Raw genomic sequence first — 56981 nt, 5'->3', positions numbered from 1 at the left:
CGATGTCGTGCTCGACGCCCAGCAGCTCGAAGGTGAACGTCGCGTCGCCCTGGTTGGCCGCCGTGATGTCCACGCCGCCCTCGGCGCAGTTCTTCCGCGCCGACAGCGCCGGTATGGCACCGGTCTTCGCCCAGTCCGCGCTCGCCACGGCGGAGACCGTCGACTCGCTGGAACCGGCGAGGATCTGCGTCTGGCTCCTGCTGTCGGAGGTGAAGGCCCGACCGACGGGCACGGTGGTGGAGGCCTGCACGGTCAGCTCGGCCGTCCCTGCCGCCGCCTTCTCGGGCACGTCGAAGAACACCTGGCTGCCGTCCGCCGCGGAGGTGACGACCTGGCCGTCCTTGTCGACGATCCGCACCCCGCTGGTGGCGGCGTCCGCGGGCGGTGTCAACGTCACACCGCTCGCGTTGGTGTGCACGGTCACCGGGCCGAGCCGCTCGCCGGGGTGCCCGGAGACCGCGGGCGGGTCGAGGGTCAGTGAGGCCTGCGGTTCGGCCACGTCCCGCGCGCTCTTCTGCAGATAGTCCGCGAGCTTCTCCGCCTGCGGGTCGACCGCGTCGACGTCGGCGCCGTCCGAGTAGCGCCAGATGGCCACCTGGGTGCCGGCCGCCGCGTCCTGCTCGGTCAGACCCTTGGTGCCGGCCTTCTTGGAGAGCGCCGCGAGGTCGTTCACCTGCGGGTAGGAGTGCTGCAGGATCCAACGGATCCTGCCCGCGCTCTTGTTGACGCCGAGCGAGGTGCCGCTCCACGCGGTCTCGTGGTACTTGGCGTCGCGCTGGGTGGGGTTCTGGAGGTCGACGCAGTACGTCTGCAGGGTGCCGCCGCCGTCCACGGACATCTCGAACAGGCCCGCGGAGACCTGCTGATCGCCACCGGTCGCGTGGATCACGGCGTCGCCGTACGTCTTGAGCCCGCCTATGGTGGCCGTCGCCCCGCCCTGGGTCTGCGGTGTCTCGTCGGCGACGGCCGGGCCTGCGCCGGCCAGCACTCCGGCGGCGACGAGTCCGCACGCCCAGGCCGCGGCGACGAGGCGCACGGCGCCCCGCCCGCGCCGGGACCGCGCGGAGAACACAGACAAAGCAGATGACACGGAATTCCCCTTCGAGCAGGACCCGTAGGCGTGGGAATGCGGTCCCACCAGCAGCATGAATAGCGCCGAGAGCTGTGCCCGAGCTATGCCCGGCATCCTATGGACGCGGACGACCCCCCTTCTCCAGTCGGGTCATCGGATAACCGATCCGACTCGGAATCGTTATCCCCAAGATCGCCTGCGAGCAGGGCTTATCGACAAATCCACCCGACCGTTCGGAGCGCATTCATCGATAAGCCGCAGTTCGATCAGCTCGGGGCATTCACTGACATCACGTCACCACGAGTACGTCCGACCGCTGTTGGCCGGAGGGCTCGGAAGCAAGGGCGGGTTCGGCGGAATCGGCGACGGAATTCCCGTCCGGTGTCTCCCAGTTGGGCTCGGGCCGGGGCGGTGAGGCCGAGTTCTCCGGCTTGTTGGCCCGCCGGAAGGCCGAGGTCCCGCGTGCCAGGTCGTGGCCGATCGCCATCGCGTCGATGTCCGCCGAGGACCAGTTCGGCTGCCCCTCCCGCGCTTCCGTCCGCACCTTCAGCCGGCCCTGGACGACGACGGGGTCGCCGACCGACACCGACGCCGCCACGTTGGTGGCCAACTGGCGGTTGGCCCACACCGTGAAGAAGTTGGTGTGGCCGTCCGTCCAGGTGCTCTTCTCGCGGTCCCAGTAGCGCGAGGTCACCGCCAGCCGGAACCGCGCCGACGGTCCCGCCGCCAGATCCCGGTACATCGGCTGGGTCGCCACATTCCCGACGACGCACACCATGGTCTCGTTCATCGCGTCTCCCTCCCTCACCCGGTCCCGCGGACCGGGCGGAAACGCGTACGGGCCCGTCCCGTACGGCTGCAGTCAGACTGCCTCCGCCGAGCCGGGCCCGCCGAGCGCTGTGGACCGGCGCCCACCTGTGGAAATCCTCATCACCCGGACGAGGGAACGACGTTCGGACCGGAGTTCACCCGTCCCCGACCGCGGTTCACCCGGCCCGGACCGTGGTTCACCCGCCCCCGATGCCCGCCCCCGTGACCCGCCCGTACTGCTCCCGGACCTCCCGGTACCGCAGCAGCTCCGCGGCCAGCGGATCGAGCACCCGTGCCCGTCCGCATCCCGAGGCCGCCTCCCGCAGTCGCCGCTCCGCGTCGAAGCCGTAGCGCCGGGCGGGTCCGCGGGCCGCGAGCCGGCAGCTCCACTCGACGAGCGGGCCGCCGATGATGCCGGCCACCATCAGCAGCACCGGCACCGCCAGATTCGGCGTCATGAACCCGATGATCTGGCCCAACAGCCAGAGTCCGCCGACGACTTGGAGGATGGTCATGGACGCCTGCGCCAGTACGGCCGCGGGCCACCAGCCCGGTCGCGGCGGCCGCCCCGTGGGCAGCCCGGCCCGCGCCGCCAGTTCGTCCAGCGCCTCGGGCAGCCCCTGAGACCCGCGTACGGCCGCCTCCCGCACGGCCTGTGCCCACGGTGCCGGGAGTCCGCCGGACGCGCGGTCGGCGACCGTACGAACCGCCTGCTCGACGCGCTGGCGTGCCGTGGCCTCCTCGTCCGCCTGCGCGCGCACCGGCAGCCGACCGGTCGTGGGTTCGCGCCGGTCGTTGTACCAGCGCCACAGCCGTAGCCAGGGCGTGCCGCAGGCGCGGTTGGCGTTGCGCAGCCAGGCGCGTTCGGCCGCCTCGCCCGCCGCGGTGGCGCCCACCGCGTCCGCGAGGCGCGCGGCGAACTCGTCCCGCGCCTCCTCGCTGAGCCCGGTGCGCCGGGCTGTGGCGTAGACGGGTCGCAGTCGCCACGCGGCGGCGTCCACATCGGCCGAAATTCGCCGTGCCGCGGCTCCACGACTCGCCACGAACTGGCCCAGAACCTCGCGCAGTTCCGGGATGCCGTCCCCGGTGAGCGCGGACAGGGAGAGCACGGTGGCGCCGGGTTCGCCGTACTCCCCGAGGGCGATCCCGTCCTCGTCGAGCAGCCGGCGCAGATCGTCGAGGACCTGGTCGGCGGCCTCCCCCGGGAGCCGGTCGATCTGGTTGAGGACGACGAACATGACCTCCGCGTGGCCCGCCATCGGCCGCAGATAGCGCTCATGGATGATCGCGTCGGCGTACTTCTCCGGGTCGACGACCCAGATGACCGCGTCGACGAGCGCCAGGACCCGGTCCACCTGCTCGCGGTGCGCCACGGCCGCCGAGTCGTGGTCGGGCAGGTCCACCAGGACGAGCCCGCGCAACTGGGCCTCCATCTCGGCGCTCTGCAAGGGGCGTCGGCGCAGTCGTCCCGGGATGCCGAGCCGGTCGATGAGGGTGGCCGCGCCGTCGCTCCAACTGCACGCGATGGGCGCTGCGGTGGTGGGCCGTCGTACGCCCGTCTCCGAGATGGCCACTCCGGCGAGCGCGTTGAAGAGCTGCGACTTGCCGCTGCCGGTGGCGCCCGCGATGGCGACGACGGTGTGCTGCCCGGAGAGCCTGCGGCGCGCCGCCGCCTCGTCGAGGACCCGCCCCGCCTCGGCGAGGGTGCCGCTGTCGAGCCGGGTCCGGGAGAGCCCGACCAGTTCGCGCAGCGCGTCGAGCCGCGACCGCAGCGGCCCGTCGTAGGCCAGCGGGGCCGGGACGTGCGCGGCTTTCGCGGTGTGCGCGGCCTGCGCGCGGGAGGCCCGGTTCTCCGCGGCCTGCTGCGCCGCGGTGGTCTCGTTGACCCGCCGGGCGATGAGCCCGTCGTCCCAGCCACCGGCCGGTTCCCCGGGGTCCGCCGGGTCGGTCGCCACCTTGTCGGTGTCCGCCCGTCCGCTCACCTCCTTCGCGGCCTCTACGGAGCGACGCCTTACGGGAGTCGGCCCCGAATCGCCCTCCACGGGGGAGGGTTTTCCGAGGCGCTCGGCCCTGGTGTCCCCACCCCGGCCGTGATCCATCCCGTCCGTGTGGTCCTGGTCAGTGACGGCAGTCACCGGTCACCTCTCCTTCTGCAGTACGGACAGCGCGGCGATGAGTTCGGCCTGGGGTTCGGGGTGCACGTCCAGGGCGTCGAGCGGGGCGAGCCGGCGTTCGCGCTCGGTGTGCATGACCCGGTCCAGATGGTCGTTGAGCAGCCGCCCGGCCCGGTCCCGCAGCCGCAGCGCGCCGTGGGCTCCGATCCGCTCGGCGAGCCCCTCGCCCGCGGACCGCGCCCGGCGACCGCCCAGCAGCGCGGTGGCGACCACGGCGGCGACCACCTCGGGATCGGTCGCGGCGCTCCGGTCGAGGTCGCGCACCTCCTCCTCGGCGTACTCCTCCAGCTCGCGCCGCCACCGCCGTACGGCCATCCCGATGCGGTGCTCGGCGCTCTCCAGCGAGGGGCCGTGGCCGGTGAGTTCGGGGGCGCCCGCGGCCGGTTCGCGCCGCCAGGCGTCGTCGACGCGTTCGTCGGCGGCCGTGACGGAGCACAGGAGCAGTGCGGCGAGGCTCTCCGCGAGGGCGTCGAGCAGTTCGCCGGCCGAGCAGTCGAGCGGGAAGGCGCGCCAGCGCTTCAACGCGTCCCCGGCGAGCACGGCCCCGGCCTGCAACCGCCCCCGCACGCGCGCGTGCTCGCTGTCGTAGGCCGCGTCGACGGCGGCCGTGAGCCGCAGCGCGGCCGCGTACTGGGCGGCGGCGGCACTGGCCAGCTCGGGCATCCGCGACTTGAGGGAGTCGAGGACGCCGTAGGCCGTGCGCGCCATGGTCTGATGCCGGGCCACCGGATCCTGGGCCTGCTGCGCGAGCCAACTCCGCAGCGTGGCCACGGCGCTGGCCGGCAGCAGCCCTCCGCCCCAGGCGGATTCCGGCAGTTCGGGCACCGTGAACCGGGGTACGTCGCCGAGCCCGGCCTTGGCGAGCAGGGCGCCGTACTGGCGGGACACCTCGGAGACCAGCTGGTGGGGCACCCGGTCGAGGACGGTGACCAGGGTCGCGTCGTGCTCCTTGGCCGTGCGCAGCAGATGCCAGGGCACGGCGTCGGCGTAGCGGGAGGCCGTGGTCACCATGACCCAGATGTCGGCCGCGCAGATCAGTTCGGCGGCCAGCACCCGGTTGTCGGCGACCAGGGAGTCGATGTCGGGCGCGTCCAGGAGGGCGATTCCGCGCGGGAGGGAGTCGGCGGTCTCGACGCGCAGCACACGCATACCGTCCTCCCCGGGGAGGAGCAACTCGTCCGCCGGTTCCTCGTGGGGCACCCACACGCGCGTGAGGTCGGGCAGCACCCGCATCCCGCTGAACCAGTGATGGTCCTCCGGATGGCAGACCAGCACCGGGGTGCGGGTCGTCGGCCGCAGCACGCCGGCCTCGCTGACCCGGCGCCCGACAAGGGAGTTGACGAGTGTCGACTTCCCCGCACCGGTGGAGCCGCCGACCACGGCCAGCAGAGGCGCTTCGGGTTCTTTCAGGCGGGGCACCAGATAGTCGTCAAGCTGGGCGAGCAGTTCGTCGCGGTTGGCACGCGCGCGTGGAGCCCCCGCCAGGGGCAGCGGGAAGCGTGCGGCGGCGACACGGTCGCGCAGGGCGGAGAGTGCGTCGAGAAGCTGAGGCCGTACGTCCAAGGTCACCACATGTGAAGAATGCCCAATTTTGGGGGAATTCTGAAGCATATGCGCATGTCTGCGCGCCGACGGAACACAACGGACGGAAGGGATGACTGGGGCAAGGGCACAGTCCAGGCATAACGAGTGCACAACACCCGCGCCTCGGGGCACCAAAAGCGATGCACGATTCGTACCTGCCTGCGATTATCAGGACCGCTTCACCGAACCTCCACATCGAGCCACGGAGGGGAAGCAACAGGGACAAGGACCCGGGAGCCCTATCCTTGTCCCCGGCAACGTCACGGACCGGCCCACACCAGGGCACACCACGACCGAGGCCACCACATCCGGCCCCCGTAGCTCAGTGGATAGAGCAGGCGCCTTCTAAGCGCTTGGCCGCAGGTTCGAGTCCTGCCGGGGGCGCCACACAGGCTCTGATCAGGGAATCGGCTCCCATGTTTCGGCACCGTTTCCGTTACGTCCCGGTGGATACGTAATGGTCAAGAATTACACCCGAACGCTTGTGGGCTCTCGCGAGGGCGACGGATTATTGGCCGAATCCCGCCCCTCTCCCCGAACCCGCAGGAGCCCCCGGTGGCCGCAGGTCAGATAGCCTCCGAGCCGGCCGACACGCCGGCCGCAGCCCAGACCGAACGACAGAAGCTGCGCAAGCACTTCGGCCGGTTCGACATCCTCTTCTTCCTGCTCTGCACCATCGTCGGCGTGGACACGATCGGCACGGTCGCCTCTTCCGGCGCCGAGGCGTTCACCTGGCTCATCGTGCTGGCCGCGGTCTTTTTCGTGCCCTCGGCACTGCTGACCGCCGAACTCGGCGCCGCGTTCCCCGAGGAGGGCGGCCCCTACATCTGGACCAGCCGGGCCTTCGGCCGCCTCGCGGGCGCCGTCAACAACTTCCTGTACTGGATCACCAACCCGGTGTGGCTCGGCGGCACCCTCGCCGTCTCCGCCGTCACGGCCTACACGACCTTCTTCAACGACGGAAAAGACCTGAGCACCCCGGCCTTCTACGTCTTCGCCCTCGTCTTCATCTGGGTGGGCGTCCTCGCCGCGATCCTCTCCTTCGACGTCGGCAAGTGGATCCCCACCATCGGCGCCTGGAGCCGCTTCGCCCTCCTCGGCCTGTTCACGATCACGGTCGTGGTCTACGGCATCCAGCACGGCCTGCACGGATTCGGCCTCGGCGACTTCTCGCCGACGTACGCGGGCTTCGTCGGCCTGGTGCCCGTCCTGATGTTCAACTACGTCGGTTTCGAGCTGCCCAACACCGCGGGCGACGAGATGACCGACGCCCAGAAGGACGTCCCCTTCGCGATCTTCCGCAGCGCCGCCCTCGCCGTGCTCCTCTACGCGCTCCCCATCCTCGGCATCCTGCTCGTCCTGCCGGTCAAGGCCATCACCGGCCTGGGCGGCTTCCTCGACGCGATCCGCCAGGTCTTCACCGTCTACGGCGGTGACGTGGCCGCCGACGGCACCGTCACCAGCAGCGGGGCCGGCACGGTGCTCGGGGACATCGCCGCGGTCCTGTTCATCCTCACGGTGCTGTCCTCCGGCGTCACCTGGGTCATGGGCTCCGACCGCGCCCTCGCCGTCTCCGGCTACGACGGCGCCGCGCCCCGCTTCCTCGGTGTCATCTCCAGCCGGTTCGGCACGCCGGTGCGGGTCAACATCCTCAGCGGTCTGGTCTCCACCGGCGTCCTGATCCTGGCCCACCAACTGACCAACGGCAGCGCCGCCAAGCTCTTCGGCGCCGTCCTCGGCCTCGCCATCTCCACCACGCTCATCAGCTATCTGGGCATCTTCCCGGCCCTCGCGGTGCTGCGCCGCAAGGCCCCGGACGTCCCCCGCCCCTACCGGGCGCCCTTCCCCCGCACGATCAGCACGATCCTCACCGTGCTCATCCTGTTCGCCAGCGTGCAGTTGGTCGCGCCCGGGCTCGGCGACCACTGGTTCGGCGCCGACTACCTGCCGGACGGCTGGACCCACGCCGAGCGCTGGAAGTACCTCCTCACCGAGGCCGTACCGCTCGCCGGGTTCATGCTCCTCGGCGTCCTCTTCTGGGCCCTGGGCAGCCCGACCCGCAAGGCGATCTCGCTCGCCAAGGAGTAGGGAGTAGCGTTCCAGTCGATCACCGGGGAGCCGGTCCCCGGGACCGACAGAAGGAAGAGAACCGCCGTGCGCCTGCGCTGTGTTGTCCTCGACGACTTTCAGAACGTGGCGACCGAGCTCGCCGACTGGTCGCCCCTCGAGGACACCGTGGAGGTCGTGAGCCTGCGTGAACACCTCGACGACGAGGGCGAGTTGGCCGCCGCCCTCGCCACCGCCGACATCGTGGTCACCCTGCGCGAACGCGTCCCCTTCCCCGCCTCGCTGTTCGCCCGGCTCCCCCGCCTGAAGCTGCTCGTGGCCTCCGGGATGCGCAACTCCGTCATCGACTACGACGCCGCCGAGGCGCACGGCGTCACCGTGTGCGGTACGGCCAGCTCCTCGACCCCGCCCGTCGAAATGACCTGGGCGCTGCTCCTCGGCCTCGCCCGCGGGATCGTCGAGGAGAGCAACTCCCTGCGCGGCGGCGGCCCTTGGCAGCAGACGGTCGGCGCCGACCTGCACGGCCGCACCCTCGGACTGCTCGGCCTCGGGAAGATCGGCAGCCGGGTCGCCCAAGTGGGGCTGGCCTTCGGCATGCGTGTCACCGCGTGGAGCCAGAACCTCAGCAAGGACCGGGCGGCCGAGGTCGGCGTACAACTCGCCGCCTTCAAGGAGGAGTTGCTCGCGGACAGCGACTTCGTCTCGGTCCACCTGGCCCTCGGCGACCGCACCCGCGGTCTCCTCGGCCCCGCCGAACTCGCCCTCCTCAAGCCGACCGCGTATCTGATCAACACCTCACGCGCGGCCATCGTCGACCAGGACGCCCTGCTCGCCGCCCTGCACGAGGGCCGGATCGCGGGCGCCGGGATCGACGTCTTCGACATCGAGCCCCTCCCCGCCGACCACCCCATGCGCACGGCCCCGCGCCTGCTGGCGACACCTCACCTCGGCTATGTGTCGCACGCCAACTACACGACGTACTACGGCCACGCCGTCGAGAACATCCAGGCCTACCTGGCGGGGTCGCCCGTACGCCAACTGCCGTAGAACCGGCCGCTCGTACGCCAACTGCCGTAGGACACAAGGGTGTTCAGGCGGTGGGCCGCCGGTAGATTCCCTCGCTCCGCCGCAGATGGTGCAGATCCACCAGGTAGCGGCGGAGCGTCACATGGTCGACCTCGCCCTCGTCGCACCAGGCGCGCAGCTTCTCGTTGACGGTCCGCTCGGGGTATTGGACGCCGAGGGCGAAGGTCTGCTCGGCGATGTGCTGGAGCACGACCTGCTTGCGGGACCACTGGGCGGGCAGGCGGATCAGCCGGCCGCCCCGGACGAAGGTCCGCAGGATCATGTCGGTGTGCTCGTCGCCGGTGACCGGGCTCTCCTCGGCGGGCTCCTCGCCCTCGCGCGCGAGGTTCCTGAACAGGTCGTAGTCGACGCGCAGTTCACCGTCGTCCAGGGTCTTCACCACGCCCTGTTCGCGCAGCTTGAGCAGGGCGACGGCCGTCCCCCTCGGGGTGAGGCCGGCCACCTGGGCGACCTCCTCGGAGGTCTCCGCGCCCAGGGCCACCGCCGCGAAGGCGCGCACTCGGTTCTGCTCGGCGAACAGACGGAGCAGTTGGTCGGTTGCCATGCCGGGAGGTTAGACGACACCCACCCGCCGACGGCACCGAATTTCCGGTCGTAGAACAGAAGCTCCCGGCGCTCGAAGTCGTGTTCAAAAAGGTGATCCCGGCGCTGTCGCCGTTACCAGGCCTGGGCCGCCGCGTTGAACTCGAAGTGCGGTGGCGAGTCCTGCCGCCGCACCTCACCGAACCAAAGGAGAACGTGATGTCTCGCATCGCGAAGGCGGCCGTAGTCGCCCTGGGCACGGGCGCTGTGGCGCTCGGCGGCGCCGGTCTGGCCATGGCGGACGCGGGCGCGCAGAGTGCGGCCGTCGGTTCGCCCGGCGTCCTGTCGGGCAACGTCGTGCAGGTGCCGGTGCACATCCCGGTCAACGTGTGCGGCAACACCGTCAGCGTGATCGGCCTGCTGAACCCGGCCTTCGGCAACACCTGCGCCAACGTCAGCGACCACGACGGCCACGACAAGGGCGGCCACCCCGGCCCGGGCCACGACAACGGCGGCTACGGCCACTGAGCCCGACCGCACGCGCGTACGCGACGAGCCCCGGCACCTGAGGTGCCGGGGCTCTCCCGTGTCCGTCCGCCGCCGATCAGCCGTACCGGTAGATCGAGCCGACGTTCTCCAACTGCTCCGGCGTCACGTCCCACGGCGGCATCTTCTCCTGCCGTGCCACGACCCGCCCCTCCTGGTCGTCACCCGGCTCCAGCGGTCGCGCCGGCAGATAGCGGGCGCCGCGGTGCCTGCTCTGCCAGCGGGACCACTGGAGGTCGACGAAGGCGTGGTGCAGCCAGAACACGGGGTCGTTGACGGAGGCACCGCCGAGCATCACGCCCCCGACCCATTTGTGGACCCGGTTGTGGTTGCGCCAGGACCCGCTGCCCGCCCCGGTGCCCCACCCTTCGAGCCGGTTGCGGAAGCCCTTGCGGGAGGTCGAGTCCCAGGGCGCCGTGTCGTAGACGGGGTCGGCGAGCGCCCCGTCCAGGTCGCGCTTCGTCGGCAGCGCGATCGGGGCGGCCGGGTGGCCGAGGTCCCGGGTGAGGTACGGCTCGTCGGTGATTCCCTCCTTGATCTTCCAGTGGCCCGCCGCGTAGGCGAACGGCCCGGTCGTCACCTGGTGGTCGGAGCGCCGCCCGGTGCCGCCGAGCAGGTCCTTCGTCCAGGGCAGCGCGGTCGCCGAGCGGTCCCGCGTCCAGTCCCAGTAGGGCACGGTCACCGAGGAGTCGACCCGGCGCAGCGCCCGCTCCAGGTCCAGCAGGAACTGCCGGTGCCAGGGCAGGAAGGAGGGCGCCATGTGCGCCGAGCGCAGTCCGTACTCCCCGTCGGGCACGAAGAACTCGATGTGGATGCGCACGAACTCGTCGTACTCGCCCCGCCGTTTGATCTCCAGGAGCGCCGCCACGAACCGTCGCTTCTCGGCGGCGGTGAGGGTGCTGACGTCCTTACGCGTGTACGCCATGGTCTCCCCCCATGGGCATGTCCATCGTGCCGTCCGCCTCACTCAGTTCGCTGCCGGGGCTCAGCTCGTCGACGGCGGCGCGGGTCGCCTCCAGGGCGGTGGGATACGAGCGGTAGTGGTCGACCATGCTCAGCCAGGTGCCGTCGGCGCGCCGCATCAGATGCAGTGGCCGGCCGTCCACCGTCACCTGCCAGCCGTCCGTCAGCACACCCTGGATACGACGGCCCCGGTAGGTCTCGTCGAAGGCGGTGTCCCCGGGATCCTCACCGGAGCGGGTGGGCCGGGAGGCCGCGACGACGGGCACGAGCGCCACGGCGAGCAGGGCACCGAACGCCCCGCGCACCGCCTCCCGCCGCGTCCCGCGCACCGACCCGGTTCTCACCGGACTCAGCGACTCCCCGCCCACCGGTGCTCCGCCGACGCTCACGCTCATGACCCAACTCCCTCGTCCGTTCCGACCGTTCGAGGGGGCTAACCGTCCGACCCCCCGCACGGTCACCGTCCGAAGCACCCGGGCAGGCGAAAGGGCCCGGGTCGCACCACCCGGGCCCTGCCCTACGGACTTGGCGCTACGGCCTAGAGGCCGGCCCCCGTGACCAGGTCCGCCCCCGGCACGGTCTGCAGGACCGGTGCCAGGACGCCCACCTGGGGCACCTTCAGGTCCGGGAGGCCGAAGTTGTCGGGGTTGGGCGGGGTCAGCGGGACGTCCAGGGCGAGGCCCGGGGCCAGCGTGCGCAGGTCGGAGGCGGGCGTGCTGACACCGACGTGGTCGAAGCCGTCACCGAGGACGTGCGGCACCGGTGCGCGCAGGCCGATGCCGGGAAGGCCGCCGTGGACCGGGAGTTGGGGCAGTACCCGCTCGGGGATGAGCCGGCCCTCGACGTACCGCGGACCCTCGGGCGTGCCCGGCATGGGAACCGGCACCTCTCCGCCCAGGTGGGGGAGTTCCATGCCGAGGGCGCTCTCCGCGCCCTCCAGCGGCACGGGCACGGGAACCGTGCCGAGGGCGGCGGCGGGGGTCGCGGTGGCGGCGCCGGCCGCGGCCGCCACGGCCGTGATGACGGCGGCGATGGTTCCTCGGGTGGTCGACTTCATTTCGAGTACGGTCCCTTTCGGAATTCGGAGGCTCTGCATGCTGAGGGCTCTGGGTCTGCCCGGGTAACGAGGCCGGGAAGGACAACAGTTCAAGATTCCCCCGACTGCCGCAGTAATCAGCTTTTCCCGAATTCCCAAAGTCCCACCAGCGGGACGGAATCCGCGGTGTTCCCGCCCGCTGTCCGGTGGTCAGCCGCGCAGGCTGCGGGCGGGCAGGAGGACGTGGGCGGCGGAGTTCAGGGTCTCCTCGGAGCCGGCGAACGCGGCCAGCGCCTCGGGGGTGACGGGCTTGCCGGGCTCGGCCTCGGGCCACGGGCGGGTGGTGAACACGAGGTAGGCGAAGCCGCGTTCACCGACCGCCGCGAGCCACTCGGGCGGCGGCACGCACTGGGCGTTGAGCTGCGGCATGTTCAGGACGGCCTGCCCGGACTCGATGAGCATGGTGACCGGCAGGCTGGGCCGGGTGGCGCCGTCGACGATGGTCCCGCCGACCGGGAGTCCGTTGTCGGTCAGCAGTCGCTCCACGGCGGCGGTGGCGGCCTCGGGGCCGTCCGCGGCGTCGCCCAGGGTGTAGGCGAGGAGGTAGGGCATGTCCCCGTCGGGGGCCTCGCCGCTCCACGCCAGGACGACGAGGGTGCCGAGGTCGGCGACGCGGAAAGGGCGCGTTTCGCTTGAGGTTGAGGTCACCGCGCGACCTTATCGACGGGCCGGAAGGCCGCCTGCCGCGTTCTCACCCGTCCGGCCGATGGCACGGCCGCCCCGCCACACGAACGAGGGACGCCTCTCGACGCCCCTCGAACACCGCCGGAGAGACTCAGCTCTGCAGGGGCAGACCGCCGAGCAGCGGGTTGTGCTGGTTCAGCGCGGCGGCCGCACCCTTGACGGTGCTGAGCGCGGAGTTCTTGTTCTCGGTGTCGAGCGCGTCCGACTGGTGCTGCAGCGGCATCACGTCCGCGGGCTGGAGCTGACCACTGGTGAGGGTGTTGACGGCGCCGGTGAGGCTGGTGGGCGTCACGTCGGTGGGGCCGTAGGCGAACGCGGGCGCGGCGGCACCGGCGAGGGCGACGGATCCGGCAACGACAGCGGCAGCCTTCAGGGACTTCATCGTGTTCCTTTCTTCGGCAACTCATGTCACCAGAGGGAAATCTGTCGCCGTGTGTAACGAGTTCCGGCCGGGGCGGAAACCCCGTGCGCGGAAAGATTCCGCTGCCCACTCGAATGCGGTGTGTGTCTCATCGGCGTTTCCCATCCTCATATGAAAGGACCGTGCAACCGAAAAGGCCGTTGGGCCGCTCCCGGAAAGGGAGCGGCCCAACGGCCTTTCCACGACCGCTCGCGTCACGCCCCCGGCACCGCCGGAAGCGAGGACGTGGACGGCAGGCTCGGCGCGGGCAGACCGCCGCCCAGCAGCGTGGCCGCGACCGCGTTGACCAGACCCGTCACCACACCGGTGAGCGCCGGGACGACCTGGCTGACATCGCCCGAGGTGACGGCGGTGAGCAGCGAGGCGACCGCTTTCTGCAGGGCTGCGAGGGTGTCACCGACGACGTCGGCGGGCGCCTTGGCCTTGGAGTCGTCGCCGCTCTTCGGGACCGCGGGCAGCGCGGGCAGGGCCGACGTCGCGGGAAGAGCCGAAGTCGCCGGTACCGCCGGAGCGGCCGGCACGGCGGCGGTGATCTTGGCGACGGCCTCGTTGACGGCGTCGACGAGCTTCTGCGCCTGGTCGGCGGAGAGCTGTCCGTTGTCGGCCTTGAGGACCTGGTTGAGCAGGTCGGTGACCGGGGTGAGCACGCTGCCGATGTCGCCCAGGCCCTTGACCTGGGTGAGCAGCGCGTCAGCGTTGGGGACCGGCGCGCTCGACGTCGCGCGGACGTGCTCACGCGCCGAGTCGTTGTCGGCCGCGACGGCCGCGGGGCCGGCGATTCCGATCAGGACGGTGGCACAGAGCACGGAGGACGCGATGCGCCGTGCGGGCAGACCACGCATGGGGTGTTCCTTTCGGTGGTGCTTCGGATCTTGAGCCCACCGTGAAAGCGCTCACCACCGTCTGCAACCGGTACCGACCATTCGGCGCAACACCACCGCCCCCCAACGCCGACCGGCCGTCCCCCCGTGGAGGAACCACGGGAGAACGGCCGGCCGGAGGGATGCGCGGACGTCAGTCGTTGACGCACTGGTTGCCGAACGCGGGGTTCAGCAGGCCGATCACGTTGATCGTGTTGCCGCAGACGTTCACCGGGATGTGAATCGGAACCTGGACGACGTTGCCCGACAGCACGCCCGGGGAGTTGGCGGCGACGCCGTGCGCGTCGCTGTCGGCGGCGGCGATGCCGGCGGTGCCCGCCATGGCGGCGGCGGCAACGGAGGTCAGGACCAGGCCCTTCGCGATACGCGACATGGAGAGGTGCTCCTTGGGGTTGAAACAAACATCCGGGCGGGGATGCCCGGCGCTGTGTCAACGCGCGACACAGACGGGGGTTGTGCGGCCAATGGAGTGATGTCCCACAGGGCTGAACTTCACCATTCCGACACACTTGTCACGTTTCGCCGGATTAATTCAGATAGCTACTAGAGTTGCGCATCTCCCGAAGTACCCCTATAGCCAGCAAATCGCATATAGGGGCCGTGCTTCTCGAAAGGGCACCGCCGGTCATGCGCAATTCCCTGGGTCCGCTGCTGCGCCGGGCGTCGACGGGCACTCTCGCCCTCGCCTCGATCTGGGCCCCGGCCGCCGACGCGTCCGCCCCGCCCGCCGCCGAGGCGGAGCGCCTCCCCCTCACCCTGCGCTATCAGGCACTCCAGCACGGCGGCGTCGTCCGCGCGGCCAACACCTCCATCAGTTGCCGTACGGACTCGGCCGCCTGCCCGGCCGTACGCGAGGGGGGAGACGCGGTCAACGGCGACTTCGACATGTTCTACGTCGACGTCGACGGCGACCCGAACACCTACAACTCCTCCCGCGCGGAGGTCCGGTTGCCCGAGGGTGCCCGGGCCACCTACGCGCGCCTGTACTGGGGCGGCAACCTCCGGGTGGGCGAGCAGAAGCCGCCCAGGGACAACGGGCGGGTGCTGATCGCGGAGCCCGGCGGGGAGTACAGGACGGTGCTCGCGGACACGGTCGTCGGGCACCGGGTGGCGAGCGGCGCGGACGCGTTCCAGGCCTCGGCGGACGTGACGAAGCTGGTCCGGGAGAGCGGTTCGGGCCTGTACACCGTGGCCCAGGTCAACACGGCGATGGGGAGGTCGGCGGCCGGCGCCTGGGGCGGCTGGACGCTCGTCGTGGCGTACGAGAAACCGCAGGAGCCGCTGCGCCGACTGGAGCTGTGGGACGGCTTCGACGCGCTGAACTCCCGCACCGGCGCGGAGATCAGGCTGCGCGGGCTGCGCACGCCCGCGCACGCCGGGGGACACGCGGGCGTGGTGGCGTACAACGGGGATCGCGGTCGGAGCGGAGATTCGCTCACCCTCTCGACCAGTCGTACGAACGCCACCCCGCTCGGCGACGGCGCCAATCCCCCTGACGACGTGCTGAACTCCACGATCAGCGACCCGGGGGCGGCGCCCTCGGAGCGTGCGCCCGCGTATGCGAACACCCTCGGCTACGACTCCGATGTGTTCGATCTCGGGAAGGCGCTGCGGTCCGGCGGTGACCAGGTGGCCTTCCGGCTCGTTTCCCAGCGGGACGCGGCGTGGTTCGGGGCGCTCTTCGTCGCCGTCGACGCCCAGCAGTGAGGCGCGTTCCCGCCCGCAGTCCCGAGCGCCGTCCGTGAGCGAGGAAACCGCGCAATGCACCAGCCAGCAACCGTCCCCCGGCCACGGGTCCTGCACCTCGCCCAGCCGGTGGACGGCGGAGTCGCCCGGGTCGTCACGGATCTGACGCGGGCTCAGCTCGCGGCCGGCCTGGACGTCACGGTCGCCTGCCCCGACAGCGCCCTCGCGGACGGCCTGCGGGCACTCGGCGCCGACGTACGGACCTGGGAGGCGACCCGGTCGCCGGGTCCGGCGCTCGTCTCCGAGGTACGGCGGCTCGCCCGGGTGGTCGAAGAGGTGCGGCCCGATCTGGTGCACGCGCACAGCGCGAAGGCCGGTCTGGCCGGGCGGCTCGCCGTACGGGGGCGGATCCCGACCGTGTTCCAGCCGCACGCCTGGTCGTTCGAGGCGGTCGGCGGGGTCACCGCCACGCTCGCCGCGAACTGGGAGCGGTGGGGCGCGCGGTGGGCCACGCGGACGGTGTGCGTGAGCGAGGCGGAGCGTGCCACCGGGCTGCGGGCCGGCGTCCGGGGCCGCTGGAGCGTGATCCCCAACGGCATCGACGCCGAGCGTTTCCACCCGGCCGCCGTGGACACCGTACGGGCCGGGATCGAGCACCTCGCCGGGGTCGATCCGGCGGCGCCGCTGGTGGTGTGCGTGGGGCGGCTGTGCCGGCAGAAGGGCCAGGACGTCCTGCTGTCGGCGTGGGACGCGGTGCTCCGGCGGGTGCCGAAGGCGCGGCTCGTGCTCGTCGGCGACGGGCCCGACCAGGCCGCACTGCGCCAACTCGCCCCGGAATCCGTGCTGTTCGCGGGATCCGTCACCGATCCCGTGCCCTGGTACCAGGCCGCTGACCTGGTGGTCCTGCCCTCGCGCTGGGAGGGCATGGCGCTGGCCCCGCTGGAGGCGATGGCCTGCGCACGGCCCGTCGTCGTCTCCGATGTCGCCGGCGCCCGCGAGAGCCTGCCCCCCGGTCTCGCCCCCCGCTGTCTTGTCCCGGCCGAGAACCCGGCGGCGCTGTCCGGTGCCGTCACCGAGCTGCTGCTCGACCCGCTGCTGCGTGAGTCCGTCGGCCACCAGGGGCGCCGGTACGTCCTGACCACGCACGACGTGCGGCACACCGCCGAAGCGGTCGCGGGGGTCTATCGCGAACTGCTCGGCGGCAAACCCGTCGTGCCCACCGAGTGCAGGGAGTCCATCCACTCGTGACTGCGGAAAGCACCGTCCCCTCCCCCGGCGGACAGCCACGGGACCACGGGTACTCGACCGTCTCGGTCATCCCCCGGCGCACCGGCGACGGTTTCCGGTTCCCGGTCCGCCGGCCACCGGCACGGCCGGCCTCACCACTGCCGCTGCTCGGCGCCGACCTCGCCGCCGCCCTGCTGGGCGCCCTCGCGCTGACCGGCGGCCTGCACCGGCCGCTGCCGGCGGCACTACTGATCGCCGGGTCGATACTGCTGCGCCCGCACCTGCCCCGGGCCGTACCGCGCGTCCTCGACGAACTGCCCGCCGTCTGCGGGCGGATCGCGGTCGCCTGGCTCGCCCTCGGCACGATCACGGCGGCCTACGCGCCCGACCGCGCGCTGTCCGCGCGCACCCTGCTCCTGGGCTTCGCCCTTCAGACGGCCGCCAGTTGCGTGGCCCGCGGCGCGGTGCACCAGCGCCGCCGCAAGGCCCTGCTGACCCGACCGCGCACCGCACTGGTCATCGGCCCGGCGACGACCGCACAGCGCGTGGCGGCGGCGATCCTGCGCCACCCGGGGTGCGGGGTCGAGCCGATCGGCATCGTCGCCGACCGCCCCGACGGCACCGAGGGCCTGCCCGTGCTGACCACCGGCGAGGAGGTCGAGCGCGCCCTCATCCAGAACGGCGTACGGGCCGTCCTCACCGTCCATCCCTCCGTACGGTCCGAACGCGGGCCGCTGCTACGGGCGTTGGCCGAGTCGGGCTGCACGGTCTGGGAGGTCGACGCAGACTCGCCCTCGTACGAGATGCGCGACCAGCTCGCCGGATTCGCCTGTCGGCGACTGGAGTTGGGCTCCCGCAGACGCGGCAGCGCCGGCAAGCGGGCGCTGGACGTCCTGGCGTCCGGCATCCTGCTCCTCCTGGTCAGCCCGCTACTGCTGGTGTGCGCGGCGGTGCTCCGGATCACCGACGGACCCGGGGTCGTCTTCCGCCAGGAGCGCATCGGCAAGGACGGGCGCCCCTTCACCCTGCTCAAGTTCCGCACCCACCGCCCGGTCGACGAGCACGAGGCGGCGACCCGCTGGAGTGTCGCGGGCGAGCACCAGATGGGCCGCTTCTGCCGGTTCCTGCGGCAGACCTCGCTGGACGAACTGCTCCAGCTCTGGAACGTCTTCCGGGGCGACATGAGCCTGGTCGGCCCCCGGCCCGAACGCCCTTATTTCGTCGCCGAGTTCAGCCAGACCTACCCCGGCTACGCGGCCCGCCACCGGATGCAGACCGGCATCACCGGTCTCGCCCAGATCCACGGGCTGCGCGGCGACACCTCGATCGAGGACCGCTGCCGGTTCGACAACGCGTACATCGACAACTGGTCGCTGTGGCAGGACATCTGCATCCTGGCCCGCACGGTGACCGCGCTCGTACGTCCGACCGGGAGCTGAGCCGTGAACCACCGCCTGCGCACGTTCGCCCCCGTCCTGCCGGTCATCGCCGTGATCGCCCTGCTCGGTCTGCCGCTGGCCCCGGGCGAGGGAGGCGCCGGTCCGGCCGACGCGGCCTCCGGGCTCGTCGTGCTGTACTGCGGGATCCGGCTGCTGCGCGACCGACGCCGACCCCTGACCCCAACTGCCATGGTAGTCATGGGACTTCCGGTGCTCGGCCTGTCGATCGCGGCGATGGGCGCGTCCTCGCCGGGCGCCGGTCTCAGCGGCCTCGGCCGCTACCTCCAGATCTTCGTACTGGTCCCGGCCGCCGTCGTGCTGCTGATCCGCGACCGGCGCGACTTCTGCCTGCTGGCCTGGTCGTTCGTCGCACTCGCCGTCTGGCAGGGGGCGATCGGCGTCCAGCAGTACGTCACCGGGACCGGCGCCTCGTACCAGGGCGAGGACATCCGCGCGGTGGGCACCTTCGGACCGACGGACGTGATGGGCATGGCGACGGTCGTGTCCTTCGGACTGATCTGCGCGCTGGCCCTCGCCCTGGGCCGAACCGACGTACGCCAAAGGGCAGTTGCCGCCGCGTGCGCCTTCGCCCTCCTCCTCCCCCTCGCCCTGTCCTTCAGCCGCGGCGCCTGGATCGCGACAGCCGCCACCTGCGCCGTACAACTGGCGCTGGCCGGACTGCGGCGCGCGCTGAAGGTGGCCGCGGCCGTGACGGCGGCCGGCGTGGTCCTGGTCGGCGGCTTCGGGGTCGGTACGGCGATGCTCCAGGAGCGGATCAGCAGCATCACCCAAGTCACCGACGCCCCCGACCAGTCGGTGACCGACCGCTACACGATGTGGGCGGCGGCCACCGCCATGTGGCGTGAACACCCGCTGACCGGCGTCGGGTTGAAGGGCTTCCCCGAACACCGCGACGGCAACGCCTCGTTGGCCCTGTCCTCCGGCAGCGACACCGAGGGCGCGGGCGCCGCGTTCCTCAAGCAGCCGCTGCTCTCCCCGCACAACATGTACCTCCTGGTCCTCAGCGAACAGGGCCTGATCGGCCTGCTCACCCTCGCCGGTGGCTGGCTGGCCCTGCTGGTCCGCGCACTGCGCGGCCTGTTCCGCGTCCACCGCTCCGGCCAACCCGGCCTCGACTGCGCGCTCGTCTCCTGCGGCCTGCTGTTCTGGCAGTTGGTCGACTTCGCCTACGCCGACATCGGCGGCCCGTCCACGGTCCTGACGGCGGTGGTCTTCGGGGTGGCGGCGTGGTGGTCACTGGTGGGAGCAGACGGGGAGGGCCGACAGCTGGCACCAACTCCGGTACGCACGCCGGTCGAAGGGGCCCTGGCTCAATGACGGCAACTCCTCAAACGCAGCCTGACAGCAACACCGCAAAGGGGCGCGGGGAACTGCGCGCCCAGCATCAACAAGCCCGCACCCACTCAACGCCCCTCCCCAGCACCCCCCAAGAACCCCCGACAACAGAATCCCGCCGCTTCCTCGCCAAGGCGGCCCTCATCACCGCCGCCCTCTCCATCACCGGCTCCCTGCTGGGCCTCGTGCGCGACCAAGCCCTCGCCACCCTCTTCGGCGCCGGCAGCGAGACGGACGCCTTCCTCGTCGCCTGGACCGTCCCGGAGTTCGCCGCCACCCTGCTGATCGAGGACGGCCTGGCGTTCGCCCTGATCCCGGCGTTCAGCATGGCGCTGGCCCGCCGCGCGCAGGGCACCCCCGGCGACCCGGTCCGCGCACTGGTCGCGAACACCCTGCCCCGCCTGGCCCTGGCGTTCATCGCGGTGTCGGCGCTGCTCATCGCGACGGCCCCCTACCTGGTCGAGGCCCTCGCCCCCGGCCTCCCCCACCCCGCCCTCGCCATCGACTGCACCCGCCTCACCGCGACCTGCGTCCTGAGCTTCGGACTCGCCGGGTACTGCAGCGCCGCGCTCCGTGCCCACCGTCGTTTCGTGGCACCGGCGGCGATCTACGTGGCGTACAACATCGGGATCATCGCGGGGATGTTCACCTTCGGCGGCCACTGGGGCGTACGGTCGGCGGCGCTGGGCGTGGCCGCGGGTGGCTTCCTGATGGTGTTGACCCAACTGCCCGCGCTGGTACGCCAGTTGAGGAGTCACGCACCCACCGCCCCGGAAGCCGTCACCGACGCCCCCGAGACCCCCCGCCCGATGAACTTCACGCTGATGGCCACCGTGCTGCTCTTCGCACTCTGCCGCCAGTCGCAGGTCCTCATCGAGCGCTTCCTCGCCTCCCACCTCCCGGCCGGCGCCATCTCGCATCTGAACTACGCGCAGAAGGTCGCCCAGATGCCGATGGTGCTCTCGCTGATGCTGTGCACGGTCACCTTCCCGGTGGTCGCGCGGGCGCTCGCCGAGGGCGACACCGAGAAGGCGCGCGACCGGGTGGAGCGGGACCTCGCGCTCGCCGCGTGTCTGGTGCTGCTGGGCGCCGCCACGGTGATCGCCTGCGCCCCGCAGATCATCGAACTCCTCTTCCAGCGGGGTGCGTTCACCGCCCACGACACCGCGGCCACGGCCGACGTGATGCGTGTGTACGCCCTCGGGCTGCTCGGCCAGACCCTGGTCGGCGTCCTGGTCCGCTCCTACTTCTCGGCGGGCCGGCCGACCTGGTACCCGGTCGGCGCGATGGTCGCCGGCATCGTCGTGACCTCCTGGATCGGCGCCTGGACGGTCGACTTCTGGGGAGTCATCGGCATCGCGATCGCGAACGCCATCGGCATCACCGTCACCGCCGTACTGCTGCTGTGCGGCAGTGGCCCGCGCAGTGTCCCGATCCGCACCCGGCAGGTCCTGATCGAGCTGAGCCGGCCGGTGCGCGCGGCGGCGGTGGCCACGATCGCCGGGGCGTTCGCCGCCCGCGCGACGCCCTCACCGCTGCTCGGTCTCGCCGTCGGCTGCACCACCGTCACCGTCGTCTTCGCCCTGCTCGGCTGGGCCCTGGGCGCCCAGGGCTTCGCACCCGCACTGGAATCCGTACGCTCCGTCACACGAAGGCTCTCGCATGGCCGCTCCCGTTGAGTCCCCCACCACCGGCAGTCGCGTCACGGGCCCGGTCCCGTGGGTCGCGATGTACCACTCCGTCGGCGACTGCTCCGACGACCCCTACCGCATCACCGTCACCCCGGACCGGCTGGAACAGCAGTTGCGCTGGCTGAGCCGACGCGGTCTGCGGGGCGTGTCCATGGCCGAGCTGCTGGCCGCCCGCGCCCGTGGCGAGGGCCACGGTCTGGTCGGCCTGACCTTCGACGACGGCTACGCCGACTTCGTCACCAACGCCCTTCCCCTGCTGGCCCGTTGGAACTTCGGCGCCACCCTCTTCGTCCTCCCCGGCAGGCTCGGCGGTGACAACGCCTGGGACCCGCTGGGCCCGCGCAAACCACTCCTCACCGCCGACGGCATCCGGCAGGCCGCCGCCGAGGGCGTGGAGATCGGCTCGCACGGCCTGACCCACGTCGACCTGACCAAGGCGGACGACACCGTCCTGAAGGCCGAGGTCGCCGACAGCCGCTCCCGGCTCCAGGAACTCCTCAACTCCCCGGTCGACGGCTTCTGTTACCCCTACGGCACGATCGACGCCCGAGCCGTCGACGCCGTACGCGCCGCCGGATACACCTACGCCTGCGCCATCGACCCCGGCGATCTCAACGGCCAACACGCCTTCCCCCGCGTCCACATCGGCCAGAACGACACCGCCGTACGCCTCTTCCTCAAGTACCGGCTGCACCGCCTGCGCCGCCGCCCGGTGGAGGGCCTCGCGTGAAGGCCCTCCACATCATCACCGGGCTCGGTGTCGGCGGAGCCGAGCAGCAACTGCGGCTGCTGCTACGGCACTTGCCGGTCCACTGCGATGTCGTGACGCTCACCAACCCGGGCGCGGTCGCCGACGGGCTCACGGCCGACGGGGTGCGCGTGATCCACCTCGGCATGACCGGCAACCGCGACCTCGCCGCCCTCCCCCGCCTGGTCCGCATCATCCGCACCGGCGGCTACGACCTCGTCCACACCCACCTCTACCGCGCCTGCGTCTACGGCCGTCTCGCCGCCCGAATCGCGGGCGTGAAGGCGGTCGTCGCCACCGAACACTCCCTGGGCGACTCGCAGATGGAGGGCCGCAGGCTCAGCGCCGGGGTCCGCGCCCTGTACCTCGCCAGCGAACGCCTCGGCCGGTCCACGGTCGCCGTGTCCCCCACGGTCGCCGAACGCCTGAAGCGGTGGGGCGTGCCGGGCCCGCGCATCGAGGTCGTCCCGAACGGCATCGACCTGGACCGCTTCCGCTTCGACCCGGTCCAGCGACTGCGCACCCGCCAACGCCTGGGCCTGCCCGAGGGTGCGTACGTCGTGGGCGGCATCGGCCGACTCGCGGCAGGCAAACGCTTCGACGTCCTGATCCGCGCCCTCACCCAACTCCCCTCCGACTACTGGCTGTTGCTGGTCGGCGGCGGCCCCGAGGAGAACCTGCTGCGCCGTACGGCCCACGACTGCGGGGTCGCCGACCGGGTGCTGTTCACCGGCGAACGCCCCTATGTGCCGGACGGCTCACCGGGCCCCGACCTGCCCTCCCTCACCGCCGCCATGGACCTGCTGGCCTCACCGTGCCCCGAGGAGGCCTTCGGCCTGGCGGTCGTGGAAGGACTCGCGGCCGGGCTGCCCGTGCTCTACGCCTCCTGTCCCGCCGTAGAGGACCTCCCCCCGCACGCCGCTGCCGACGCCCGGCGCGTCGAGGGCGGCCCCGAGGCCTTCGCCCGCGCGCTGGCGGCGGCCCGCGCCCAGGGCCCGCGCCCGCGCACCGCCCCGGACGCCGCCCACCACTACTGCATCACCCGCAGCGCCGCCCACCTCATGGACGTGTACGCGGCCGCGGTCTCCACCTCGTCGCCGTCCCCCGCACCCCAGGGAGCCAGTTCCTCATGACCGAGAACCGACAGCACCGCCCCCTCGCCCGCGCCAGGACCTTCCCCGCCTGGACCCTCCTCGCGGCCGGCGCCCTGACCGGCGGCCTGCTCGGCGGGGTCTACGGCATCGCCAAGGCGCCGACGTACACGGCCACCAGCTACGTCATCGCCGTACCGACCGACAAGGCCGACTCCGCGACCGCGCTCGGCTTCGCGCAGGCCTACGGCCGGGTCGCCACGCAGCTCGCGGTGCTCGGGGACGCGCAGGTGTGGGCGGGCGTGCCGGTGAAGACGCTCCAGTCGAGCGTGCAGACGGCGACCTCGCCGGACGCGCCGATGGTCGCCGTCACCGCCGTCTCCTCCCGCGCCGACCTCGCCGCCGACATGGCGAACGCCGTGACCCGTTCGCTGACCGTGCACGCCAACGACTCGAAGGACTCCACCCACGTCGAACTCCAGACCTTCGCCCGCGCCGTCAAGCCGGCCTCGCCCTCCTCGGCCTCGGCCGCGGTGACCGGTCTGGTCGGCGCGAGCGCGGGCGGTCTGCTCGGCGGCCTGCTGCTGCTCGTACGACCGCGCCGGACCGCCGAGGAGACGAGCCGCCCCGCCTCCGTGCCCAGCCCGGCCACCGCGGCCGACGTCCTGTGACACCGGTGTACTCGACCCACCTCGTCACCGACGCCCAGGAGTTCGCCGAACTGGCCCCGTCCTGGGGCCGGTTGTACCAGAAGTGCGGCGCGGCCACCCCGTTCCAGAGCCACGCCTGGCTGCACTCCTGGTGGCTGTCCTACGGCAGAACAGGCCGTCTGCGCCTGCTCGTTGTCCGCGACGACCGCGAACTCGTCGCCGCCGCACCCCTGATGCTCGTACGGCGCCCGGTGCCCGCGCTGGTCCCGCTCGGCGGCGCGATCTCCGACTACGGCGACGTCCTGCTCGACGACGAGCACGGGGACCCGGCAGTCGCCGCGCTCACCGAGGGTCTCGCGTCCGCAGCCCGCACCGCGCTGATCGACTTCCGCGAGGTACGCCCCGGCGGCGCGGTCGAGCGCGTCTACGACCACTGGCGCGGCCCGCGCCGCCGCGTGCACGACTCGCTGTGCCTGGAGCTGCCCGCCGTCCCCATGTCCGAGCTGGTCGCGCGGCTCCCGTCCTCCAAGGCCCAGCGGGTCCGCGCCAAACTCCGCAAACTGACCGCGCTCGGCGTTGAGCGTCATGTCGTACGACCGGACCAGGTGGACGGAGCGCTGCGGCGGCTGCTGGAGTTGCACCAACTCCAGTGGCAGGGACGGAAAGTGACGTCCGAACACCTCCAGACCCGGTTCTGTGAGCATCTCGTGCGCTCGGTCGGGCCGATGGTCCGCTCCGGGGACGCCGTCGTCACCGAGTTCCGGCTCGACGAGGACGTGGTCGCCGTGGACCTCACCCTGCTGTCTCGGCGGCTCGCGGGCGGTTATCTCTACGGCGCGCATCCGCGGCTTCGGGAGCGGAAGGCGGACGTGGCGGTGATGCTGCTCGACGCGTGCGCCGAGCACACCGGCGCGGACGGGCCCCGCACCCTCAGCCTGCTGCGCGGCGACGAGCCGTACAAGCATCACTGGCGGCCCGAACCGGTCGTCAACCAGCGGCTGTTGCTGGCCCGGCGGCGCACGGCACCGCTGATGTCGGCGGTCGTCTGCGATGTCGCCGCGCGCCGGCGGGGCAAGGCGTTACTGCGGAAGTGGAGGGAGCGCGGTGGCGACGGACCCTGAGCGGCCCGCCGCCACCTCCGGTTCAGCGGTCGCGCTGCCACCAGTCGAGCTTCACGCACAGCTTCCCGCCGAGCCAGTACTCCACCCAGCCGCCCAGCTCCACCGGCGAGCAGTTGGCCGGGTGCGTCGGGGTGGGCTTGGGCGTCGGAGTGGGAGTAATGGTGGGAGCGGGCGGTGTGGTGGGTTCGGTCGGCTTGCTGGGCTCCGTGGTCGGCTCCTCCGTGCGGCCGAAGAGGACCGAGCGGTAGATCTTCGACGACTTCGGGTTCTCGGAGCACTGCCACACCCCGTGCGGGCAGTAGTCGGTGACCGTGTTGTACAGCGGCTTGTGCTCGTCCATCCAGGCGAGCATGCGCTTCATGTACTCCGCGTTGTCACCGTTGCGGAAGAGTCCCCATTCAGGATAGGAAATGGGCTTGCCGTGGGATTTGGCGAAGTCCACGTGTTCCTGGAGTCCGTAGGGCTCTTTCACCTGCTCGTCGAAGGTCAGCCCGGAAGGCTGGTCGTACGAATCCATTCCGACGATGTCGACCGTGTCGTCCCCCGGATAGCACTGCGTCCAGGGAACGGCGTCCCGGCCGCGGCTCGGAGTGAAGTCGAACCGGAATTTCTGGCCCGGCACCGAGCGCATCGTGGTGACGATCCTGTTCCAGTACTTCTTCCAGGCCTCCGGGTCCGGCCCGCAGCGAGAGGTGTACGTGGTGCCGTTCATCTCCCAGCCGAGCACGATCACCGTGTCCGGCACCTTGAGGTCGACCAGCCGCTGGGCCAGGGCCTTGAAGTGCTGATCGAACTGGCCGGCCGCGCCCTGCTGGAGCAGCCGCCGCACCTGGTCGTCGGAGACACCGTCCTCGTTGTGCTCCTGCATCGGCACGTTGAGGACGAGCGTCCGGTCGGACTTCTCGGTGCGCCAGTCCGCCCATACGTCGAGGAGGCCGGGGGCGCCCTCGATGTCGCTCCAGTGGTTGCCGGGCAGATAGGTGTGGCCGACGCGCAGTTCGGCGCCGCCCAGCCAACTGCTCAGCGCCGCCATCCGGGCCACGCCACGAGCACCGGAGTCGAGGAAGGCACCGAAGGCGGGGCCGGGCGTCTTCACCGGCTCCGGTCCCCCCGCCCCCGCCGCGAACCCGGGACCCGACGCAAGTGCCGCCGACGCGGCGACCGTCGCCGCGACGAATGCCAGCCGTCCGATCCGGGACGGTCGCTGCTGTGGGGCCATGCCTGCTCCTCTCTCCACTCTCGTGCTCTGTTCCGTCGTGCCGTTCCTTCTTCGCTTTTCCTTCTACTGACACTCAGTCATATGAATATGAATTACGCCACCGCCGTTACGGCTTCCGAGTTCCCCTATCGCCCGCACGGGTGAACCGACCGAAGGAAAACAGTCCGTGTCGCTGCTCGACATCCGTGTCCCCGCAGTTCTGTTGCGGATCGACCGGAATCCCTTTCACCACGGAACGCTGGGGGCCGTGCGCTCGCTCGGCAGGGCGGGAGTGGAGGTGCATGTGGTCGCCGATTCCGCCGGAAGTCCCGTACGCAGCTCCCGCTTTGTCTGCCAGATGCATCCCCCGCCGTCACCCGGCGCGACTCCCGGCGAGATCGCCGGCACGCTCCGGCGGGTGGCCGCCCGCATCGCGCGTCCCGCCGTACTGATCCCGATGGACGATGCGAGCGCCATCGCGGTCGGCAGGCTGGGGGACGAACTCGCCCCCTCCTACCTGCTGCCGCAACAGCCCGGCGCGCTGCCCGAACGCGTCGCCGACAAGGCGGAACTGGCCGCCGTATGCGCGAGCGCGGACATCCCGCACCCGGTGACGCTGATCCCGGAGAGCCCGGCACAGGCCGCGAGCGCCGCCTGGCAACTGGGGCTGCCAGTGGTCGCGAAGTGGAGCCGGCCCTGGCTGGTGCCGGCCGGGACCGGGCTGCGCAGCACGGTGGTGGTGCACAGCGCGCAGGACGCGCGCGAGCTGTATCTGCGCGCCGAGGAGGCGGGCAGCCAACTGCTGTTGCAGGCGTTCCTGCCGTCCGGGCCCGACCGCGACTGGTTCTTCCACGGGTACGCCGACCGTTCCGGTGCCGTGCGCGGCGGCGGGCCCGGCCGCAAGCAGCGGGCCTGGCCGCGCGGCGCGGGTCTGACGGCGGTGGGCCGCTGGACGCCCAACCCGCAGGTGCAGGCCCTCTCCGAACGCCTCACCGCACAACTCGGCTACCGCGGCATCTTCGACCTCGACTTCCGCCGCTGCGGCTCGACCGGCCGCTACCACCTGCTCGACTTCAACCCGCGGCCCGGCGCCCAGTTCCGGCTCTTCGCCGACAGCGCCGGCCTGGACGTCGTCCGCGCGCTGCACCTGGACCTGACCCACCGTCCGCTGCCGGAGGGGGTGCCACGGCCTGGGCGGTCGTTCGTGGTGGAGAACTACGCGCCGCTCAGCGCGCTGCGCCCGGCGCCCGGCGGACGCGAGCTGGCCTGGTACGCGCCGGACGACCGGGCGCCGGGCCGGGCGATGTGGGGACTGTGGGCCGGGCATGTGCTGCGCAAGCTGCGGGAGCGGCTGGGCGGAGCGAGTGCCGCGCACACGGACACGCGGGTGGCGCGGCAGGCGGGCGCGAGCCCTCTCTACGAGACCGCCGAGACCGCCGAGCCCGTCGAACTCGTCGAGCCCGCTGAGCAGGCCGAGTTGAGCACATTGAGCAAGTTGACCGAGTTGACCGATGACGAGAAAGCGAGCAGTTGCTGATGTACGACCTGCTGGTGGTGGGCGCGGGCCCGTACGGCCTGTCCATCGCGTCCCACGCCGCGGCCGCCGGGCTGAACCTGCGCGTCTTCGGCCGGCCGATGGCGTCCTGGCGCGACCACATGCCCCGGGGCATGTTCCTCAAGTCGGAGCCCTGGGCCTCCAACCTGTCTGATCCCGAAGGGCGTTGGCCGCTCGACGTGTACTGCGCGGGCCAGGGCGTGGAGGCCCGGCACGGGGAGCCGATCCCGGTCGAGATGTTCGCCTCGTACGGTCTGTGGTTCGCGCGGAACGCCGTGCCCGAGGTGGACGAGCGGACGGTGGAGCGGATCGCGCCGGTGCCCGGCGGCTTCGAGGCGGTGACCGACGACGGCACGGTCGTGCACGCCCGTACCGTCGCGCTCGCGGTCGGTGTCATGCCGTTCGTCGAAATCCCCTCCGCGCTGCGGGGGTTGGACCGCTCCCTCGTCTCGCACAGCAGTCACCACAGCACGCTGGACGACTTCCGCGGCAAGGACGTCACGGTGATCGGCGGCGGCCAGGCGGCCCTGGAGACGGCGGCACTGCTGGCCGAACAGGGCACGCGGGTACAGGTGTTGGCCCGGGCCGAGGAGCTGTGCTGGAACGATGTGCCGCCGGCCTGGAAGCGCCCGTGGTGGCAGTCGGCCCGTTCCCCGCACAGCGGTCTGGGCCCCGGCTGGCGCAACTGGTTCTACTCCGAGCGCCCCGACCTCTTCCGCCGTCTCCCGGAGTCGACCCGGGCCGGGATCGCGGCCAACGCCCTTGGTCCCGCGGGTGCTTGGTGGGTACGGGACCGGTTCGAACCGGCGGTGGAGGTGCTGCTCGGCCACGAGGTCGCGGCGGCGGACGCGGTGCCGGGCGGGGTACGTCTGGAGGCGGTGGGCCGAGGGGGCGGGACACGGTCGGTGGAGACCGAACACGTCATCGCGGCCACGGGATTCAAGGCGACGACCGGCCGACTCGGGCTGCTTTCCAGCGAGTTGAGGGGATCGCTGGCCACGGTGGGCGACGGTTCCCCCGCGGTCGGCCGGGACTTCGAGTCCTCGCACCCGGGCCTCTTCATGGCGGGCCTGGTGACGGCCTCGGGCTTCGGTCCGGCGATGCGCTTCGTGCACGGCGCCACGTTCACCGCGGGCGCGCTGGTGCGGGGAGTCGGGCGCCGGCTGCGCTCGGAACCGCGCGGCGGGATGGTCCAGGCACCGGGGCGGCGGGGCACGCCGGCCTTCGTACGACGCTGAGGGCTTGTGCGGTGCGGGTGTGCCGGGCGGTGACGTCCGGCACCCCGTGTGCATTACCTACGGGACGCGGCTCGTCCTCGTCGATAGAGAATCGTGCCACCCGCGATCAGCGCGGCACTGACGGCGGAGGTGGCCAGCATGGCCTCACTGCCGGTGTGCGCCAGGACGGGCGGCGGGGTGTAGCTCCCACCGGCGGGCGGAGGCATGTGGTCCCCACCGCTCGGAGGTTGGGTGTGGTCTCCACCCGGCGGGGGCGGGGTGTGGTCGCCGCCGGTGGGCGGCGGGGTGTAATGCCCACCGCTCGGAGGCGGAGTGTGGTCCCCACCCGTGGGGGGAGGCGTGTGATGCCCACCCGTCGGAGGCGGAGTGTGGTGCCCCCCGCTCGGAGGCGGAGTGTGGTCGCCGCCCGTGGGGGGAGGCGGCGTGTGATCCCCACCCGTCGGAGGCGGGGTGTCGTGTCCACCGGTGGGCGGAGGCGTGTGATGCCCGCCGGTCGGTGGTGGGGTGTGGTGCCCGCCACCCGGAGGCGGGGTGTGGTGGTGCCCACCCATGGGCGGCGGCGTGTGGTCGCAGTCCTTGGGAGGCGGGCTGTGGTGATGGTGGTGGTGGTGTTCGCCACCGGTCGGAGGCATGTGCGGAGGCGCATGCGAGGGTGGCGGAGGCGTCTCGTGGTCCTCGGAGCCGTAACCGGAGTGGTCCCCGGACCCGTAGCCCGAGTGATCCCCGGACCCGTAGCCCGAGTGATCTCCCGACCCGTAGCCCGAGTGGTCTCCCGACCCGTAGCCCGAGTGACCCCCAGAGTCGTAACCGGAGTGATCCCTAAAGCCGTGGCCGGAGTGGTGCCCCGACCCGTACCCCGAATCGCCCCCGGAGCCGTAGCCCGAGTCGTCGTCGGAGTCTCCGAACGAGTCGTCGTACGCCTGCTCGGCCCACCGGTGGTGTCCGGTGTGCTCGCTGTGCCGGTGCGATTCCTTGCCGCCGGCGCAGGAGTTGCCGAACGTCGGGTTGAGCCCGGCCGCGCCGTCGACGGAGTTGCCGCACGCATTGACCGGTGCGTCGACCGGGACCTCAAGACTGTTGCCGGACAGGATGCCCGGTGAGCCTGTGGCAGCTCCGCCGGTGAACGAGTCGGCCACGGCGGGGCTGCCGCACAGGGACAGAATGCCTGTCGCGGCGGCGGCCGCGACCATTCCCTTACCCAGGGTCTGTCGCAATCTCGTTGTCTTCTCTGCTTGAAGAGGTGGGAAAAAAAGCCGGCCCTGGGACGGAAACGTGTCCAGGGCCGGCCGTGACACAGCCGGAACGGCTGGTGTGTTACATCGTCAGTCGTTGGCGCACACGTTGCCGAACGCCGGGTTCAGCAGGCCGATCACGTCGATCGAGTTGCCGCACACGTTGACGGGGATGTGCACGGGAACCTGGACCACGTTGCCCGAGAGGACACCCGGCGAACCGATGGCGGCACCCTCGGCACCGGCGTCGGCGAAGGCCGGGGCAGCCATGCCGAGGGCCATGATCGCACCAGCGACAACAGCAGCGCTCTTCTTCATGAACGTTCCCTTCTCTGCGGTCATGCCCTATGACGGCCGAAACCGAGCGAGCACAGCTTGGGCGGCTCGCACCATGACCTGCAGCCTGTAAAACGAGGGATAGACACCGGAAGAAACTGAAGAACGCGCGCCGCCTGACAATTCACTCGATCGTCCGCACTGAATTGACGCGATGGCCGCACTGATGCAGAAACGCTTCTCTTCAAGGGAAGACAGCTTTTTCAAGCAAACCGGGCGACCCGCGCGGAAAGGTCCGGCGGGCCGCCCGGTTCACTCGGGGGCGTACGGTCAGCTACCCACGGCGCCGTTGCCCGAGAGGACCGGGATGTTGTCCAGGAGGTGCGACAGCGGCTCGTCGCCCTTCGCCTGGGTCGAGTTCTCCGTGCACTGCTGGTTCTGCGGGGCCGACAGGATCGGCACGTCCTGCAGGACGGTGACCGGCACCAGGATGCCCACGAGGGAAGCCGCGTTCACCTTGACCGGCAGGCCGACACAGAGCTTGTTCAGGTCGCCCTGGGCGAGCGAGAGCTGGGGGCTCAGGTCGCCCTTGGTCCTGGCGTTGCCGTAGGCCTGCTCGGCACCGTTCCCGTTCGCCGTGGTGACGCCGTTGTCGTTGCCGATGGCCAGCGCCTGCGGGGCGGCCGTCGCCGAGACGCCGACGACGGAAGCCGCGACAGCCGTCGCAGCCATTGCCTTCTTGAGCATTTCTGCGGTCCTTTCCTGGCAGAGACACAATTCCTGCTCCCCCATCAACAGGGGTCTGCGGAATTGGTTCCGTGGCTTCACCCGGTTGGATTCATCTGGGCCATTGGAGTGAATGGGAGCAACCATGCGGCCGGGCGCCAGTTGTTCAGGTCGCTCCGGTGGACGGGGTTACTCCAGAAGGGATCATGAAGTGATCAAGAAGGTTATGGCTGCTGCGGCTGTCGCCGCTTCCGTCGTCGGAGCCTCGGCTGCCGTCGCCACCCCGGCGATGGCGATCGGTAACGACAACGGCGTCACCACCGCCAACGGCAACGGCTCCGAGCAGGTCTACGGCAACCAGGCCACGTACGGCAGCATGAGCCCGCAGATGGCGCTCGTCCAGGGCTCGCTCAACAAGCCCTGCATCGGCCTGCCGGTCAAGGCGAACCTGGCCTCGCTGGTCGGCCTGGTGCCGATCACCGTCCTCCAGGACGTGCCGATCCTCTCCGCGCCGCAGAACCAGCAGTGCACGGAGAACTCGACCCAGGCGAAGGGCGACGAGCCCCTGTCGCACATCCTGGACAACATCCCGGTCCTCTCGGGCAACGGCGCCGCGGGAAGCTGATTCGCGGACTCGCACGACGGGCCGCCGAATTGCCGGCGGCCCGTCGGTTTATGTGCGGGCGGATCCGCCCGCGCCGGTAACCCCTCCGTCGTCCACGGAGTTCACGACCGGCACATTGCTCCATTCGGGGCAAAAGCCGCAACCAAACCAGTCACCACCCGGTTGATCATCACGCGGCTCCGCAACGGGAGTCCGTCCTCCGAAAGGGATAGAACATGAAGAAGCTGTGGGCGACCGCGGCTGTTGCCGCCTCCATCGCCGGTGTCTCCGCCGTCGCCACCCCGGCGATGGCGATCGGCAACGACGACGGCGTCACCACCGCCAACGGCAACGGCTCCGAGCAGAAGTACGGCAACCAGGAGACCAAGGGCGACATGAGCCCCCAGCTCTCCCTCGTCCAGGGCTCGCTGAACAAGCCCTGTGTCGGCCTGCCGGTCAAGGCCAACCTGGCCTCGCTCATCGGCCTGGTGCCGATCACCGTCCTCCAGGACGTGCCGATCCTCTCCGCGCCGCAGAACCAGCAGTGCACCGAGAACTCCACCCAGGCCAAGGGCGACGAGCCGCTGTCGCACATCCTGGACAACATCCCGGTCCTGTCGGGCAACGGCGCTGCGGGTAGCTGACCCCACCAGCACCACGAGAGCGGGCCGCCGAGGACTTCGGCGGCCCGCTCTCGCATGAGGTGGCGCTACTTCGCGTAGAGGGCCTCGATGTCGTCCGCGTAGGCCGCCGTCACCACATGCCGCTTGAGTTTCAGGGACGGGGTCAGCAGGCCGTTCTCCTCGGTGAACTCGCCCTCGACCAGGGCGAAGGCGCGGATCGACTCGGCTCGGGAGACCGCCTGGTTGGCGTGGTCGACGGCCCTCTGGACGTAGGCCCGCAGGCTCGGGTCCCGCACGAGGTCGGCGAGCGGGGTGTCCGCGGGGAGCCCCCGGACCGACAGCCAGTGGGCGAGAGCCTCGGGGTCGAGGGTGATCAGGGCGGCCACGAAGGGGAGGTTGTCGCCGACGACCAGGCACTGGCCGACCGGGGCGCGGCTGCGCAGCCGGTCCTCCAGGACCGCCGGGGAGACGTTCTTGCCGCCGTTGGTGACGAGGATGTCCTTCTTGCGGCCGGTGATGGTGAGATAGCCGTCCTCGTCGAGCGCGCCCAGGTCCCCCGTCGCGAACCACTCCTCCCGCAGTACGGCGTCGGTGGCCGCCGGGTTGTTCCAGTACGCGCCGAAGACCACCCCGCCCTTGACGAACACCTCGCCGTCGTCGGCGATACGGATCGCGGTGCCGGGCACCGGGAGGCCGACCGTGCCGGGGCGGGGCCTGAGCGGCGGGACGATGGTGGCGGCGGCGGTCGTCTCGGTGAGGCCGTAGCCCTCGTAGACGATGATCCCGGCGGCGGAGAAGAAGAGGTTGAGGTCGCGGTCGAGCGGGGAGCCGCCGCTGATGGCGTACCGCAGCCGGCCGCCGAGTTCCTTGCGGATACGGCGGTACACCAGCAGGTCGTACAGGGCCCACGCGGCGTAGAGGCCGGGGCCGGGGCCCTTGCCGGTGCCGAGGAACTTGTTGAGGTAGGCCTCGCCGAAGCGGACGGCGGTGCGGTCGGCGCGGTCGAAGGAGGCGGCGCGGCCGATCTTCTCGGCGGTCGCGCGGCCGGTGTCGTGGATCTTCTCGAAGAGGTAGGGCACGCCGACCAGGAAGGTGGGCCTGAACTCCCGTAGCGCGGGCCGGAGTTCGTCGGGCTTGATGCTCGGGCAGTGGCCGATCTCGATGCGGGCCATCAGGCAGGCGATCTGCAGGGTGCGGCCCATGATGTGCGCGAGCGGGAGGAAGAGGAGTGTCGAGGCGACCTGGCCGGTGACCTCGGTGAAGAGGGGGTGCAGCAACTCGACCGTGTTGGCCGCCTCCGCGTGCAGGTTGGCGTGGGTGAGGACGCAGCCCTTGGGGCGTCCGGTGGTGCCGGAGGTGTAGCAGATCGTCGCGATCGTGTCGGGGGTGAGGCAGGCGCGGCGCTTGGCGACCTCCTCGTCGGGGATGTCCGCGCCCAGGGCCCCGAGTTCGGCCATGGCTCCGGCGTCCAGCCGCCAGACGCGCGGGAGTTGGGGATGGCGGCCGGTGCCCTTGGCGACCGTGTCGGCGTCCTCGGCGGTCTCCGTGACGACGAGGCGGGCGCCCGAGTCCCGGACGATCCACTCCACTTGCTCGGCGGACGAGGTGGCGTAGATCGGTACGGTCTGGCCGCCGGCCGCCCAGATCGCGAAGTCCAGGACCGTCCACTCGTAGCGGGTACGGGACATGACCGCGACCCGGCCGCCCGGTTCGAGGCCCGCCGCCATCAACCCCTTTGCGGTGGCGGTGACTTCGCGGGCAAAGGCGGCCGCCGTCACGGGCTGCCAGGTGCCGTCCTGTTCGCGGCGGAGGACCACGGTGTCGGGGGCCTCGGCCGCGTTGGTGAACGGCAGGTCGGCGGTGCTGCCGGTGGTCGGACGCGGGGCGAGCGGCAGCGTGCTCGCCTCCCGTACGACGCCCCGCTCGTCCCTGGTGAGTTCGACCCGGGTGCGGGCCGCCAGGTCGGTGCGCTGCCGCGCCCGCTTCAGGTCCTTGCGTACGCCCATGACGACTGCTCCCGGTCGACGTCGACGGTGACGGTGACTGGGGCGTCAACTTACTCGCAAGTAGGGGAAGGTCAATGGGGTCGGCCGAGTCGGTTCCGGTTCGGTCGGACTCAGTTGGATTCAGTCGGGTTCAGTTCATACGGCTTGCCTCGTCGATCGCCTCGGCGAGTCGGCGTACGTCCTTGTCCTCGGTCCTGGTCGCCAACGCGTGGGCCTGGGTGGCCAGTTCGTCCAGTCCGGGTTCGCCGGGCAGGTCGGTCGAGCGGAGGGAGTCGGCGAAGTAGGCGGCCACCGCGGTGACTTGGAAGGTGTTCGGGGCGCCGCTCAGGGAGTCGTGCAGGGCGTCGGTCTCCAACTGGCCCGATTCCTCGTGCGGGGCGCGGGTGTCGGGGTCGAGCCAGCGGACGCTCGCGGTGGCGAGGTGGCCGTCGGCGCCGGGCCTGGTGCGGACGGCGTAGAGGGCGGTCACGGTGTGGCCGGGGCCGACCTCGCCGCCGTCGACCTTGTCGTCGCGGAAGTCGTCGTCGGCGACCTTGCGGTCCTCGTAGCCGATGAGGCGGAACCGCACGACCGTCTCGGGGTCGAAGGCGACCTGGGCCTTGGCGTCGCGGGCCGTGAGGTCGATGTTCTGCGGGAGTTGGTCGACGAACACCTTGCGGGCGTCGGCGTCGTTCGAGACGTACGCGGTGTGGCCGTCGCCCTTGTCGGCGAGTTGTTCCATCAGGGCGTCGCCGTAGTCGCTGCCGACGCCGACGCCGAAGAGGGTGATGCCGTGCTCGCGCCGTTCGTCCGCGATGCGTTCGAGGATCGAATCGGCGTTGGTGTCACCGGTGTTGGCGAGGCCGTCGGAGATGAGGACGACTCGGTTGGTGGCGCCCTCACGCAGGCCCTCGGTGGCGGTGGCGTAGCCGGTCTCGACGCCGGCGCCGAGGTTGGTCGAGGACTGGGTCTCCAGTTCGTCGATGGCCGTGTGGACCTTGCCGCGGTGGCCGTCGAGGCGGGTCATCGGCAGGACGGTCTCGGCCTCGTCGCTGAAGGTGACGAGCGCGACCGAGTCGTCGTCGCGCAGCCGGTCGGTCATCTCGTCGAGGGACTTCTTGGCGAGGTCCAGGCGGCCCGTCTCGGCCATGGAGCCGGAGACGTCGATGACGAACGTGAGGGCGGCGGGCGGGCGTTCGACGCTGTCCTCGGCGGTGCGGGTGGCGAGGCCGACGCGGACGAGGGACCAGTCGGTGTCGTCGGTGCGGGCGCCGTCGACGGTGACCGTGAAGCCGTTGCCGTCGGGGCGGTCGTAGTCCTGCCGGAAGCTGTTGACGAATTCCTCGGGGCGGATCGTCGACGGGTCGGGCATCCGGCCGTCGGCGAGGGCTCGGCGCGCGTAGCCGTAGGAGGCGGTGTCCACGTCGAGGGCGAAGGTGGAGAGGTAGTCGGGGGACGGGGCGATCTCGTCGGCGGAGCTGCCTTTCCGCTCCCCGTCCTGTTCTCCGCCGGAGGTGACGGCCGGGGCGGGGGCCGGGAAGCCGGTGCGGTTCGCCCCGTCCGAGCTGCTGGAGTGGCTGCCGCCGCCCGCGCCGCAGCCGGTGAGCAGCAGGCCGCCCGCGGCGGTGAGCGCGAGCAGGGCGGCACGCAGGCGGCGGGTGCGGTGGCGCGAGCGCGTCTCCCGCCACTCGCCCGGGTGTGTTCCGTGGGTTTCCATCTGCGGTGCCCCCTCGGTCCGTTGACGTCGGCTTCTGCGACTGTGACGGCGGAGGGGGCCGGAATGTGCGCTACGGGGAGTTGCGGAAGAGTCTCGAAGGTGTCGCGATCATGGCCGGTCGAGACCGGTGGGAGATCCTCCGGTGACCTAGGACACGATGTCCTTGCGGGCGAAACCCCGGAAGGCCAGGGCGAACAGCACCAGGGCGTAGGTAACGGAGACCGCTGTGCCCTGGATCATGCCGGACCACTCGGGATGGGGTTGTACGGCGTCCGCCCAGGCGAACTGCCAGTGCGCGGGCAGGAAGTCGCGCCAGTGGCCGAGGGCCGTGACGGCGTCCAGGACATTGCCGACGATGGTGAGGCCGACCGCGCCGCCGACCGCTCCCAGGGGCGCGTCGGTCTTGGTCGAGAGCCAGAACGCGAGCCCCGCGGTGACCAGTTGGGACACGAAGATGAACGCCACGACCACCAGCAGGCGTTGCGCCGCCGTGCCCGCGCCGATCGCTCCGCCGGTGGGCAGCTCCAGCGGGCCCCAGCCGTAGGCGGCGGTGCCGACGGCCAGGGCGACGAGCGGGAGCAGGACCATCGCGGCGAGGCTGAGCGTGAGTCCGACCACGAGCTTGGACCACAGGAGGCGGGCCCTCGGCACGGGTGCCGCCAGCAGGTAGCGCAGGGAGGACCAGCTCGCCTCGGAGGCGACCGTGTCCCCGCAGAACAGGGCGACCGGGACGACCAGGAGGAAGCCCGCCGACACGAACAGGTTCACCGCGGCGAAGTTGGCGCCGGACGAGGTGGCCGTGTCCATCAGCGTCACCTGGGAATTGCGGTCGCCCGGGGTGCCGCCGATCGCGAAGGCGGCCACCAGCACGAAGGGCAGCGCGGCGAGGATGCCGCCCATGATCAGCGTGCGGCGCCGCTTCAACTGCCGGACCAGCTCGACCCTCAGGGGCAGGGTGCGGCCGGCCCGGTAGCCGGAGGCCACCTCGACGGGCTCGGCGAGCGTGCTCATGCGGAACCTCCGATCAGGGTGAGGAAGGCGTCTTCCAGTCGGCGGTGGGGGCCGACCGAGGAGACGGGGACTTCGAGTCGTACGAGTTCCACGAGGAGCCGGGCGGCGGTGGCGGAGCCGTGGGTGGGGGGCGGGGACGCCGGGTCCTCTGCGGATGCCTCCGCGTCGAGCGCGGCGTCGGAGGGCTCGGCGAGCGCGATGCCGGACGCCTCGGTCGTGGCGGCGGCGACCGCACCGGTGTGCGTATTCGCCCCGTCCGCCAGGGAGTTGGCGGTCACCAACTCGTCGGCGGGAGCCAGCCTCAGCAGCAGGCCGCCCTCCGCGCGTGTCACCGACTCCACGTCCGGGAGGGCCGCGATCTTTTCCACCAGGGGGTCGGTGACGTCGGTCGCCAGGCCTACGAGGAGGGTGTCGCCGGAGCCGGTGATCTCGGCGACCGGGCCTGCCTGGACGAGGCGGCCGCGGTCCATGACCACGAGGTGGGTGCAGGACTGCTCGACCTCGGCGAGGAGGTGGCTGGAGACTATGACCGTGCGGCCGGCCGCCGCGTAGCGGATCATCACCTCGCGCATCTCGCGGATCTGGGGCGGGTCGAGGCCGTTGGTCGGTTCGTCGAGGATGAGGAGGTCGGGGAGGCCGAGCATGGCCTGGGCGATGGCGAGGCGCTGGCGCATGCCCTGGGAGTAGGTGCGGACCGCGCGGGCGAGCGCGTCGCCGAGGCCCGCGATCTCCAGGGCCTCCTCCAGGTGGGCGTCCTGCGGCGGCCGTCCCGTCGCCTGCCAGTACAGCTCCAGGTTCTCGCGGCCCGAGAGGTGCGGGAGGAAGCCCGCGCCCTCGACGAACGCGCCGACCCGGGACAGGACGGGCGCGCCCGGGCGGATCGCGTGGCCGAAGACCCTGGTCTCGCCGGCGTCCGGTGTGATCAGGCCCATCAGCATGCGCAGGGTGGTCGTCTTGCCCGCGCCGTTCGGACCCAGCAGGCCGAGCACCTGGCCCTTCTCGACGCGGAAGGACAGGTCCCGTACCGCGTACCGGTCCGCCGACTTCGCGTACCGCTTGCTCAAGTCGGTGATCTGGAGCGGGACTTCGGCCAGCCCGGGGTCGGGGGGTGTCGAGGCCGTACGCCTGCGGCCGGTCAGCAGCAGCACCAGGGCGAGGGCCGCGCCGGCCATCGGGAGCCACCACACCCAGGACGGCAGTGCCGCCGCCGCGGTGGTGACGCCGGCGGCCGTCGGCACCTTGAGGTCGCCCTTCAGGGTGACGGTGTACGTCGCCGGGGCCGCCGGGGAGGCGTAGCCGAGGTCCGTCGAGGCGAGGACCAGGCGGAGGTGGTGGCCGCTCTGGACGTCGTGGTCGATGGCCGGGAGGGTGATCGCGACGTCCTTGCCGGCCTGGGCGCCGTCGACCCTGAGGGGGGTCACGAGCTGGGAGGGGAGCACCTGTTGGGTGCCGCCCGGGCCGACGTCGTAGACCTTGGCGAAGAGGACGGCGGTGGTGTCGGTCGACTTGACGTGGACGGTGACCGTCGGCGATCCCGTGATGCGGAGGTCTCTGGTGAGGGGGGCCGAGTTGAAGGCCGCGTACTGGCCGGGGAAGTCCAGGGAGACGCCGACGCCCAGCGCGGACAGTTGGGACAGGCCGCCGCTGCCGCCGAGGCCCGGCAGGGCGGAGATCGCTGGCGGGCTGGCCCCGGCCGGGTTGACGAAGCTCTGCTCGCGGCGGCCGGTCAGGGCGATCGAGCGCGGGTCGCTCTCCAGGCCGGGGTAGACGCTGCCGCTGGCGCCGCGCAGCAGGGCCGCGCCGTCCGTGGAGTCGACGCCTCCGGTGCGGGTGACGCGGAAGGCGGGGCCGGTGTCGGTGTTCTCGTCGTCCTTCAGGTACCGGTCGAACCACGAGGTCACGCGCGCCTGTACGCGGCTCGTCTCCATGTCGCCGCCGTCATGGCCGCCCGCGATCCAGTCGACGTCCACCGGGGCGCCGTTCGCCCGGATCGCCTTCGCGGCCGCGTCGGCCTGGCCGAGCGGGAAGAGGGAGTCGGTCTGGCCCTGGAGGAGCAGTGTCGGCACGTTGATGTGCGCGGCGACGGCCGAGGGGGAGCGGGCCTCCAGGAGGGCGCGGGCTGCCGCGTCCGGCTTGCCGGACTCGGCGACCCGGTCGTACATCGCGCACAACTGGGGCTCGAACTTGGCGCAGCCGCCACCGGAGTTGATGAAGATGCCGGTCCAGAGCTTCTTGAAGACGCCGTTCGGGAACAGCGCGTCGGCGAGGTTCCAGTACGTGATCGCCGGGGCGATGGCGTCCACCCGGCCGTCGTACCCGGCGGCCAGCAGGGAGATCGCTCCGCCGTAGGAGGCGCCCGCCACTCCCACGCGCGGGTCGCCCGGTTTGTCGAGCTGGACGTCCGGCTGCTTCGCCAGCCAGTCGATCAGCTTCGATACGTCCTTGACCTCGCCGGACGGGTCGTTCAGCCCGATCTTGCCGGTGGACTTCCCGAAGCCGCGCGCCGACCAGGTCAGCACCGCGTATCCGTCCCGGGCCAGGTCCTGGGCCTCTTTGCGGACGTCGGCCTTGCTGCCGCCGAAGCCGTGCGCCAGGAGGACGGCGGGGCGGCGGCCGGTGGTGCCGGAGGTGAAGTACGAGGTGTCGAGGCGCACTCCGTCCACGGCCATGACCCGGTCGGCGCGGTGCACCTTCGGTGTGTTGTCGGAGGCCACGGCCGCCGTCCAGGTGCCGGCGCCGGCGAGCACGGCTACGGCGGCCGTGGCGGCCAGCCATCGCCGGGGGCGTCGCAGCGGCAGTCGAAGATCCATGCGTTCAACGGTACGGGGCGTCGCTGACAGTTGGGGCAGACCCTGGGGTGAACCGGAGTTCCATCACGTACCGCGTCTGGTGTACGGCCAGTAGCTCGGAGGATTGGAGGCCTCGGCCCTCCGGGGCCTTGGCCTCCTCCAGGCCCTAGTTCTCCTCCGGGATCGAGACCAGCCAGCGCGTCTCCCTGTGCGGGCGCAGGTAGAACGCCCAGTAGAGGGTGGCCACGGCGACGATGCCACCCGTCCACAGCAGATAGCTCGTCTCCTGCTGGGTGAGGATGTACGCCAGGACGGCGATCAGCAGGATCGGCACCGCGGGCCACAGCGGCATGCGCCACGCGTGCGTGTGCCGGTGGTTTCCGCGCCGGGACAGCAGGGCGGCGACCGCGACCAGCAGGTACATGCCGGTCACCGAGACGCCTGTCACGCCGTACAGGGTGTCGAGGTTGACGAAGCAGAGGATCGCGCCGGGGACGCCGACGGCGAGGGTGGCGACCCAGGGGGAGCCGAAGCGGCCGAGCTTGGAGAAGACGGTGTTGACCGGCTCGGGCCAGGCCTTGTCGCGGGCGGAGGCGAACAGGACGCGGGAGTTCTGGATGACCATGACGATGCCGGCGTTGATGATCGCGAGGGCCACGCAGAGGCTGACGAAGGTGCCGACGGCGGAGTTGGACCAGGCGGTGACCATGCTGCTGATGTCGCCGCCGGTCAGCTCGGAGAGGTCGGACGCGCCCAGGGTGATCGCGACCACCGGGACCAGGATGATCACCGTGGAGATCGCGAGGGTGGCGAGGACCGTGCGGGCCACGTTGCGGCGCGGGTTCTCCAGTTCCTCGGAGAGATAGACCGCCGTCGAGAAGCCCTGGGTGACGAAGAGGGCGATCGCCAGGCCGGAGACGACCAGCATCGCCGTCACCGTGTCCGTGTGGCCGCCGGTGCCTGCGACCTGCATCGAGGTGAGGCTGCCGAGGCCGCGGTGGCTGTGCGTGAAGCCCAGGAGGGCCACGACTCCGGCCGCGATGACTTCGAGGACCAGGAAGACGCCGGTGATCCAGGCGTTGGCGCGCAGGTCCAGCAGGCCCGCGAGGGTGGCCAGGAGCATGACGCCCGCGCCGGTCATCGCCGGGTCGAGGTGGACGATCGGGGCGAGGTAGTCCGCGGTGCCCATCGCGATCACCGGCGGGACGATCATCACGACGAGGAGGGAGAGGACGAAGACGAGCCAGCCCGCGAGCCGGCCCGCCAGCGTCGACACCATGGCGTACTCGCCGCCCGCGCTGGGGATGAGGGTGCCCAGCTCCGAGTAGCAGAACGCCACGGCGATACAGAGGACGGAGCCGATCGCGATGGTGAGGGCGGTCGCGGTACCGAGCGAGCCGAACAGGTCGGGGACGACCACGAAGAGCGTGGAGGCGGGCGTCACGCACGAGAGCGTGAGAAGCGTGCCACCGACGATGCCGATGGAACGCTTGAGCTGCTGCGGGCCCTGGGGGCTGCCCGACGCCTCGGCGACGGCGGCCTCGGCGGTGGGGAGGGTGTCGGTCACGGGGCTGATGGAACAGTGACGGAAACCGTCACGTCAATGGGTGTTCACCTACGGAATCCGTAGATCGGATAGGTCAAGTAGGGCGCAATCGGTAGTTCGAGGCAGTGCGGGCCACGGTCCCGCTCCCTGCGGGAACCGCAGTCGGCGGGACGAAAAAAGTGGGGCCGTCCGCGATACGGACGGCCCCACCAGGTGCTGCGGATGACGCTCAGTGGTTGCGCGGGAATCCGAGGTCGACGCCGGTGGGGGCGTCGGCGGGGTCGGGCCAGCGGGTGGTGACGACCTTGCCGCGGGTGTAGAAGTGCGTGCCGTCGTTGCCGTAGATGTGGTGGTCGCCGAAGAGCGAGTCCTTCCAGCCACCGAAGGAGTGGTAGCCGACCGGGACCGGGATCGGCACGTTCACACCGACCATGCCCGCCTCGACCTCCATCTGGTAGCGGCGGGCCGCGCCGCCGTCCCGGGTGAAGATCGCGGTGCCGTTGCCGAACGGCGAGGCGTTGATCAGGGCCACGCCCTCGTCGTAGGTGTCCACCCGCAGCACGCACAGGACGGGGCCGAAGATCTCGTCCTGGTAGGCCTTCGCCGTGGTGGGCACCTTGTCGAGCAGGGAGATGCCGATCCAGTGGCCGTCCTCGAAGCCCTCCACGGTGTGGCCGGTGCCGTCCAGGACGACCTCGCAGCCCTCGGCCGCCGCGCCGGTGACGTAGGAGGCCACCTTGTCGCGGTGCACCTTCGTGATCAGCGGGCCCATCTCCGAGGTCGGGTCGTTGCCGGGACCGATCTTGATCTTCTCGGCGCGCTCGCGGATCTTCGCGACCAGCTCGTCGCCGATCGCACCGACCGCGACGACCGCCGAGATGGCCATGCAGCGCTCACCCGCCGACCCGTAGGCCGCGCTGACGGCGGCGTCGGCGGCCGCGTCCAGGTCCGCGTCCGGGAGGACCAGCATGTGGTTCTTGGCACCGCCCAGCGCCTGCACGCGCTTGTGGTTCGCGGAGGCGGTGGTGTGGATGTAGCGGGCGATCGGGGTGGATCCGACGAAGGAGACGGCCTTGACGTCCGGGTGTTCCAGGAGCCGGTCCACGGCCACCTTGTCACCGTGCACGACGTTGAACACACCGTCCGGCAGGCCGGCTTCCGCCAGCAGTTCGGCGATCTTCAACGACGCCGACGGGTCCTTCTCCGACGGCTTCAGCACGAACGTGTTGCCGGTCGCGATGGCGATCGGGAACATCCACATCGGCACCATCGCCGGGAAGTTGAACGGCGTGATGCCGGCCACGACACCCAGCGGCTGGCGGATGGAGGAGACGTCCACGCGGGACGCGACCTCGGTCGACAGTTCGCCCTTGAGCTGCACGCTGATCCCGCACGCCAGGTCGACGATCTCCAGACCGCGCGCGACCTCACCCAGCGCATCGGAGTGCACCTTGCCGTGCTCGGCGGTGATCAGCTCGGCGATCGCATCCCGGTTGGCGTCCAGGAGCGCACGGAACTTGAAGAGGATCGTCGTCCGCTTGGCGAGGGACGAGGTGCCCCAGGTCGCGTAGGCGTCCTTGGCCGCGGCGACCGCCGCGTCGACCTCGTCGACCGACGCGAAGGCGACCTTCGTGGTGACCGCGCCGGTCGCCGGGTCGGTGACCGGCCCGTAGTTGCCCGAGGCGCCTTCGACGGTCTTGCCGCCGATCCAGTGGTTGACGATCTTCGTCATGCCCAGATACTCCTTCACAGATGGCGGCGTCGGGTGGAGACGTGCCGTTCGTACAGCTCACGTGCCTTGACCGCCGACGATCGGGTCGCGGTCGCGGCCACAGGTACATCCCACCAGGCCTGCGCCGGGGGCGCGCCCGACACTGTGTCTGCGGTTTCGGTCTCCACGTAGACACATGTGGGAGTGTCGGCGTCCCGTGCCGCCGCGAGCGCCTCGCGCAGGTCACTGACCGTCTTGGCGCGCAGGACGCGCATACCTAGGCTGGCCGCGTTGGCGGCGAGGTCGACGGGCAGCGGGCGGCCGGTGTAGGTGCCGTCGTCGGCCTGGTGGCGGTAGGCGGTACCGAAGCGCTCGCCGCCCACCGACTCCGACAGACCGCCTATGGACGCGTACCCGTGGTTCTGTATCAGCACCACCTTGATCGCGATGCCCTCCTGGACGGCGGTCACGATCTCCGTCGGCATCATGAGGTACGTGCCGTCGCCGACCAGCGCCCACACGGGCCGGTCCGGGGCGGCCAGCTTCACGCCGATCGCGGCCGGGATCTCGTAGCCCATGCAGGAGTAGCCGTACTCCAGGTGGTACTGGTCGACCGACCGGGTTCGCCACAGCTTGTGCAGATCGCCGGGGAGCGAACCGGCCGCGTTGATGAGGATGTCCGACTCGTCGACGATCTCGTCCAGCGCGCCCAGCACTTGGGGCTGCGTCGGTCGTACGTCGGGCTCATCGGCCTCGTAGCAGGCGTCGACGCGCTGCTCCCAACGCTCCTTGTCCTCGCGGTACTCGGCGATGTACGAGGGCGTGACCCGGTACTCGTGCGGGCCCAACTCCCGTGCCAGCGCGGTCAGTCCGCTGCGGGCGTCCGCGATCAGCGGCTGACCGGCGAGCTTGTGGCCGTCGTAGGCGGCGATGTTGAGGTTGAGGAAGCGGACGCCGGGGCGTTCGAAGAGGGTGCCGGAGGCGGTGGTGAAGTCGGTGTAGCGGGTGCCGACGCCGATCACCAGGTCGGCCAGCCGGGCGAGTTCGTCGGCGGTGGCGGTGCCGGTGTGGCCGATGCCGCCGACGTCCTGCGGATGGTCATGGCGCAGGGAGCCCTTGCCGGCCTGCGTGGAGGCGACCGGGATGCCGGTGGCGGCGGCCAGTTCGGCGAGGGCGGCCTCGGCGCGGCTGTGGTGGACTCCGCCGCCCGCGACGATCAGCGGGCGCTCGGCGGCCCGAATCACCCTTACGGCTTCGGCGAGTTCGGCCGGGTCTGCGCCCGGTCGCCGTACGGCCCAGGTGCGTTCGGCGAAGAACTCGTCCGGCCAGTCGTACGCCTCGGCCTGCACGTCCTGCGGGAGCGCGAGGGTCACGGCGCCGGTCTCGACGGGGTCGGTGAGCACCCGCATGGCGTTCAGGGCGGCGGGGATCAGCGCCTCGGGCCGCGTGATCCGGTCGAAGTACTTCGACACCGGGCGCAGACAGTCGTTGACCGACACATCGCCCGCGTACGGGACTTCGAGCTGCTGGAGCACCGGGTCGGCGGGGCGGGTGGCGAAGGTGTCGCCGGGGAGGAGCAGCACCGGGAGGTGGTTGATCGTGGCGAGCGCGGCACCGGTGACGAGGTTGGTCGCACCCGGACCGATCGAGGTCGTGACGGCGTGCGCGGACAGCCGGTTCGACTGCCGCGCGTAGCCGACCGCCGCGTGCACCATGGACTGTTCGTTACGGCCCTGGTGGTAGGGCATGCCGTCGGCGTACTCGATGAGCGCCTGGCCGAGCCCGGCCACGTTGCCATGGCCGAAGATGCCCCAGGTCGCCTCGATCAACCGCCGCCGCACGCCGTCCCGTTCGGTGTACTGCGCGGACAGGAACCGTACGAGCGCCTGCGCGACCGTCAGCCTCGTCGTTGAGGTCATCGGTAACCCTCTGTGCTTTCTACGTGGTCCGTGAGGACGTCGGATCCGCCCTCATGGGAGGGGAATACGCGCCGACGGCCGGAACCGTTCGGGACCCCTCGGGTGCCGCTGCCGTGCTGTTCCACCGGAACCTCCGGCGCGGGGCCGTAGCGAGCGGGGAGTCGTCGCTCGCACTTCGCTCCTGCCAGGGCGAAGCGGCCTCCCGCGCCGGAGGCGATCTGAGCCCGGGCGTCACGGGGTGCGTGCGCGAGGCCGGTGGCCTCGGCGAACACACTTTCCTTGCCCGGGAGTTGGAACTCTTCGTCCGCAATTCGCACGGTACATCCACCGCCGAGCACAAGCACGGCGGTCGTCATCAGTCGGCCCTCACAGCAGGCCTACGGCGGTGTCGACGGCGGCGGCCACATCTCCGTCCGGCGGGTAGAGCAGCGAGCGGCCGACCACCAGGCCCCGGACGGTGGGGAGTTGGAGGGCGCCGCGCCACTTCTCGTAGGCGCCGTCCTGGTCGTCGCCGACCTCGCCGCCGAGAAGGACCGCCGGGAGCGTGGAGGTCTCCATGACCTGGGCCATGTCGTCCGGGTTCTCGGTGACGGGCAGCTTCAGCCAGGTGTAGGCCGAAGTGCCGCCCAGGCCGGACGCGATGGCGATCGACTTGGTGACGGCCTCGGCGGACAGATCGTTCCTCAGCTTCCCCTCGTCGGTGCGGCGGCTGATGAACGGCTCGACGAACAGCGGGAGTCGGCGGGCCGCCATGTCGTCGATCGCACGGGCGGTGGACTCCAGGGTGGTGAGGGAGCCCGGGTCGTCGTAGTCGACGCGCAGCAGCAGTTTGCCCGCGTCGAAGCGGAGCCGCTCGATGTCCTGGGCGCGGTGGCCGGTGAAGCGGTCGTCGAGTTCGAAGCGGGCGCCCTGGAGGCCACCGCGGTTCATCGAGCCCATGACGACCTTGCCGTCGAGGGCGCCGAGGAGGAGCAGGTCGTCCAGGATGTCGGCGGTGGCGAGGACGCCGTCGACACCGGGCCGGGACAGCGCGAGGCAGAGGCGTTCAAGCAGTTCGGCGCGGTTGGCCATGGCGAACCTGCGGTCGCCGACGCCGAGCGCCCCGCGGGCCGGGTGGTCGGCGGCGACGATCATCAGTCGGCCGGCCTCGTTGAGCAGCGGCCGACGGACCCGTCGGGCGGCGGCCTCGGCGATCGCCTCGGGGTGCCGGGTGCGGACCCGGACGAGCTCGGAGATGTCGACGCGGGGGCCGGTGCCGCCCTCGTGACCGGAGGGGCCCGGCAGACCGACGAGGCCGTCCCCGCCCTCGTGTTCGTGCTCGTGCTCGGCGCCCGCCACGCGGCCGGCCCTCACAGCACCGCTCCGGCTGCGATCGCGTCCTCGACCTCGGTGGCCGTGGGCATCGCGGAGGAGCACTCCAGGCGCGAGGCGACGATCGCCCCGGCCGCGTTGGCGTGCCGCATGATCTTCTCCAGGTCCCAGCCGGCCAGCAGACCGTGGCAGAGGGAGCCGCCGAAGGCGTCACCGGCGCCGAGTCCGTTGAGGACGTTCACGGGCAGCGGGGGCACCTCGGCCGACTCGCCGTCCCGGTTGACCGCGAGGACACCCTTGGGGCCCTGCTTGACGACGGCGAGTTCGACACCGGCGTCCAGCAACGCGCGGGCGGCGGCGTGCGGTTCGCGTACACCGGTGGCCACCTCGACCTCGTCGAGGTTGCCGACGGCAACGGTGGTGTGCCGCAGAGCCTCTTCGTAGAACGGGCGGGCCGCACTCGGATCGGCCCAGAACATCGGCCGCCAGTCGAGGTCGAAGACCGTCGTACCGGACTTGGCGCGGTGCGCGAGGGCCGCGAGCGTGGCCGTACGGCTGGGCTCCTCGCTCAGGCCGGTGCCGGTGATCCAGAAGATACGGGCCTCGTGGATCGCGTCCAGGTCGAGGTCGTGGGCGTCGATCTCCAGGTCCGGGGCCTTGGGCTGCCGGTAGAAGTACAGCGGGAAGTCGTCCGGCGGGAAGACCTCGCAGAAGGTGACCGGGGTCGGCAGTCCGGCGACCGGGGTGACCCAGCGGTCGTCGACGCCGAAGTCGCGCAGCGCCTCGTGCAGATAGGTGCCGAAGGGGTCGTCGCCGGTGCGCGTGATCACCGCCGTCTCGCGGCCCAGCCGGGCGGCGGCGACCGCGACGTTCGTCGCCGAGCCGCCGAGGAACTTCCCGAAGGTCGTCACCTGGGGCAGCGGCACGCCCGTCTGCAGCGGATAGAGGTCCACCCCTATCCGCCCCATGGTGATCAGGTCGTACGCCATCGGCTTCCCTTCGCGCCCGCGCGTCCGGGATCCCTGGGGCCCGGACGCGAAGCGGCTTCGTTTCGGCTCTCTCCGGTTTGTAGCCCTGCCCCCCGAGCCCTGTCAATGTTTTGTCCAGACATACGGACCAGACCTGGACACCTTCACGGTAAGGGCTTGCTCTCCGACGGGTCCGGATCGTCACGGCCCCACACCTCTATCGGGGCGCTACGACCCGTAGGACGATGGCCGGATGTCTGCTTCCGTGCGCGTCCGTAGCGGAGACGGGCCCGGCGGGTCCTGGGAGACCGTGCTCGGGTCGCCCCATCCCCGGCTGCGGCCCGGGGTGATCAGTTATCGCGGGATGCGGCTCGCCCTGGCGCGGCCCCGGGCCCGGCTGGAGGCGCCCATCGGGGCGGCGACGCTGCTGCTCGGGTTCGAGGGGTCCGTGCGGATCTCGCGGGTGGGGCGGGCGCCGGCGACCTTGGGGTCGGTGTTCTGCGGGCCTACGACCACCGCGGCGCTCGGTGAGCACAGCGGGCGGCTCGCGGCGGTCGAGGTGCTGCTGACGCCGTGGGCCGCGTTCACGCTGTTCGGTACGGCTCAGCACGAGCTGGCCGACCGGGTGGTGGACCCCGACGAACTGCCCCACGAACTCGACCGCCGCTGGGCCGGCATCGGTGAACTGGCCGCCGGGCTCGCCGCGTTGCCCACCTGGGCCGCCCGATTCGCCCTGCTGGACGATGTGTTCACCCGGTGGTCAGCGGCCGGGGTGCCGAGTTCGGCGCGGGTGGTGCGGGCCTGGTCGGAGCTGGTGCGGACCTGGGGCGCGACGCCGGTGCCCCGGCTGGCCGAGGAAGTGGGCTGGAGCGTACGGCAGTTGGAGAACCGCTTCCGGGAACAGATCGGGCTCGGCCCCAAGGTCGCGGCACGGGTGCTGAGGTTGCAGCGGGCCCGGCGGCTCCTCGCCTCCGGCCGGAGTCAGGCGGAGACGGCGGCGGTCTGCGGTTTCTACGACCAGGCGCATCTCAGCGGCGAGTTCAAGGCGATGACCGGGTGTACGCCGGGGCAGTTCACGGTGGCCAGGGTGGCTCCGCCGGGGGCGCGGAGCGGGATGCCGGCCGGGGACCGGATGACGGGCGAGGCGACGAGTCTGCTGCTCGCTCCCGGTCGCGGTGCGGATTTCTCCAAGACCCGCCGGGCGCGCTGATGCAGGCTGATCACCTGGCCCGGTGATCCCTGGGGATGCGCAGGCCTCCGGTGGGTCGTCGGGCCCGGGGGATGCGGGGAGCCGGTGGGCCGGGCCCGACGCAGCGGGTCCGGCCCACCATGCTGCGCACCCCACTTCGCGTGCGATGTCAACGCGCCGCGCCCGTACGCCAGCGTGCGCCTTTGCGTCACTTGTGTCACAAAAGCCCCCTCCGTGTCACACATGTCGCGTGTACGCGGGTCTTGCGTCACACCCGGTCCACAGCCGCTTCCCGATCCTCACTCTGTGTCGTTGACCGGGCAATGGCTCTGTGATCGCCAGCGCAGCGCACGGCTCCCCCGACGGCCGCCCCCGGCCGCCGCCGCGGCGCGCGCGGGGAGGTGCACTCATGACCGACCGACGGCTCTGGTCGTACAAGGAAATCGCGGCCCACATCAAGGTCCAGCCCGACACTGTCCGTTCCTACCGCAAGCACGGCCTGCTCCCCCCACCCGACCACGTGGAGAGCGGCAAGCCGTACTGGTACGCCGACACGGTCCGAGCGTGGGTCGCCTCCCGGCCGGGCAACCGGGGCCGTAGGGACGACTGAGCCGAGGGGGCGGAGACGCGGTGCCGGGGGTCCGGGGCCGCGTCGGTCGCTCGGGGCGCGGGTCAATTCGGTTGCCGGTAGTTGGGGGTCTACGGCCACACCCACCGGGCCCGGCGGGTGCGTCAGAAGGTCGGGGTCAGCTCCACGGCTCGATGACCGTCACCCCCGCTCCCGGCGCCGTCCCCATCGCGGCCAGGGCCGTCGGGGTCGCGTCCAGGGTGATCGTCGAGGTGGCGAGGAGGTCGGGGCGGAGTACTCCGGCGCGGACCAGTTCCAGCATGGGTGGGTAGGTGTGGGCCGCCATGCCGTGGCTGCCGAGGAGGTCCAGTTCCAGGGCGAGCGCGCGGGCCATGGGGACCGGGGTCGTGCCGGAGGGGGACGGGAGGAGGCCCACCTGGATGTGGCGGCCCCGGCGGCGGAGGCCGTTGATCGAGGCGGCGCAGGTCGTCGGTGAGCCCAGGGCGTCCAGGGACATGTGGGCGCCGCCGCCCGTCAGTTCGCGTACCGTCTGCGCCGTGTCCGGGACGGTCGCGCCGTTCACGCACTCCGCCGCCCCGAACTTCCGTGCCAGGTCCAGTGCTTGGGGCGAGACGTCGACGGCGACGACCCGGGCTCCCGAGGCCGCCGCGATCATCACCGCAGACAGACCGACTCCCCCGCAGCCGTGCACCGCGACCCACTCCCCCGCCGCGACCCGGCCCCGCTGCACCACCGCGCGGAACGCCGTGGCGAACCGGCAGCCGAGCGAGGCCGCCGTCGCGAAGGACATCTCCTGCGGTATCGCGACCAGGTTCACGTCGGCGTGGTCCAGCGCCACGTACTGGGCGAAGGAACCCCAGTGCGTGAAGCCGGGTTGGGTCTGCCGCTCGCACACCTGCTGGTCCCCGGCCGCGCAGGCCGCGCAGGTTCCGCAGGCGCACACGAACGGTACGGTGACGCGGTCGCCGGGGTGCCATCCCGTCACCCCGGCGCCCACCGCCTCCACGACACCGGCGAGTTCATGTCCCGGCACGTGGGGCAGCGTGATGTCGGGGTCGTGCCCCTGCCAGCCGTGCCAGTCACTGCGACAGAGGCCGGTGGCTTCGACGCGTACGACCACTCCGTGGGGGGCGGGTCGGGGGTCGGACACCTCACGGACCTCGGCCGGGTCACCGAACTGCTCGAAGACCACCGCTCGCATGTGTGCTCCCATCGTCGTCGCGGTCTGCGGGTCCATCGTGACCTCTCCCGCCCCTCACCAGGACTCGGCCACCTCCACCGACACCTGCCCCCCCACATCGTGGTGATGGCGACGACCCGGGAGAACCACGGGGGACGCGGGCGCAGCGCCCACCACACCGCGCCCGCTAAGGAGCAATGCCATGGCGATCAGCAAGGCGCGCGCGGATCGCTTGACGATCACCTGTCCGTCGCCCGCCCAGCCGAGTACGTCGGGGCCGACGACGATGCCCAGCAGGATCTCGAAGACGACCAGGGGGACCGGGAGCCACCGGCCGATCCCGTAGGCCAGCAGGGGTGCCAGTACGGCGACGGCCATGATCAGGACGAGCGCCCCGGACTGCGACATGAGGCGTATCTACCATAAAGTGCCGGTAAATCTGCCCTGTAGGAGTACGAGGGGATTCGCCGTGACCTACTCTCCGCCGCCCGGCGCGCCCCGGGCCCGTATCCCCGGGCCGCAGCAGCCGCCGCCGACGTACCCCCAGATCCGTACCGGCCGGTGGAAGCACTGTCTGGGCGGCGGTCTTGCGCTGTGGGGGCTGACCGCGCTGGTCACGTACGCGACGCGGAACACCACACTGCTGCCGACGCTGATCCTGCTCGGCAGTTTCCTGGTCCCGGTGACCTTCGTGCTGTGGGCGTACGAGCGGCACGGGCGCGATCTGGGCGTCAGCGTGATCCTCGGCTGCTTCCTGACCGGCGGCACGCTCGGGGTGCTGGGCGCCTCGGTGATGGAGTACTACCTGCTGCATCCCTCGCTGTGGATGTTCGTCGGCGTCGGTCTCATCGAAGAGGCCGTGAAGCTCGGGGCGCTGATGTTCGTGCTGCGCCGGCAGCCCCGGCTGCACGGGATCCGCGCCGGTCTGGTGCTCGGCGCGACGGTCGGCTTCGGTTTCGCGGCGCTGGAGAGCGCGGGGTACGCGTTCAACGCGGCCGTCTCCGCGAAGGGCATCGATCTGCGGGCGCTGCTGGAGACGGAGATCCTGCGCGGGGTCCTCGCACCCTTCGGGCACGGCCTGTGGACGGCGCTCGCGGGTGCCGTCCTGCTCTCCTACCGGCAGTTGAATGGACGCTTCCGCTTCACCGGCCCGGTCGTCGGCACCTATCTCGGCGTCTCGCTGCTGCACACCCTGTGGGACTCGACGCACGGCATCGCGATCTGGCTGGTGGCACGGCTGTCGAGCACGGGCCTGGACCGGCGGCTGTTCGCCCAGGGGTACATCCCGCGGCCGACCGACCAGCAGGAGCATCTCTTCACGATGTTCTCGGTGGGCGGCCTGGTGCTCGTGGCCCTGCTCGGCGTCGCCTGGGTGCGGTCGCTGGCCCGCCGCGACCCCTCTTGGAGAAATACCCCCTAGGGGTATAGTGTGGAGTACCGGGTGAGCCACTGTGGGCCACTCCGACCCCAATCGCCCCACACGCCTTTCCGAGGAGAACGACATGACCTCCCAGACCGACACTCAGGGTTCCGTCACCACCGTCTACAAGGTGAGCGGGATGAGCTGCGGACACTGCGAGGGCTCCGTCTCCGGCGAGATCTCCGCACTGCCCGGTGTCAGCTCGGTGAAGGCCGTCGCATCGACCGGCGAGGTCACCGTCGTATCCGCCGCCCCGCTCGACGACGAGGCGGTCCGCGCGGCCGTCGACGAGGCCGGCTTCGAGCTCGTAGCCCAGGCCTGAGCGGTACCAGTCAGCATTCGTACGACGCTTCTGTTTCCGACCGGGCCGTACCGACCAGCTCATACTGGCTCCGCACTGCCCGGTCCGATGTCTGGAGTCCGGACATGACCAGCACCACCGCAGAAACCTCTACGAGCCCGATAGCCGCGGCCCCCGAAGCGGCCGAGGTCGAGCTGCTCATCGGCGGGATGACCTGCGCCTCCTGCGCGGCCCGCGTCGAGAAGAAGCTCAACCGCATGGACGGCGTCAGCGCCACGGTCAACTACGCGACCGAGAAGGCGAAGGTCAGCTATCCGGCGGGCATCGTCCAGGTCGCCGACCTCATCGCGACCGTGGTGAAGACCGGGTACACCGCCGAGGAACCCGCACCGCCGGAACCCGAGACACAGACGGCCCCCGTCGACGATCCCGAACTCGCCTCCCTGCGTGAGCGGTTGACCGTCTCCGCCCTCCTTGCCCTGCCTGTCGTGCTGCTGTCGATGGTCCCGGTCCTCCAGTTCGACAACTGGCAGTGGCTCGCGCTCACGCTCGCCGCGCCCGTCGTCGTCTGGGGCGGACTCCCCTTCCACCAGGCCGCGTTCACCAACGCCCGGCACGGCGCCGCCACCATGGACACCCTCGTCTCCGTCGGCACGCTGGCCGCGTTCGGCTGGTCGCTGTGGGCGCTGTTCTGGGGCGACGCGGGCATGACCGGCATGCACGACGAGTTCCGCCTCACCGTCTCGCGCACGGACGGCGCCTCGACGATCTACCTCGAAGTGGCCGCCGGAGTCGTCGCGTTGATCCTGCTGGGCCGCTTTCTGGAGGCCCGCTCCAAGCGCCGCGCGGGAGCGGCCCTGCGCGCGCTCATGGAGTTGGGCGCCAAGGATGTCGCGGTACTGCGGGACGGGCGTGAAGTACGTGTCCCGGTGGCCGAGTTGGCGGTCGGAGACCGGTTCGTCGTACGGCCCGGAGAGAAGATCGCGACCGACGGCACCGTCGTCGAGGGCGTCTCGGCGGTCGACGCGTCGATGCTGACCGGCGAGTCGGTGCCGGTGGACGTGGCACCGGGTGACACCGTCACCGGCGCGACCGTGAACGCCGGCGGGCGGCTCGTCGTAGCGGCGAGCCGGGTCGGCTCCGACACCCAACTCGCGCGGATGGCGCGGCTGGTGGAGGACGCGCAGAACGGCAAGGCCGAGGTGCAGCGGCTCGCGGACCGGATCTCCGGGGTCTTCGTGCCGGTGGTGCTGCTGATCGCGCTCGCCACCTTCGGGGTGTGGCTCGCGGTCACCGGCGACACGGCCGCCGCGTTCACCGCGGCCGTCGCCGTGCTGATCATCGCCTGCCCGTGCGCGCTGGGCCTGGCCACCCCGACCGCCCTCATGGTCGGCACCGGCCGCGGCGCCCAGCTCGGCATCCTCATCAAGGGCCCCGAGGTCCTGGAGTCCACCCGCCGCGTCGACACCGTCGTCCTCGACAAGACCGGCACGATCACCACCGGCCGCATGACCCTCCAGGAGGTCCACGTCGCCGAGGGCACCGACGAGCGGGAGCTGCTGCGGCTCGCGGGCGCCCTGGAGCACGCCTCCGAGCACCCCGTCGCCCGGGCCGTGGCGGCGGGCGCCGAACGGCGCGTCGGCGCGCTCCCCGAGGTCGAGCACTTCGAGAACGTGCCGGGGCGTGGCGTACGGGGGCGGGTGGAAGGCCGCGAGGTGGCCGTAGGACGCCTCTTCGACGCCCTTCCGGAGGAGTTGGCGCGCGCCAGGTCCGAGGCCGAGAGCGGCGGTCGTACGGCCGTGGTGGTCGGCTGGGACGGAGTGGCGCGCGGAGTCGTCGCGGTCGCCGACGCGATCAAGGAGACCAGCGCCGAGGCCGTACGGGAGCTGCGCGCGCTCGGGCTCACGCCGGTACTGCTGACCGGCGACAACCGCGCGGTCGCGGAGGCCGTGGCGGCGGCCGTCGGCATCGACCAGGTCATCGCCGAGGTGCTGCCCGAGGACAAGGTCGACGTCGTACGGCGGTTGCGGGGCGAGGGGCGGACCGTCGCCATGGTGGGCGACGGGGTCAACGACGCCGCCGCGCTCGCCACCGCGGACCTGGGTCTCGCGATGGGCACCGGGACGGACGCGGCGATCGAGGCGAGCGATCTGACGCTGGTGCGCGGGGACCTGCGGGTGGCCGCGGACGCGATCCGGCTGTCCCGCAGGACGCTCGGCACCATCAAGGGCAACCTCGTATGGGCCTTCGGATACAACGTGGCGGCGCTTCCGCTGGCCGCCGCGGGCATGCTGAATCCCATGATCGCGGGGGCCGCGATGGCCTTCTCCTCGGTCTTCGTGATCTCCAACAGCCTGCGACTTCGGACATTTCGCTGAAGACCCGCAAAGTTACCGGGAGTTACGGGAACCTGAAGCAAGAGTCCCCCTAGAGACAGAAGACGGCCTCACATAAGCTCTTCACAAGGCTCGCGCATCATCCTTACGCTGGGGTCCCGACCACGACATCGGGGCTCTTGCGCACCTAAAGGACATTTGCAAGAGACGCAGATCACAGTGATGTGAACGTAACCATCGAAGGGGTTCGAAGGTCTAAGTTGACGATGTCAGGAAGCGTCTTGGGGGGCGCGACCTGGCATCTGGGGATGTCTTGGGGGACTTCCTCAGAGATGCGTTGCCGGGACACGTACAACCGGGGAGCTTTGAGCGGCCCTCCCGACGTGCGATGTCCCGGCCAACCGCACACATCACCGGCACTACCCAGTAGTACGAGGAGTTTTGCTCGTTCTGCTCAACGAAGCTCAGCTGAATCGAGCTTCGGCACGACAGCGATTCAGGCGCTGGTTCTCTCAGACGCCCGGCCGGATCCCGTGGGGGGAATCCGCACCGGGACATGGGAAGGCGCCCTGTACGCCGGCCCGTGGGGGGACCGTCGGCAGGGCGCCTTCTTCCCCTCTTTTTCAAGGCTCGGTTCGCCTCCGGGGCGCAGAAGTCTGTGTCGAGAGCCCGATCGTGCTCGACCCTTCGGGCCTCCGCGCTCCCCCACTCTCGGCTTCGCTCGAGCGGGAGGGGCCCCATGGGCTCTCGACACAGACGCGCCCCTTCGGCTCACTCGCCGCGTGAGGCGAGGGAGCCGAAAGGGCGCCGTGGTGCAGTGGTCCGGTGTTGTCGGGGTCAGCGACCCTCGACCGGCACGAAGTCGCGCTCGACCACGCCCGTGTAGATCTGGCGCGGGCGGCCGATGCGGGAGCCGGGCTCCTTGATCATTTCGTGCCACTGGGCGATCCAGCCCGGGAGGCGGCCCAGGGCGAACAGGACCGTGAACATCTCGGTCGGGAAGCCCATGGCCCGGTAGATCAGGCCGGTGTAGAAGTCGACGTTCGGGTAGAGGTTGCGCGAGACGAAGTAGTCGTCGGACAGCGCGTGCTCTTCGAGCTTGAGCGCGATGTCCAGCAGCTCGTCGGACTTGCCGAGGGCCGAGAGGACGTCGTGCGCGGCAGCCTTGATGATCTTGGCGCGCGGGTCGAAGGACTTGTACACCCGGTGGCCGAAGCCCATCAGGCGGACGCCGTCCTCCTTGTTCTTCACCTTGCGGATGAAGGAGTCGACATCGCCGCCGTTGGCCTGGATGCCTTCCAGCATCTCCAGGACCGACTGGTTGGCGCCGCCGTGCAGCGGGCCCCACAGCGCGTTGATGCCGGCCGAGATCGAGGCGAACATGTTGGCCTGCGAGGAGCCGACCAGGCGGACCGTGGAGGTCGAGCAGTTCTGCTCGTGGTCCGCGTGCAGGATCAGCAGCTTGTCCAGGGCGGAGACGACGACCGGGTCGAGGTCGTACTCCTGCGCCGGGACGGAGAAGGTCATGCGCAGGAAGTTCTCGACGTAGCCGAGGTCGTTGCGCGGGTAGACGAAGGGGTGGCCGATCGACTTCTTGTACGCGTACGCCGCGATCGTCGGAAGCTTGGCGAGCAGCCGGATCGTGGAGAGGTTGCGCTGCTTCTCGTCGAACGGGTTGTGGCTGTCCTGGTAGAAGGTGGACAGCGCCGAGACGACCGACGACAGCATCGCCATCGGGTGGGCGTCGCGCGGGAAGCCCTTGTAGAAGTTCTTGACGTCCTCGTGCAGCAGGGTGTGCTGCGTGATGTCGTTCTTGAACACGGTGAGCTCGTCGACGGTCGGCAGCTCGCCGTTGATCAGCAGGTAGGCGACCTCCACGAACGTGGAGCGCTCGGCCAGCTGCTCGATCGGGTAGCCGCGGTACCGGAGGATGCCCTGCTCACCGTCGAGGTAGGTGATGGCGGATTTATAGGCGGCGGTGTTCCCATAACCGCTGTCCAGCGTCACCAGACCGGTCTGGGCACGGAGCTTCCCGATGTCGAAGCCCTTGTCGCCGACGGTGCTGTCGATCACCGGGTAGGTGTACTCGCCGTCGCCGTACCGCAGTACTACAGAGTTGTCGCTCACGTCATCCCTCACCGACGTTGTGCCTCTTCTTCGAGGTTGCCCTGACTGTCTCTACCATCCCCCATTTGGCGCAGGAGAGTGCACTCGGGGTCGACCATTGGGCCTATTGGCGGCACTCAGTGCCGCCAACCTGCTCATCCTGCCCCCTCCACCCCGGCATCCGGAAGTGCTGTGTGACCTTCACGACTCATTTGATCGATCATTTTTTACGGTCAGTCTGAAGTCCAGTGCCGTGCAGCGCCGCCCCGCCGACACCGTCCGCACCGCCTGTCCGATCGCCTTGCGTGATCCGACCAGCACGACCAGCTTTTTGGCCCGGGTCACGGCCGTATACAGCAGGTTCCGCTGGAGCATCGTCCACGCGCTCGTGGTCACCGGGATCACCACGGCCGGGTACTCGCTGCCCTGGGAGCGGTGGATGGTCACCGCGTAGGCGTGCGCCAGTTCGTCCAGTTCGTCGAAGTCGTACGGCACCTCCTCGTCCTCGTCCGTCAGCACGGTGAGGCGCTGGTCCA

At 71.1% G+C, this 56981-nt stretch carries 49 protein-coding genes, 1 tRNA gene and 2 pseudogenes (2 of these 52 only partly in view); 22 read left to right on the top strand and 30 right to left on the bottom strand.

Annotation, left to right across the window (positions count from 1 at the left end):
- The 4 genes from ABZT04_RS20125 to ABZT04_RS20110 all read right to left on the bottom strand — a co-directional run.
- Positions 1 to 1090, bottom strand: the 5' portion of a protein-coding gene (locus ABZT04_RS20125; protein ID WP_356058028.1) for a TQXA domain-containing protein. The gene continues 323 nt to the left of window position 1, outside the view; the window shows 1090 of its 1413 coding nt (coding positions 1-1090); it begins with the start codon at positions 1088 to 1090; its stop codon lies beyond the left edge, outside the window.
- A 271-nt stretch (positions 1091 to 1361) separates the two neighbouring features.
- Positions 1362 to 1862, bottom strand: a complete 501-nt coding sequence (locus ABZT04_RS20120; protein WP_356058027.1) for a single-stranded DNA-binding protein — start codon at positions 1860 to 1862, stop codon at positions 1362 to 1364.
- A gap of 217 nt (positions 1863 to 2079) precedes the next feature.
- Positions 2080 to 4017: a YfjP family GTPase gene (locus tag ABZT04_RS20115; RefSeq protein WP_356058026.1), complete on the bottom strand. Its 1938-nt coding sequence runs from the start codon at positions 4015 to 4017 to the stop codon at positions 2080 to 2082.
- A gap of 3 nt (positions 4018 to 4020) precedes the next feature.
- Positions 4021 to 5628 (bottom strand): dynamin family protein, encoded by a 1608-nt coding sequence (locus ABZT04_RS20110; RefSeq protein ID WP_356058024.1) that lies wholly within the window; start codon positions 5626 to 5628, stop codon positions 4021 to 4023.
- 323 nt (positions 5629 to 5951) lie between these two features.
- On the opposite strand from ABZT04_RS20110, the gene ABZT04_RS20105 reads away from it, so the two are divergent.
- The 3 genes from ABZT04_RS20105 to ABZT04_RS20095 all read left to right on the top strand — a co-directional run bounded on the left by ABZT04_RS20105 (position 5952) and on the right by ABZT04_RS20095 (position 8754).
- A tRNA-Arg gene (locus ABZT04_RS20105) sits at positions 5952 to 6027 on the top strand.
- 168 nt (positions 6028 to 6195) lie between these two features.
- The gene (locus ABZT04_RS20100; protein WP_356058023.1) at positions 6196 to 7728 is read left to right on the top strand and encodes an APC family permease; all 1533 of its coding nucleotides are present in this window, start codon (positions 6196 to 6198) and stop codon (positions 7726 to 7728) included.
- 66 nt (positions 7729 to 7794) lie between these two features.
- Entirely contained in the window at positions 7795 to 8754 is a 960-nt protein-coding gene (locus tag ABZT04_RS20095) for a D-2-hydroxyacid dehydrogenase family protein (RefSeq protein WP_356058022.1), read from the top strand.
- Between the two features lie 43 nt (positions 8755 to 8797).
- Here the strand turns inward: ABZT04_RS20095 and ABZT04_RS20090 are convergent, their stop codons facing one another.
- Positions 8798 to 9337, bottom strand: coding sequence for a DUF2087 domain-containing protein (locus tag ABZT04_RS20090; RefSeq protein ID WP_356058020.1), 540 nt, complete (start codon positions 9335 to 9337; stop codon positions 8798 to 8800).
- 197 nt (positions 9338 to 9534) lie between these two features.
- Here ABZT04_RS20090 and ABZT04_RS20085 point away from each other — a divergent pair, with 197 nt between their 5' ends.
- Positions 9535 to 9843: a chaplin gene (locus ABZT04_RS20085; protein ID WP_356058019.1), complete on the top strand. Its 309-nt coding sequence runs from the start codon at positions 9535 to 9537 to the stop codon at positions 9841 to 9843.
- A 76-nt stretch (positions 9844 to 9919) separates the two neighbouring features.
- Here ABZT04_RS20085 and ABZT04_RS20080 read toward each other — a convergent pair whose 3' ends face one another.
- From ABZT04_RS20080 to ABZT04_RS20050, 7 genes are all read right to left on the bottom strand, one after another.
- A complete protein-coding gene (locus ABZT04_RS20080) occupies positions 9920 to 10786 on the bottom strand; it encodes a tyrosinase family protein (protein WP_356058017.1) in 867 nt (288 codons plus the stop codon).
- Positions 10770 to 11219, bottom strand: a complete 450-nt coding sequence (locus ABZT04_RS20075) for a tyrosinase family oxidase copper chaperone (protein ID WP_356058016.1) — start codon at positions 11217 to 11219, stop codon at positions 10770 to 10772. Before ABZT04_RS20075 ends, ABZT04_RS20080 begins: the two co-directional genes overlap by 17 nt.
- Before the next feature lie 143 nt (positions 11220 to 11362).
- Positions 11363 to 11881: a hypothetical protein gene (locus tag ABZT04_RS20070; RefSeq protein WP_356058015.1), complete on the bottom strand. Its 519-nt coding sequence runs from the start codon at positions 11879 to 11881 to the stop codon at positions 11363 to 11365.
- 189 nt (positions 11882 to 12070) lie between these two features.
- A complete protein-coding gene (locus ABZT04_RS20065; RefSeq protein WP_356058014.1) occupies positions 12071 to 12568 on the bottom strand; it encodes a DUF5949 family protein in 498 nt (165 codons plus the stop codon).
- Positions 12569 to 12695: 127 nt separating this feature from the next.
- Entirely contained in the window at positions 12696 to 12986 is a 291-nt protein-coding gene (locus ABZT04_RS20060) for a hypothetical protein (protein ID WP_356058013.1), read from the bottom strand.
- Positions 12987 to 13219: 233 nt separating this feature from the next.
- Positions 13220 to 13867: a hypothetical protein gene (locus ABZT04_RS20055; RefSeq protein WP_356058011.1), complete on the bottom strand. Its 648-nt coding sequence runs from the start codon at positions 13865 to 13867 to the stop codon at positions 13220 to 13222.
- A gap of 172 nt (positions 13868 to 14039) precedes the next feature.
- Positions 14040 to 14279, bottom strand: coding sequence for a chaplin (locus ABZT04_RS20050; protein ID WP_356058010.1), 240 nt, complete (start codon positions 14277 to 14279; stop codon positions 14040 to 14042).
- Between the two features lie 254 nt (positions 14280 to 14533).
- Here ABZT04_RS20050 and ABZT04_RS20045 point away from each other — a divergent pair, with 254 nt between their 5' ends.
- From ABZT04_RS20045 to ABZT04_RS20005, 9 genes are read left to right on the top strand one after another with little or no spacing between them, the layout of a single operon-like run.
- On the top strand, positions 14534 to 15613 hold the full coding sequence (locus ABZT04_RS20045; RefSeq protein ID WP_356058009.1) for a DUF3344 domain-containing protein: 1080 nt from the start codon (positions 14534 to 14536) through the stop codon (positions 15611 to 15613).
- A gap of 54 nt (positions 15614 to 15667) precedes the next feature.
- On the top strand, positions 15668 to 16840 hold the full coding sequence (locus ABZT04_RS20040; protein ID WP_356058008.1) for a glycosyltransferase: 1173 nt from the start codon (positions 15668 to 15670) through the stop codon (positions 16838 to 16840).
- On the top strand, positions 16837 to 18258 hold the full coding sequence (locus ABZT04_RS20035; protein WP_356058006.1) for an exopolysaccharide biosynthesis polyprenyl glycosylphosphotransferase: 1422 nt from the start codon (positions 16837 to 16839) through the stop codon (positions 18256 to 18258). The genes ABZT04_RS20040 and ABZT04_RS20035 overlap by 4 nt, the downstream gene beginning before the upstream one ends.
- 3 nt (positions 18259 to 18261) lie before the next feature.
- The gene (locus tag ABZT04_RS20030; protein WP_356058004.1) at positions 18262 to 19596 is read left to right on the top strand and encodes an O-antigen ligase family protein; all 1335 of its coding nucleotides are present in this window, start codon (positions 18262 to 18264) and stop codon (positions 19594 to 19596) included.
- Complete coding sequence (locus tag ABZT04_RS20025; RefSeq protein ID WP_356058003.1) at positions 19593 to 21293, top strand: lipid II flippase MurJ; 1701 nt, start codon at positions 19593 to 19595, stop codon at positions 21291 to 21293. The genes ABZT04_RS20030 and ABZT04_RS20025 overlap by 4 nt, the downstream gene beginning before the upstream one ends.
- Positions 21277 to 22035: a polysaccharide deacetylase family protein gene (locus ABZT04_RS20020; RefSeq protein ID WP_356058002.1), complete on the top strand. Its 759-nt coding sequence runs from the start codon at positions 21277 to 21279 to the stop codon at positions 22033 to 22035. The genes ABZT04_RS20025 and ABZT04_RS20020 overlap by 17 nt, the downstream gene beginning before the upstream one ends.
- Entirely contained in the window at positions 22032 to 23186 is a 1155-nt protein-coding gene (locus ABZT04_RS20015) for a glycosyltransferase (protein ID WP_356058001.1), read from the top strand. Before ABZT04_RS20020 ends, ABZT04_RS20015 begins: the two co-directional genes overlap by 4 nt.
- On the top strand, positions 23183 to 23815 hold the full coding sequence (locus tag ABZT04_RS20010; RefSeq protein ID WP_356058000.1) for a lipopolysaccharide biosynthesis protein: 633 nt from the start codon (positions 23183 to 23185) through the stop codon (positions 23813 to 23815). Before ABZT04_RS20015 ends, ABZT04_RS20010 begins: the two co-directional genes overlap by 4 nt.
- The gene (locus ABZT04_RS20005; protein WP_356057999.1) at positions 23812 to 24915 is read left to right on the top strand and encodes a GNAT family N-acetyltransferase; all 1104 of its coding nucleotides are present in this window, start codon (positions 23812 to 23814) and stop codon (positions 24913 to 24915) included. The genes ABZT04_RS20010 and ABZT04_RS20005 overlap by 4 nt, the downstream gene beginning before the upstream one ends.
- A 22-nt stretch (positions 24916 to 24937) precedes the next feature.
- Here the strand turns inward: ABZT04_RS20005 and ABZT04_RS20000 are convergent, their stop codons facing one another.
- Positions 24938 to 26134 carry a glycosyl hydrolase gene (locus ABZT04_RS20000; protein WP_356057998.1) on the bottom strand — a complete coding sequence of 399 codons (1197 nt, stop codon included), beginning with the start codon at positions 26132 to 26134 and terminating at the stop codon, positions 24938 to 24940.
- A gap of 166 nt (positions 26135 to 26300) precedes the next feature.
- On the opposite strand from ABZT04_RS20000, the gene ABZT04_RS19995 reads away from it, so the two are divergent.
- Together ABZT04_RS19995 and ABZT04_RS19990 are read left to right on the top strand one after the other, a co-directional pair.
- Positions 26301 to 27650: an ATP-grasp domain-containing protein gene (locus ABZT04_RS19995; RefSeq protein WP_356057996.1), complete on the top strand. Its 1350-nt coding sequence runs from the start codon at positions 26301 to 26303 to the stop codon at positions 27648 to 27650.
- Complete coding sequence (locus tag ABZT04_RS19990) at positions 27650 to 28906, top strand: NAD(P)-binding domain-containing protein (RefSeq protein ID WP_356057994.1); 1257 nt, start codon at positions 27650 to 27652, stop codon at positions 28904 to 28906. The genes ABZT04_RS19995 and ABZT04_RS19990 overlap by 1 nt, the downstream gene beginning before the upstream one ends.
- Positions 28907 to 28959: 53 nt before the next feature.
- Here the strand turns inward: ABZT04_RS19990 and ABZT04_RS19985 are convergent, their stop codons facing one another.
- The 3 genes from ABZT04_RS19985 to ABZT04_RS19975 form a co-directional block, all read right to left on the bottom strand.
- A complete protein-coding gene (locus tag ABZT04_RS19985) occupies positions 28960 to 30096 on the bottom strand; it encodes a chaplin family protein (protein WP_356058089.1) in 1137 nt (378 codons plus the stop codon).
- 132 nt (positions 30097 to 30228) lie between these two features.
- Positions 30229 to 30420, bottom strand: coding sequence for a chaplin (locus tag ABZT04_RS19980; RefSeq protein ID WP_356058088.1), 192 nt, complete (start codon positions 30418 to 30420; stop codon positions 30229 to 30231).
- 324 nt (positions 30421 to 30744) lie between these two features.
- Positions 30745 to 31161 carry a rodlin gene (locus ABZT04_RS19975; protein ID WP_356057993.1) on the bottom strand — a complete coding sequence of 139 codons (417 nt, stop codon included), beginning with the start codon at positions 31159 to 31161 and terminating at the stop codon, positions 30745 to 30747.
- Between the two features lie 190 nt (positions 31162 to 31351).
- Here ABZT04_RS19975 and ABZT04_RS19970 point away from each other — a divergent pair, with 190 nt between their 5' ends.
- Both ABZT04_RS19970 and ABZT04_RS19965 read left to right on the top strand, forming a co-directional pair.
- Complete coding sequence (locus ABZT04_RS19970) at positions 31352 to 31765, top strand: rodlin (RefSeq protein WP_356057992.1); 414 nt, start codon at positions 31352 to 31354, stop codon at positions 31763 to 31765.
- Positions 31766 to 31980: 215 nt separating this feature from the next.
- On the top strand, positions 31981 to 32388 hold the full coding sequence (locus ABZT04_RS19965) for a rodlin (RefSeq protein ID WP_356057990.1): 408 nt from the start codon (positions 31981 to 31983) through the stop codon (positions 32386 to 32388).
- Positions 32389 to 32453: 65 nt separating this feature from the next.
- Here ABZT04_RS19965 and ABZT04_RS19960 read toward each other — a convergent pair whose 3' ends face one another.
- From ABZT04_RS19960 to iolC, 10 genes and pseudogenes are all read right to left on the bottom strand, one after another.
- Entirely contained in the window at positions 32454 to 34373 is a 1920-nt protein-coding gene (locus ABZT04_RS19960; RefSeq protein ID WP_356057989.1) for an AMP-dependent synthetase/ligase, read from the bottom strand.
- Positions 34374 to 34503: 130 nt separating this feature from the next.
- Positions 34504 to 36069 (bottom strand): von Willebrand factor type A domain-containing protein, encoded by a 1566-nt coding sequence (locus ABZT04_RS19955; RefSeq protein ID WP_356057988.1) that lies wholly within the window; start codon positions 36067 to 36069, stop codon positions 34504 to 34506.
- Between the two features lie 147 nt (positions 36070 to 36216).
- Complete coding sequence (locus tag ABZT04_RS19950) at positions 36217 to 37080, bottom strand: ABC transporter permease (RefSeq protein ID WP_356057987.1); 864 nt, start codon at positions 37078 to 37080, stop codon at positions 36217 to 36219.
- The gene (locus tag ABZT04_RS19945) at positions 37077 to 39890 is read right to left on the bottom strand and encodes a CocE/NonD family hydrolase (RefSeq protein WP_356057985.1); all 2814 of its coding nucleotides are present in this window, start codon (positions 39888 to 39890) and stop codon (positions 37077 to 37079) included. Before ABZT04_RS19945 ends, ABZT04_RS19950 begins: the two co-directional genes overlap by 4 nt.
- Before the next feature lie 145 nt (positions 39891 to 40035).
- Positions 40036 to 41436, bottom strand: a complete 1401-nt coding sequence (locus ABZT04_RS19940) for an APC family permease (protein WP_356057984.1) — start codon at positions 41434 to 41436, stop codon at positions 40036 to 40038.
- A gap of 208 nt (positions 41437 to 41644) precedes the next feature.
- Positions 41645 to 43147 carry a CoA-acylating methylmalonate-semialdehyde dehydrogenase gene (mmsA, locus tag ABZT04_RS19935; RefSeq protein WP_356057983.1) on the bottom strand — a complete coding sequence of 501 codons (1503 nt, stop codon included), beginning with the start codon at positions 43145 to 43147 and terminating at the stop codon, positions 41645 to 41647.
- Between the two features lie 14 nt (positions 43148 to 43161).
- Positions 43162 to 45045 carry a 3D-(3,5/4)-trihydroxycyclohexane-1,2-dione acylhydrolase (decyclizing) gene (gene iolD / locus ABZT04_RS19930; RefSeq protein ID WP_356057982.1) on the bottom strand — a complete coding sequence of 628 codons (1884 nt, stop codon included), beginning with the start codon at positions 45043 to 45045 and terminating at the stop codon, positions 43162 to 43164.
- Positions 45046 to 45071: 26 nt separating this feature from the next.
- Positions 45072 to 45389, bottom strand: a pseudogene (locus ABZT04_RS19925) (5-deoxy-glucuronate isomerase); the annotation flags it as partial.
- Positions 45390 to 45411: 22 nt separating this feature from the next.
- Entirely contained in the window at positions 45412 to 46329 is a 918-nt protein-coding gene (locus ABZT04_RS19920) for a deoxyribose-phosphate aldolase (protein ID WP_356058087.1), read from the bottom strand.
- Between the two features lie 65 nt (positions 46330 to 46394).
- Entirely contained in the window at positions 46395 to 47345 is a 951-nt protein-coding gene (gene iolC, locus ABZT04_RS19915) for a 5-dehydro-2-deoxygluconokinase (protein WP_356057981.1), read from the bottom strand.
- Between the two features lie 343 nt (positions 47346 to 47688).
- On the opposite strand from iolC, the gene ABZT04_RS19910 reads away from it, so the two are divergent.
- A complete protein-coding gene (locus tag ABZT04_RS19910) occupies positions 47689 to 48534 on the top strand; it encodes a helix-turn-helix domain-containing protein (RefSeq protein WP_356058086.1) in 846 nt (281 codons plus the stop codon).
- Positions 48535 to 48922: 388 nt separating this feature from the next.
- Entirely contained in the window at positions 48923 to 49123 is a 201-nt protein-coding gene (locus ABZT04_RS19905) for a MerR family transcriptional regulator (protein WP_356057979.1), read from the top strand.
- Positions 49124 to 49259: 136 nt separating this feature from the next.
- Here the strand turns inward: ABZT04_RS19905 and ABZT04_RS19900 are convergent, their stop codons facing one another.
- Positions 49260 to 50303 carry a zinc-dependent alcohol dehydrogenase family protein gene (locus ABZT04_RS19900; RefSeq protein ID WP_356058085.1) on the bottom strand — a complete coding sequence of 348 codons (1044 nt, stop codon included), beginning with the start codon at positions 50301 to 50303 and terminating at the stop codon, positions 49260 to 49262.
- A gap of 162 nt (positions 50304 to 50465) precedes the next feature.
- A pseudogene (locus tag ABZT04_RS19895) lies at positions 50466 to 50690 on the bottom strand (cation:proton antiporter); the annotation flags it as partial.
- A gap of 61 nt (positions 50691 to 50751) precedes the next feature.
- On the opposite strand from ABZT04_RS19895, the gene ABZT04_RS19890 reads away from it, so the two are divergent.
- The 3 genes from ABZT04_RS19890 to ABZT04_RS19880 all read left to right on the top strand — a co-directional run bounded on the left by ABZT04_RS19890 (position 50752) and on the right by ABZT04_RS19880 (position 54381).
- On the top strand, positions 50752 to 51702 hold the full coding sequence (locus ABZT04_RS19890) for a PrsW family intramembrane metalloprotease (RefSeq protein ID WP_356057977.1): 951 nt from the start codon (positions 50752 to 50754) through the stop codon (positions 51700 to 51702).
- A gap of 82 nt (positions 51703 to 51784) precedes the next feature.
- Complete coding sequence (locus tag ABZT04_RS19885; RefSeq protein WP_355920966.1) at positions 51785 to 52024, top strand: heavy-metal-associated domain-containing protein; 240 nt, start codon at positions 51785 to 51787, stop codon at positions 52022 to 52024.
- Between the two features lie 104 nt (positions 52025 to 52128).
- Positions 52129 to 54381: a heavy metal translocating P-type ATPase gene (locus ABZT04_RS19880; RefSeq protein ID WP_356057976.1), complete on the top strand. Its 2253-nt coding sequence runs from the start codon at positions 52129 to 52131 to the stop codon at positions 54379 to 54381.
- 795 nt (positions 54382 to 55176) lie between these two features.
- Here the strand turns inward: ABZT04_RS19880 and ABZT04_RS19875 are convergent.
- Positions 55177 to 56466: a citrate synthase gene (locus ABZT04_RS19875; protein ID WP_033287238.1), complete on the bottom strand. Its 1290-nt coding sequence runs from the start codon at positions 56464 to 56466 to the stop codon at positions 55177 to 55179.
- Positions 56467 to 56646: 180 nt separating this feature from the next.
- Positions 56647 to 56981, bottom strand: partial view of an ATP-dependent RecD-like DNA helicase gene (locus tag ABZT04_RS19870; RefSeq protein WP_356057975.1) — the 3' end only. It continues 1912 nt past the right edge of the window; the window shows 335 of its 2247 coding nt (coding positions 1913-2247); its start codon lies beyond the right edge, outside the window — the gene reads right to left on this strand; it ends in the stop codon at positions 56647 to 56649.

The organism is Streptomyces sp. NPDC005492, assembly GCF_040605995.1.
GTDB lineage: Bacteria > Actinomycetota > Actinomycetes > Streptomycetales > Streptomycetaceae > Streptomyces.
Note: the sequence above shows the minus strand (reverse complement) of the source record. Positions and strands in the feature narration are given on the sequence as shown.

What these genes read in the sequence shown, in the direction of transcription:
- ABZT04_RS20120 (WP_356058027.1), bottom strand. Translation starts at nt 1,862, where the DNA reads ATGAACGAGACCATGGTGTGCGTCGTCGGGAATGTGGCGACCCAGCCG.
- ABZT04_RS20090 (WP_356058020.1), bottom strand. Translation starts at nt 9,337, where the DNA reads ATGGCAACCGACCAACTGCTCCGTCTGTTCGCCGAGCAGAACCGAGTG.
- ABZT04_RS20085 (WP_356058019.1), top strand. Translation starts at nt 9,535, where the DNA reads ATGTCTCGCATCGCGAAGGCGGCCGTAGTCGCCCTGGGCACGGGCGCT.
- ABZT04_RS20080 (WP_356058017.1), bottom strand. Translation starts at nt 10,786, where the DNA reads ATGGCGTACACGCGTAAGGACGTCAGCACCCTCACCGCCGCCGAGAAG.
- ABZT04_RS20075 (WP_356058016.1), bottom strand. Translation starts at nt 11,219, where the DNA reads ATGAGCGTGAGCGTCGGCGGAGCACCGGTGGGCGGGGAGTCGCTGAGT.
- ABZT04_RS20070 (WP_356058015.1), bottom strand. Translation starts at nt 11,881, where the DNA reads ATGAAGTCGACCACCCGAGGAACCATCGCCGCCGTCATCACGGCCGTG.
- ABZT04_RS20060 (WP_356058013.1), bottom strand. Translation starts at nt 12,986, where the DNA reads ATGAAGTCCCTGAAGGCTGCCGCTGTCGTTGCCGGATCCGTCGCCCTC.
- ABZT04_RS20055 (WP_356058011.1), bottom strand. Translation starts at nt 13,867, where the DNA reads ATGCGTGGTCTGCCCGCACGGCGCATCGCGTCCTCCGTGCTCTGTGCC.
- ABZT04_RS20050 (WP_356058010.1), bottom strand. Translation starts at nt 14,279, where the DNA reads ATGTCGCGTATCGCGAAGGGCCTGGTCCTGACCTCCGTTGCCGCCGCC.
- ABZT04_RS20045 (WP_356058009.1), top strand. Translation starts at nt 14,534, where the DNA reads ATGCGCAATTCCCTGGGTCCGCTGCTGCGCCGGGCGTCGACGGGCACT.
- ABZT04_RS20040 (WP_356058008.1), top strand. Translation starts at nt 15,668, where the DNA reads ATGCACCAGCCAGCAACCGTCCCCCGGCCACGGGTCCTGCACCTCGCC.
- ABZT04_RS20025 (WP_356058003.1), top strand. Translation starts at nt 19,593, where the DNA reads ATGACGGCAACTCCTCAAACGCAGCCTGACAGCAACACCGCAAAGGGG.
- ABZT04_RS20020 (WP_356058002.1), top strand. Translation starts at nt 21,277, where the DNA reads ATGGCCGCTCCCGTTGAGTCCCCCACCACCGGCAGTCGCGTCACGGGC.
- ABZT04_RS20010 (WP_356058000.1), top strand. Translation starts at nt 23,183, where the DNA reads ATGACCGAGAACCGACAGCACCGCCCCCTCGCCCGCGCCAGGACCTTC.
- ABZT04_RS20000 (WP_356057998.1), bottom strand. Translation starts at nt 26,134, where the DNA reads ATGGCCCCACAGCAGCGACCGTCCCGGATCGGACGGCTGGCATTCGTC.
- ABZT04_RS19990 (WP_356057994.1), top strand. Translation starts at nt 27,650, where the DNA reads ATGTACGACCTGCTGGTGGTGGGCGCGGGCCCGTACGGCCTGTCCATC.
- ABZT04_RS19985 (WP_356058089.1), bottom strand. Translation starts at nt 30,096, where the DNA reads ATGGTCGCGGCCGCCGCCGCGACAGGCATTCTGTCCCTGTGCGGCAGC.
- ABZT04_RS19980 (WP_356058088.1), bottom strand. Translation starts at nt 30,420, where the DNA reads ATGGCCCTCGGCATGGCTGCCCCGGCCTTCGCCGACGCCGGTGCCGAG.
- ABZT04_RS19975 (WP_356057993.1), bottom strand. Translation starts at nt 31,161, where the DNA reads ATGCTCAAGAAGGCAATGGCTGCGACGGCTGTCGCGGCTTCCGTCGTC.
- ABZT04_RS19965 (WP_356057990.1), top strand. Translation starts at nt 31,981, where the DNA reads ATGAAGAAGCTGTGGGCGACCGCGGCTGTTGCCGCCTCCATCGCCGGT.
- ABZT04_RS19960 (WP_356057989.1), bottom strand. Translation starts at nt 34,373, where the DNA reads ATGGGCGTACGCAAGGACCTGAAGCGGGCGCGGCAGCGCACCGACCTG.
- ABZT04_RS19955 (WP_356057988.1), bottom strand. Translation starts at nt 36,069, where the DNA reads ATGGAAACCCACGGAACACACCCGGGCGAGTGGCGGGAGACGCGCTCG.
- ABZT04_RS19950 (WP_356057987.1), bottom strand. Translation starts at nt 37,080, where the DNA reads ATGAGCACGCTCGCCGAGCCCGTCGAGGTGGCCTCCGGCTACCGGGCC.
- ABZT04_RS19945 (WP_356057985.1), bottom strand. Translation starts at nt 39,890, where the DNA reads ATGGATCTTCGACTGCCGCTGCGACGCCCCCGGCGATGGCTGGCCGCC.
- mmsA (WP_356057983.1), bottom strand. Translation starts at nt 43,147, where the DNA reads ATGACGAAGATCGTCAACCACTGGATCGGCGGCAAGACCGTCGAAGGC.
- iolD (WP_356057982.1), bottom strand. Translation starts at nt 45,045, where the DNA reads ATGACCTCAACGACGAGGCTGACGGTCGCGCAGGCGCTCGTACGGTTC.
- iolC (WP_356057981.1), bottom strand. Translation starts at nt 47,345, where the DNA reads ATGGCGTACGACCTGATCACCATGGGGCGGATAGGGGTGGACCTCTAT.
- ABZT04_RS19910 (WP_356058086.1), top strand. Translation starts at nt 47,689, where the DNA reads ATGCGGCTCGCCCTGGCGCGGCCCCGGGCCCGGCTGGAGGCGCCCATC.
- ABZT04_RS19905 (WP_356057979.1), top strand. Translation starts at nt 48,923, where the DNA reads ATGACCGACCGACGGCTCTGGTCGTACAAGGAAATCGCGGCCCACATC.
- ABZT04_RS19900 (WP_356058085.1), bottom strand. Translation starts at nt 50,303, where the DNA reads ATGCGAGCGGTGGTCTTCGAGCAGTTCGGTGACCCGGCCGAGGTCCGT.
- ABZT04_RS19885 (WP_355920966.1), top strand. Translation starts at nt 51,785, where the DNA reads ATGACCTCCCAGACCGACACTCAGGGTTCCGTCACCACCGTCTACAAG.
- ABZT04_RS19880 (WP_356057976.1), top strand. Translation starts at nt 52,129, where the DNA reads ATGACCAGCACCACCGCAGAAACCTCTACGAGCCCGATAGCCGCGGCC.